The sequence below is a fragment of the Streptomyces sp. NPDC058295 genome, assembly GCF_042880655.1.
GTDB classification, from domain to species: domain Bacteria; phylum Actinomycetota; class Actinomycetes; order Streptomycetales; family Streptomycetaceae; genus Streptomyces; species Streptomyces coriariae.
The window spans coordinates 1-54,468 of record NZ_JBHVYO010000002.1; the positions used below are offsets into that span (position 1 = coordinate 1).

General features: G+C 72.2%; 57 protein-coding genes and 2 tRNA genes (1 of these 59 only partly in view). 21 read left to right on the top strand and 38 right to left on the bottom strand.

Annotated elements, in window-relative coordinates; all coding sequences use genetic code 11:
* Positions 1-52: 52 nt before the first annotated feature.
* The 7 genes from ACFVYS_RS02320 to ACFVYS_RS02350 form a co-directional block, all read right to left on the bottom strand.
* On the bottom strand, positions 53-1,378 hold the full coding sequence (locus ACFVYS_RS02320) for an MFS transporter (RefSeq protein ID WP_389498042.1): 1,326 nt from the start codon (positions 1,376-1,378) through the stop codon (positions 53-55).
* 193 nt (positions 1,379-1,571) lie between these two features.
* Complete coding sequence (locus ACFVYS_RS02325; RefSeq protein WP_389498044.1) at positions 1,572-2,522, bottom strand: catechol 2,3-dioxygenase; 951 nt, start codon at positions 2,520-2,522, stop codon at positions 1,572-1,574.
* Positions 2,519-3,631, bottom strand: coding sequence for a 4-oxalomesaconate tautomerase (locus ACFVYS_RS02330; RefSeq protein ID WP_389498046.1), 1,113 nt, complete (start codon positions 3,629-3,631; stop codon positions 2,519-2,521). Before ACFVYS_RS02330 ends, ACFVYS_RS02325 begins: the two co-directional genes overlap by 4 nt.
* Positions 3,628-4,332, bottom strand: a complete 705-nt coding sequence (locus tag ACFVYS_RS02335) for a 4-carboxy-4-hydroxy-2-oxoadipate aldolase/oxaloacetate decarboxylase (protein WP_389498048.1) — start codon at positions 4,330-4,332, stop codon at positions 3,628-3,630. Before ACFVYS_RS02335 ends, ACFVYS_RS02330 begins: the two co-directional genes overlap by 4 nt.
* On the bottom strand, positions 4,329-5,081 hold the full coding sequence (locus tag ACFVYS_RS02340) for a PIG-L deacetylase family protein (RefSeq protein ID WP_389498050.1): 753 nt from the start codon (positions 5,079-5,081) through the stop codon (positions 4,329-4,331). Before ACFVYS_RS02340 ends, ACFVYS_RS02335 begins: the two co-directional genes overlap by 4 nt.
* A gap of 49 nt (positions 5,082-5,130) precedes the next feature.
* Complete coding sequence (locus ACFVYS_RS02345; RefSeq protein WP_362266118.1) at positions 5,131-5,781, bottom strand: GntR family transcriptional regulator; 651 nt, start codon at positions 5,779-5,781, stop codon at positions 5,131-5,133.
* 147 nt (positions 5,782-5,928) lie between these two features.
* On the bottom strand, positions 5,929-6,441 hold the full coding sequence (locus ACFVYS_RS02350; protein ID WP_389498052.1) for a hypothetical protein: 513 nt from the start codon (positions 6,439-6,441) through the stop codon (positions 5,929-5,931).
* Between the two features lie 122 nt (positions 6,442-6,563).
* Between ACFVYS_RS02350 and ACFVYS_RS02355 the strand changes: the two genes are divergently transcribed.
* A complete protein-coding gene (locus tag ACFVYS_RS02355) occupies positions 6,564-6,938 on the top strand; it encodes a cupin domain-containing protein (protein ID WP_389498054.1) in 375 nt (124 codons plus the stop codon).
* Here ACFVYS_RS02355 and ACFVYS_RS02360 read toward each other — a convergent pair.
* Positions 6,928-7,974 (bottom strand): LacI family DNA-binding transcriptional regulator, encoded by a 1,047-nt coding sequence (locus tag ACFVYS_RS02360; RefSeq protein WP_389498056.1) that lies wholly within the window; start codon positions 7,972-7,974, stop codon positions 6,928-6,930. The two genes, ACFVYS_RS02355 and ACFVYS_RS02360, sit on opposite strands and share 11 nt — an antisense overlap.
* Before the next feature lie 129 nt (positions 7,975-8,103).
* Between ACFVYS_RS02360 and ACFVYS_RS02365 the strand changes: the two genes are divergently transcribed.
* Together ACFVYS_RS02365 and ACFVYS_RS02370 are read left to right on the top strand one after the other, a co-directional pair.
* Positions 8,104-9,261: a Gfo/Idh/MocA family protein gene (locus tag ACFVYS_RS02365; RefSeq protein ID WP_389498602.1), complete on the top strand. Its 1,158-nt coding sequence runs from the start codon at positions 8,104-8,106 to the stop codon at positions 9,259-9,261.
* Between the two features lie 148 nt (positions 9,262-9,409).
* The gene (locus ACFVYS_RS02370) at positions 9,410-10,078 is read left to right on the top strand and encodes a hypothetical protein (RefSeq protein WP_389498058.1); all 669 of its coding nucleotides are present in this window, start codon (positions 9,410-9,412) and stop codon (positions 10,076-10,078) included.
* 76 nt (positions 10,079-10,154) lie between these two features.
* Here ACFVYS_RS02370 and ACFVYS_RS02375 read toward each other — a convergent pair whose 3' ends face one another.
* Complete coding sequence (locus tag ACFVYS_RS02375) at positions 10,155-11,189, bottom strand: LacI family DNA-binding transcriptional regulator (protein ID WP_389498059.1); 1,035 nt, start codon at positions 11,187-11,189, stop codon at positions 10,155-10,157.
* Between the two features lie 118 nt (positions 11,190-11,307).
* On the opposite strand from ACFVYS_RS02375, the gene ACFVYS_RS02380 reads away from it, so the two are divergent.
* From ACFVYS_RS02380 to ACFVYS_RS02390, 3 genes are all read left to right on the top strand, one after another.
* Positions 11,308-12,474, top strand: coding sequence for a phytanoyl-CoA dioxygenase family protein (locus tag ACFVYS_RS02380; protein ID WP_389498061.1), 1,167 nt, complete (start codon positions 11,308-11,310; stop codon positions 12,472-12,474).
* 15 nt (positions 12,475-12,489) lie between these two features.
* The gene (locus ACFVYS_RS02385; protein ID WP_389498062.1) at positions 12,490-13,266 is read left to right on the top strand and encodes an SDR family oxidoreductase; all 777 of its coding nucleotides are present in this window, start codon (positions 12,490-12,492) and stop codon (positions 13,264-13,266) included.
* A gap of 272 nt (positions 13,267-13,538) precedes the next feature.
* Positions 13,539-14,543, top strand: a complete 1,005-nt coding sequence (locus tag ACFVYS_RS02390) for a Gfo/Idh/MocA family oxidoreductase (RefSeq protein ID WP_389498064.1) — start codon at positions 13,539-13,541, stop codon at positions 14,541-14,543.
* 62 nt (positions 14,544-14,605) lie between these two features.
* Here the strand turns inward: ACFVYS_RS02390 and ACFVYS_RS02395 are convergent, their stop codons facing one another.
* The 6 genes from ACFVYS_RS02395 to ACFVYS_RS02420 form a co-directional block, all read right to left on the bottom strand.
* Positions 14,606-14,779, bottom strand: coding sequence for a hypothetical protein (locus ACFVYS_RS02395; RefSeq protein ID WP_389498066.1), 174 nt, complete (start codon positions 14,777-14,779; stop codon positions 14,606-14,608).
* Positions 14,780-14,830: 51 nt separating this feature from the next.
* Positions 14,831-16,081 (bottom strand): serine hydrolase domain-containing protein, encoded by a 1,251-nt coding sequence (locus ACFVYS_RS02400; protein ID WP_389498068.1) that lies wholly within the window; start codon positions 16,079-16,081, stop codon positions 14,831-14,833.
* Between the two features lie 152 nt (positions 16,082-16,233).
* Positions 16,234-17,136, bottom strand: a complete 903-nt coding sequence (locus ACFVYS_RS02405; protein ID WP_389498070.1) for a sugar phosphate isomerase/epimerase family protein — start codon at positions 17,134-17,136, stop codon at positions 16,234-16,236.
* A 1-nt stretch (position 17,137) separates the two neighbouring features.
* A complete protein-coding gene (locus ACFVYS_RS02410) occupies positions 17,138-18,052 on the bottom strand; it encodes an ATP-binding cassette domain-containing protein (protein ID WP_389498072.1) in 915 nt (304 codons plus the stop codon).
* A 5-nt stretch (positions 18,053-18,057) separates the two neighbouring features.
* Positions 18,058-19,134, bottom strand: a complete 1,077-nt coding sequence (locus ACFVYS_RS02415) for an ABC transporter permease (protein WP_389498073.1) — start codon at positions 19,132-19,134, stop codon at positions 18,058-18,060.
* Positions 19,134-20,153, bottom strand: coding sequence for a sugar ABC transporter substrate-binding protein (locus tag ACFVYS_RS02420; RefSeq protein ID WP_389498075.1), 1,020 nt, complete (start codon positions 20,151-20,153; stop codon positions 19,134-19,136). Before ACFVYS_RS02420 ends, ACFVYS_RS02415 begins: the two co-directional genes overlap by 1 nt.
* A 618-nt stretch (positions 20,154-20,771) precedes the next feature.
* Between ACFVYS_RS02420 and ACFVYS_RS02425 the strand changes: the two genes are divergently transcribed.
* Positions 20,772-21,557, top strand: coding sequence for a GntR family transcriptional regulator (locus ACFVYS_RS02425; RefSeq protein ID WP_389498076.1), 786 nt, complete (start codon positions 20,772-20,774; stop codon positions 21,555-21,557).
* 24 nt (positions 21,558-21,581) lie between these two features.
* On the opposite strand, the gene ACFVYS_RS02430 is transcribed toward ACFVYS_RS02425, so the two are convergent.
* The 5 genes from ACFVYS_RS02430 to ACFVYS_RS02450 form a co-directional block, all read right to left on the bottom strand.
* A complete protein-coding gene (locus ACFVYS_RS02430; protein WP_389498604.1) occupies positions 21,582-22,340 on the bottom strand; it encodes an SDR family NAD(P)-dependent oxidoreductase in 759 nt (252 codons plus the stop codon).
* Positions 22,341-22,342: 2 nt separating this feature from the next.
* Positions 22,343-23,521, bottom strand: coding sequence for an acyl-CoA dehydrogenase family protein (locus tag ACFVYS_RS02435; protein ID WP_389498078.1), 1,179 nt, complete (start codon positions 23,519-23,521; stop codon positions 22,343-22,345).
* A gap of 192 nt (positions 23,522-23,713) precedes the next feature.
* Positions 23,714-24,286 (bottom strand): TetR/AcrR family transcriptional regulator, encoded by a 573-nt coding sequence (locus ACFVYS_RS02440; RefSeq protein WP_389498080.1) that lies wholly within the window; start codon positions 24,284-24,286, stop codon positions 23,714-23,716.
* Between the two features lie 71 nt (positions 24,287-24,357).
* Positions 24,358-24,996 (bottom strand): aldo/keto reductase, encoded by a 639-nt coding sequence (locus ACFVYS_RS02445; protein WP_389498082.1) that lies wholly within the window; start codon positions 24,994-24,996, stop codon positions 24,358-24,360.
* A gap of 143 nt (positions 24,997-25,139) precedes the next feature.
* Positions 25,140-25,216: transfer RNA gene (locus ACFVYS_RS02450), tRNA-Pro, on the bottom strand.
* 100 nt (positions 25,217-25,316) lie between these two features.
* On the opposite strand from ACFVYS_RS02450, the gene ACFVYS_RS02455 reads away from it, so the two are divergent.
* From ACFVYS_RS02455 to ACFVYS_RS02465, 3 genes are read left to right on the top strand one after another with little or no spacing between them, the layout of a single operon-like run.
* The gene (locus ACFVYS_RS02455) at positions 25,317-25,847 is read left to right on the top strand and encodes a DUF309 domain-containing protein (RefSeq protein ID WP_389498084.1); all 531 of its coding nucleotides are present in this window, start codon (positions 25,317-25,319) and stop codon (positions 25,845-25,847) included.
* A gap of 42 nt (positions 25,848-25,889) precedes the next feature.
* Entirely contained in the window at positions 25,890-26,663 is a 774-nt protein-coding gene (gene cobF / locus ACFVYS_RS02460; protein WP_389498086.1) for a precorrin-6A synthase (deacetylating), read from the top strand.
* A 60-nt stretch (positions 26,664-26,723) separates the two neighbouring features.
* On the top strand, positions 26,724-28,811 hold the full coding sequence (locus tag ACFVYS_RS02465) for an MDR family MFS transporter (protein ID WP_389498088.1): 2,088 nt from the start codon (positions 26,724-26,726) through the stop codon (positions 28,809-28,811).
* Positions 28,812-28,835: 24 nt separating this feature from the next.
* Here the strand turns inward: ACFVYS_RS02465 and ACFVYS_RS02470 are convergent, their stop codons facing one another.
* Both ACFVYS_RS02470 and ACFVYS_RS02475 read right to left on the bottom strand, forming a co-directional pair.
* The gene (locus ACFVYS_RS02470; RefSeq protein WP_389498090.1) at positions 28,836-29,609 is read right to left on the bottom strand and encodes a sulfite exporter TauE/SafE family protein; all 774 of its coding nucleotides are present in this window, start codon (positions 29,607-29,609) and stop codon (positions 28,836-28,838) included.
* Positions 29,610-29,823: 214 nt separating this feature from the next.
* Positions 29,824-31,011, bottom strand: a complete 1,188-nt coding sequence (locus ACFVYS_RS02475) for a thiolase family protein (RefSeq protein WP_389498091.1) — start codon at positions 31,009-31,011, stop codon at positions 29,824-29,826.
* Between the two features lie 103 nt (positions 31,012-31,114).
* On the opposite strand from ACFVYS_RS02475, the gene ACFVYS_RS02480 reads away from it, so the two are divergent.
* From ACFVYS_RS02480 to ACFVYS_RS02495, 4 genes are read left to right on the top strand one after another with little or no spacing between them, the layout of a single operon-like run.
* Positions 31,115-31,915: an alpha/beta hydrolase gene (locus tag ACFVYS_RS02480; RefSeq protein WP_389498093.1), complete on the top strand. Its 801-nt coding sequence runs from the start codon at positions 31,115-31,117 to the stop codon at positions 31,913-31,915.
* Positions 31,916-31,970: 55 nt separating this feature from the next.
* Positions 31,971-32,228, top strand: a complete 258-nt coding sequence (locus ACFVYS_RS02485) for a WhiB family transcriptional regulator (RefSeq protein WP_389498095.1) — start codon at positions 31,971-31,973, stop codon at positions 32,226-32,228.
* Positions 32,225-32,707, top strand: a complete 483-nt coding sequence (locus ACFVYS_RS02490) for a Dps family protein (RefSeq protein WP_062642819.1) — start codon at positions 32,225-32,227, stop codon at positions 32,705-32,707. The genes ACFVYS_RS02485 and ACFVYS_RS02490 overlap by 4 nt, the downstream gene beginning before the upstream one ends.
* A gap of 25 nt (positions 32,708-32,732) precedes the next feature.
* A complete protein-coding gene (locus ACFVYS_RS02495) occupies positions 32,733-33,065 on the top strand; it encodes a DUF3140 domain-containing protein (protein WP_389498097.1) in 333 nt (110 codons plus the stop codon).
* Between the two features lie 24 nt (positions 33,066-33,089).
* On the opposite strand, the gene ACFVYS_RS02500 is transcribed toward ACFVYS_RS02495, so the two are convergent.
* Both ACFVYS_RS02500 and ACFVYS_RS02505 read right to left on the bottom strand, forming a co-directional pair.
* The gene (locus ACFVYS_RS02500) at positions 33,090-34,334 is read right to left on the bottom strand and encodes an amidohydrolase (protein WP_389498099.1); all 1,245 of its coding nucleotides are present in this window, start codon (positions 34,332-34,334) and stop codon (positions 33,090-33,092) included.
* Positions 34,335-34,630: 296 nt separating this feature from the next.
* Positions 34,631-35,485 (bottom strand): Cof-type HAD-IIB family hydrolase, encoded by an 855-nt coding sequence (locus ACFVYS_RS02505; RefSeq protein WP_389498101.1) that lies wholly within the window; start codon positions 35,483-35,485, stop codon positions 34,631-34,633.
* 121 nt (positions 35,486-35,606) lie between these two features.
* Between ACFVYS_RS02505 and ACFVYS_RS02510 the strand changes: the two genes are divergently transcribed.
* The 6 genes from ACFVYS_RS02510 to murJ all read left to right on the top strand — a co-directional run bounded on the left by ACFVYS_RS02510 (position 35,607) and on the right by murJ (position 41,699).
* Positions 35,607-36,398: an SAM-dependent methyltransferase gene (locus ACFVYS_RS02510; RefSeq protein ID WP_389498103.1), complete on the top strand. Its 792-nt coding sequence runs from the start codon at positions 35,607-35,609 to the stop codon at positions 36,396-36,398.
* Positions 36,399-36,441: 43 nt separating this feature from the next.
* On the top strand, positions 36,442-37,845 hold the full coding sequence (locus ACFVYS_RS02515; RefSeq protein ID WP_389498105.1) for a glutamine synthetase: 1,404 nt from the start codon (positions 36,442-36,444) through the stop codon (positions 37,843-37,845).
* Between the two features lies 1 nt (position 37,846).
* Positions 37,847-38,992: an amidohydrolase family protein gene (locus tag ACFVYS_RS02520; RefSeq protein WP_389498107.1), complete on the top strand. Its 1,146-nt coding sequence runs from the start codon at positions 37,847-37,849 to the stop codon at positions 38,990-38,992.
* Between the two features lie 15 nt (positions 38,993-39,007).
* A complete protein-coding gene (locus ACFVYS_RS02525) occupies positions 39,008-39,547 on the top strand; it encodes an NUDIX hydrolase family protein (RefSeq protein WP_389498109.1) in 540 nt (179 codons plus the stop codon).
* Between the two features lie 2 nt (positions 39,548-39,549).
* Complete coding sequence (locus ACFVYS_RS02530; RefSeq protein ID WP_389498111.1) at positions 39,550-39,975, top strand: (2Fe-2S) ferredoxin domain-containing protein; 426 nt, start codon at positions 39,550-39,552, stop codon at positions 39,973-39,975.
* Between the two features lie 74 nt (positions 39,976-40,049).
* Entirely contained in the window at positions 40,050-41,699 is a 1,650-nt protein-coding gene (gene murJ, locus ACFVYS_RS02535; protein WP_389498113.1) for a murein biosynthesis integral membrane protein MurJ, read from the top strand.
* Here the strand turns inward: murJ and ACFVYS_RS02540 are convergent.
* The 8 genes from ACFVYS_RS02540 to tdh all read right to left on the bottom strand — a co-directional run bounded on the left by ACFVYS_RS02540 (position 41,614) and on the right by tdh (position 47,581).
* A complete protein-coding gene (locus ACFVYS_RS02540) occupies positions 41,614-42,360 on the bottom strand; it encodes a sigma-70 family RNA polymerase sigma factor (protein ID WP_389498115.1) in 747 nt (248 codons plus the stop codon). The two genes, murJ and ACFVYS_RS02540, sit on opposite strands and share 86 nt — an antisense overlap.
* A 175-nt stretch (positions 42,361-42,535) precedes the next feature.
* A tRNA-Pro gene (locus tag ACFVYS_RS02545) sits at positions 42,536-42,612 on the bottom strand.
* Positions 42,613-42,720: 108 nt separating this feature from the next.
* On the bottom strand, positions 42,721-43,080 hold the full coding sequence (locus tag ACFVYS_RS02550; protein WP_389498117.1) for an MmcQ/YjbR family DNA-binding protein: 360 nt from the start codon (positions 43,078-43,080) through the stop codon (positions 42,721-42,723).
* Positions 43,081-43,110: 30 nt separating this feature from the next.
* Positions 43,111-43,632, bottom strand: coding sequence for a GNAT family N-acetyltransferase (locus tag ACFVYS_RS02555; protein WP_389498119.1), 522 nt, complete (start codon positions 43,630-43,632; stop codon positions 43,111-43,113).
* Positions 43,629-44,225, bottom strand: coding sequence for a helix-turn-helix domain-containing protein (locus ACFVYS_RS02560; RefSeq protein ID WP_389498121.1), 597 nt, complete (start codon positions 44,223-44,225; stop codon positions 43,629-43,631). Before ACFVYS_RS02560 ends, ACFVYS_RS02555 begins: the two co-directional genes overlap by 4 nt.
* A gap of 46 nt (positions 44,226-44,271) precedes the next feature.
* Entirely contained in the window at positions 44,272-45,174 is a 903-nt protein-coding gene (locus tag ACFVYS_RS02565; protein ID WP_389498123.1) for a LysR family transcriptional regulator, read from the bottom strand.
* Positions 45,175-45,268: 94 nt separating this feature from the next.
* Positions 45,269-46,480: a glycine C-acetyltransferase gene (locus ACFVYS_RS02570; protein WP_389498124.1), complete on the bottom strand. Its 1,212-nt coding sequence runs from the start codon at positions 46,478-46,480 to the stop codon at positions 45,269-45,271.
* 72 nt (positions 46,481-46,552) lie between these two features.
* A complete protein-coding gene (gene tdh, locus ACFVYS_RS02575) occupies positions 46,553-47,581 on the bottom strand; it encodes an L-threonine 3-dehydrogenase (RefSeq protein ID WP_389498126.1) in 1,029 nt (342 codons plus the stop codon).
* Positions 47,582-47,833: 252 nt separating this feature from the next.
* Here tdh and ACFVYS_RS02580 point away from each other — a divergent pair, with 252 nt between their 5' ends.
* A complete protein-coding gene (locus tag ACFVYS_RS02580; RefSeq protein ID WP_389498128.1) occupies positions 47,834-48,439 on the top strand; it encodes a GPP34 family phosphoprotein in 606 nt (201 codons plus the stop codon).
* Positions 48,440-48,449: 10 nt separating this feature from the next.
* Here ACFVYS_RS02580 and ACFVYS_RS02585 read toward each other — a convergent pair whose 3' ends face one another.
* The 6 genes from ACFVYS_RS02585 to ACFVYS_RS02610 form a co-directional block, all read right to left on the bottom strand.
* Complete coding sequence (locus ACFVYS_RS02585) at positions 48,450-49,022, bottom strand: GAF domain-containing protein (protein ID WP_389498129.1); 573 nt, start codon at positions 49,020-49,022, stop codon at positions 48,450-48,452.
* A gap of 61 nt (positions 49,023-49,083) precedes the next feature.
* A complete protein-coding gene (locus ACFVYS_RS02590) occupies positions 49,084-49,743 on the bottom strand; it encodes an ATP/GTP-binding protein (RefSeq protein ID WP_389498131.1) in 660 nt (219 codons plus the stop codon).
* Positions 49,721-50,092: a DUF742 domain-containing protein gene (locus ACFVYS_RS02595; protein ID WP_020129490.1), complete on the bottom strand. Its 372-nt coding sequence runs from the start codon at positions 50,090-50,092 to the stop codon at positions 49,721-49,723. The genes ACFVYS_RS02590 and ACFVYS_RS02595 overlap by 23 nt, the downstream gene beginning before the upstream one ends.
* A 2-nt stretch (positions 50,093-50,094) precedes the next feature.
* Positions 50,095-50,529 (bottom strand): roadblock/LC7 domain-containing protein, encoded by a 435-nt coding sequence (locus ACFVYS_RS02600; RefSeq protein ID WP_020129489.1) that lies wholly within the window; start codon positions 50,527-50,529, stop codon positions 50,095-50,097.
* 68 nt (positions 50,530-50,597) lie between these two features.
* A complete protein-coding gene (locus tag ACFVYS_RS02605; RefSeq protein WP_389498133.1) occupies positions 50,598-53,036 on the bottom strand; it encodes an ATP-binding protein in 2,439 nt (812 codons plus the stop codon).
* Between the two features lie 310 nt (positions 53,037-53,346).
* A protein-coding gene (locus ACFVYS_RS02610; protein ID WP_389498135.1) for an MBL fold metallo-hydrolase crosses the window boundary here: on the bottom strand, positions 53,347-54,468 show its 3' portion. The gene runs 108 nt beyond the window's last position; the window shows 1,122 of its 1,230 coding nt (coding positions 109-1,230); its start codon lies beyond the right edge, outside the window; its stop codon occupies positions 53,347-53,349.

Here is a 54,468-nt window from a genome sequence, read left to right on the forward strand (position 1 = left end):
GTGGCCGGCGTCCGTCCTTGCCCCCGGTGTCAGCCGTGCGCCGAACGCTCGCTCAGTGCGCGCCCACCAGCTCCTGATCGGCGCCGCGCGGAGTCTGCTTCGAGCTGCGCAGCGCGGCGATACCGATGAAGACCATGGACGACAGGCCGGCGATCGCGAACGAGGTGAAGCCCCAGTCGCCGTTGTTCGAGGCGAGCAGCTGGCCGCCCAGCCACGGGCCGAAGACGGCGCCGAAGCGGCCCATGCCGGAGGTCCAGCCGACGGCGGTGGCCCGGTTGTCCGCGTGGGAGCGGATGGAGACCGTCGCGTAGATCATCGTCTGGGCGCTGTTGAGGAAGACGCCCGTGAAAAAGACGACGATCATCGTCACGCTCATCGGCATGTGGACGCTGAGCAGGAACACGCCGGCGGCGGTCAGCGCGAACCAGATCGCGGAGATGCGCGGGGCGCCGAACCGGTCGGCGGCGCGCCCGGCGACCAGCATGCCCACGATGCCGCCGAGGTTGAAGACGACCACGAAGGACAGGGCCGAGCCCAGCTCGTAGCCCTCGGCGCGCATCAGGGTGGGCAGCCAGGTGGCGACACCGTAGACGAGGAGGAGGCCGCCGAAGGAGGCCAGCCAGTACAGCAGGGTCTGGGTCCACTCGCCGCCGCGGAAGAGGTCCTTGAGCGCGTTCCAGCGGTCGGCCGCGCCCTGCTTGCCGGACTTGTCGGCGGGCAGTTCGACGTCGTAGCGGGTGGCCAGCTCGCGGGCCTCGTCGGCGCGGCCCTTGGCGACGAGGAAGCTCAGCGACTCGGGCAGCAGCTTGGCGAGCACGGGTGCGAAGAGCAGCGGGAGCACGCAGACCCAGAAGGCGGCGCGCCAGCCGACCGGGTCGATGAGCCACTTGGCGACGTAGGCGGAGAGGATGCCGCCGGCGTGGTGGGCGGTCATCAGCAGGCCGATGACGATGGCGCCGCGGCCGCGCGGGGCGTAGTCGGAGACCATGCTGATCGCGGTGGGCAGCAGGCCGCCGAGGCCGACGCCCGCCAGGGTCCGGCCGAGGCCGAAGACCTCGACGCTGCCCGCCATCGCGCACACGCCGGAGGCGAGCGAGAAGAGGATCACGCAGCCGACCATCAGCTTCTTGCGCCCGATCCGGTCGGCGACGGTGCCCGCCGTCAGGGCGCCGATCAGCATGCCGAAGGTGGCGTAGCTGCCGAGGTCGCCGGCCGTGTCCGGGGTGAGGCCGAAGGTCTTCGTCTCCAGCAGGTGCGGCAGCACCGAGCCGTAGATGAACATGTCGAGGCCGTCGAAGAGCACCGCCAGCCAGCACAGACCGACGACCAGGAGGGCCAGTCTGCTGCCGCGGGCGGACAGCGCGGGGGAGGAGGACATCGTTGTTTTCCTCTCGTCCAGGAGACGTTCCCTGGAGGGGACGAGTGAAGAGGGCCGGCGCGGCTCGTGCGGCTGACCCGGTGTGCGCAAGACGCTAAGGATCAGCCCGGAGAGAGTCAACACTTTTGTCAACAATCTCATCGACAATCAGTCGATCCGCTGGTCCGACGCCCTGCGCACCCGAAAAACAGACTCAGCTCACGGGCGGTGTGCCGTGCGTGTGGAACGACTCGATGGTCCGCAGACCCCAGGCCTGCCCCTTCTGGCGCTCCTCCTCGGTCCAGGTGATCAGCGGCCAGTCCGGGGCCAGCACGAGGCGCGTGAGCGGGTTGCACAGCTCGATGCGGTTGCCGCCGGGCTCGTAGACGTACAGGAAGAACGTCTGCTGGATGGCGTGCTTGTGCGGGCCCGTCTCGATGAACACGCCCGAGTCGATCGCGAGATCGGCGGCGCGCAGGATGTCCTCACGGGTGTCCGTCGCGAACGCGATGTGGTGCAACCGCCCGGAACTGCCGGTCCAGTCCGAGGTGTAGACGACGTCGTACGACTTGTTCGTGTAGGTCAGCCAGCGCGCCGCGATCCTCCCCGTGTCGAGCCTGATCTGCTCGGTGGGGCGGGCGCCCAGCAGGTTCTGCTGGAACTCGGAGTTGGCGAGCACGTCGGCGGCGAGGAAGTTGATGTGGTCCAGGCGCCTTACGCCCACACCCCGGTTGGGCTTGGCCTGCGGCTGGTTCTTCAGCGCCGGCTTCAGCTCGTCGGGCGCCCGGTAGTGCTCGCTCTCCCAGTACAGGGCGTGCTCGTGGCCGTCCGGGTCGGTGGTGACGTACAGCTTGCCCAGACCGGGCTCGTCCTCGGCCCACTGGCCGGTGCCACCCGCCGCCTCGACCGCCTCGACCCGGCGCCGCAGGGCCTCCTCGCTGGAGGTGCGCAGGGCCAGCCGGCCGAGACCGGGCTGCTCGCGGGCGGTGAGCACCAGGCTGTGGTGCTCGTAGTCGTCGAAGGTCCGCAGATAGACCGTGTCGCCGTCCTGTCCGTTGACGGTGAGCCCCAGGTAGTCCGTGAAGAAGCCGACGCTGGCGTCCAGGTCCGGGGTGAAGAGCTGGGCATGGCCGATGTGGGCGATGTCGCCGAGCGGCGGAGTCATCGTTGACCTCCAAGGGAGCGGGGGGAGAGGGGGGCCGTCTCGGCGGACCTGGGGAAGACGGTGCCGTCGAAGATCTTTCGGGCCGTGCGCACCACGGCGGTGCGGCGGGCGGCGGGCAGACCGTCGGGGGTTGCCCCGAGGCTACTTTCGATATCCAGGAATCCGGTGGGATGTTCTATGCGGATTCGGTCACTGCCGGCGTCGATCCTCGCCAGGTCCGCCCCCACACTGCCTTCGATCCGCAGGCCGGCCGCGACGCTGGCCGCGCCGAGCACCCCGATCGAGGGGTGACAGCGCACAGGAATGAAGGTGCGGGTGGTGACAGCGCCGTCGCCGCGGGGCGCGGCGAGCAGCGTGAGCTTGGGCACGGTGGTGTCCGAGACGTCGCCGAGGCCCATCAGCCGGCCCGCCGCCAGACGGATCTTCCGCAGGCGGTCGGCGAGCGCGACGTCCTCCTCCAGGTCCCGGGGCAGTTCGTAGCCGGTGACCTTGAGGGAGGTGGCCGCGATGAGCACCGTCGGCATCCCGTTGTCCACGCAGGTCACCGCGACGCCGTCGATCTCGTCACGGACGTTGCCGGTGGGCAGCAGCGTGCCGGTGCCCGGCGGGAACTCGATCACCACGGGCGCGGCCGTCCCCGGCACTCCGGAGATCTCGGCGGCGCCGGTGTAGTCCACGCGGCCGCCCGGCGTCGGGAAGGTCGCCGTCGCGTGGTCGCCGGAGTTCACCATGCGGATGCGGACGGCGGTCTCCTCCTCCCCCGCGGCGACGAGCCCGCGCTCCACGGCGAACGGGCCGACACCGGCGAGGATGTTGCCGCAGTTCTGACGGTCACTCACCTCCGGTCGGTCCACGCCGACCTGGAGGAAGAGGTAGTCGACGTCGGCGTGCGGGTCGGCCGACGGCGACACCACGGCCACCTTGCTGGTGAGCGGGTGCGCGCCACCCAGGCCGTCGATCTGGCGTGCGTCCGGACTGCCCATGACACGCAGCAACAGCTCGTCGCGCAAGGCCGGTTCGGCGGGGAGATCGTCGGCGAGAAAGTACGCGCCCCTGGAGGTGCCGCCCCGCATCAGCAGACAGGGCAGCTCCTCGGGCACGAAGGTCACGACGACTCCCCCGTGTACGCGTCGTACGTCTTGTACTCGACGCCGAGCCGCTTCAGGGTCTCCCTCAACCCGTAGCGGTCCAGGCCGAGTTCGCCGTCGAGGAAGGCGGCACGGGAGCGGGCCTCCTTGGCCTCGCGGGCCTCGGACGCCGCCACGGTGGCGCGGGCACGCTCGCGCGGGACGACCACCACGCCGTCGTCGTCGGCGAGGATCACGTCGCCCGGACGGATCACCTGGCCGTCGATCGCGATCGGTACGTTGACCGAGCCGCCGGTGGCCTTCACGGTGCCCTGCGAGGAGACGGCCCGCGACCAGGCCGCGAACCCCATGTCCCGCAGCTCCTGGGTGTCGCGGATGCCCGCGTTGGTGATCACGCCGCGCACCCCGCGCCGCTGGAGGGCGGTCGCGAAGAGCTCGCCGAACATGCCGTCGGTGGACGGGGAGGTGGTGGTGACGACCAGGATGTCGCCCTCGCCGCACTGCTCGACGGCCGCGTGGATCATGAGGTTGTCGCCGGGCCAGCTGAGCACGGTCACGGCGGTGCCGGCGACCCGTACGCCCTGCTGGATGGGGCGGATCTCCGGGCTCAGCAGGCCGGTCCGGCCCAGCGCCTCGCCGACCGTGGCCACGCCGAAGCCGGCCAGCGCGTCGACGTCCTTCAGCTCCGCCTTCGGCGGATCGGTGACGATCACGCCGCTCATGACAGCTCCTTGGCGATCTGCGGGTAGGGACGCATGTACGCCTCGGCCATGGTCTTGTGCGCCAGCCCCAGGTTCGGTCCCGCGTTGCGCTTGAGCTGGACGCCCCGGCGCACGGCGAGGTCGGTGTAGTAGTCCCACAGATGCTGCTGGGCGCCGAGGCACTCCATGGCCTCGCGCTTGGTGTCCCACACCTCGGTGATGTCGAGCAGCACCTCGGGCTTGAAGCCGCTCATCTCCGGCTGGTGCGGCTCGAAGTAGAAGACCGGCGGCGCGCCGATGATCTCGCCCTCGCCCGGGTAGCCGATGGCCTGGGCGAGGACCCTGGCCTCCAGCGCCATGCGGTTGGCGGCCGGGTGGTCGCCGTTGTACGGGTCCTCGGTGGGGTGGGTCAGCACCACGTCCGGCTGGGTTTCCCGGTAGACGGCGACGAGCCGGTCGGTCAGCTCGGCGGTGGCCACGAGCGGGTAGTCGCCGGCGTCGAAGAAGCGGACCTCGGCGCCCAGGGTGGCGGCGGCTCGCTCGGCCTCGTCCCGGCGTATCGCCTTGATCTCGTCGAGCTTCCTGCCCTCGCGCCACGCCTTGGCGGACTCACCGCGCTCGCCGAAGGTCAGGCACGCGATGGTGACCTTCTCCCCGCGGGAGGCGGCCAGGGCGATGGCACCGCCCGCCCGCCACACGAAGTCGCCGGCGTGCGCGGTGACGACGAGGGTCGATCGTGGTGGGCTGGCGGGCGCGTTGGCCTGGGTCATTCTCAGATCTCCTTGGTGACAGGTGGGCGCCCGCCCCGCGCAGCCGTGATCAGTCGCGCAGCGCCTCGATCACGCTGGTGAGGTGGGCGCGGACGGCCGTCTCGGCCGCCTGGGGGTCCCTGGCCCGGATCGCTTCGATCATGGTCAGGTGCTCGTTCAGGGATTGCTGCGGCCTCCCCGGCCTGAGCGCCAACTGGAAGCGGTGGCGCACCAGTTGGGCGTTCAGCCGCTCCAGCAGCTGCTGCGCGGTCTGCTGGCCGGAGAACTCCCGGATGCGGACGTGCAGTTCGTGGTTCAGGTCGGAGTAGGTGACCGGCTCGCCGTCGGCGACGGCCTTGGTCATGGCCGTGCCGAGGTCGGTCAGCTCGATCAGCTGGTCGTCGCTGGCCGCGACGGCCGCCTTCGAAGCGCAGAGCCCTTCGAGAACCATGCGACACTCGGTGATGGCGACCGCTTCGTCCACGGTCACCACCCGCACCCGCGAGCCGCGGTTGCGGATCCGTTCGACGAGCCCCTGGGACTCCAGATCGATGAGCGCCGCGCGGATGCTGGCCCGCGTCACACCGAACTGCTCGGCGAGCTCGTTCTCCACCAGCCGCTGGGCCGGTGCCATCTCGCCGTGCAGGATCGCCTGCCGCAGCTGCGCGAGCGCATGCTGTTTGGCCTGCTCCCCGGTGCTCGGACGGGCTTCTTTCGGCATGGTTGCCCTCCCTGAGTGAGTGCCTGTCGAACCTAAATCTAGCGAAACAAGATTGTCAACAATTTTGTCCGCCGTATTGCGCGCGTGCTTCCGCCGCGCCATGTTCCCACTGGACGGACACGGCGTGGGACTGCGCGGGCCACTGGGTTACTTGATCAACGCGTTCGCCACGACCACGATCACACCGAGCAGCGCGTCGACCGCCCCGATCAGCACCGCGACGGGCCAACGGCGGCGCGACCAGCGGGCGGTGACCAGGCCGAGGGCGAACAGCAGGGCGATGTTCAGGGTGAACGCGGCGTACTCCACCCCGCTCGCCGGCCACCAGCCCCAGCCGGCGCCCGCCAGGATCAGGACGGTGGGCACCACGGCCGCGACAAGGGGCCACTCCTCGACGAGGGTGCGCAGCGCGTCCCCTCGTCGGTGCGCACCCCGCTCGGCGATGTAGTGGGCGTAGCCGTGCGCGAGCGCCGAGGCGAAGGCGGTCACCAGCAACCAGATGGCGTCGTACCGGCGGCTGCCGCGCGAGGTGTGCCCGTACTGGCTGAGCGCGGCGACCATCGAACTCGCGAGCACCGCGCCGTAGACACCGCCGAAGAGGAGAGCCTCACGCGTGTCGTGCCGGTGCGGCTCGCGCGCCGGCACGGTGTCGTCCGCCATGGGCACCACGATCACCCCGCCCCGCACGGGCCGCCAGTCGTGACGAAGTGTCCTCCCACCTGGGCCGACAGCCCACACAGTGTCCACGCCCGGCGGACGTACGGCCTCGCTAGGGTCGCCTCATGAGCACCGACAGCGGTCCCGACAGCCCTCCGCGCCACAGCTTCGTCGTCCACATCCCCGACGCCGGCCTCGAACCCGAGCCGCTCGACCCGGGGCAGATCGTCGCCGGGACCCCCGAGGTGACCGGCAAGGTGGTGTGGGAGTCGGCGGACGGCCGGCAGATCAGGGGGATCTGGCAGATCACCCCGGGCGTCGTCACCGACACCGAGGCGGACGAGCTGTTCGTGGTGATCAGCGGGTCGGCGACCATCGAGGTCGAGGGCGGTCCCACCCTGACGGTCGGTCCGGGCGACATGGCGGTGCTGCGCGAGGGCGACCGGACGACCTGGACGGTCCACGAGACGCTGCGGAAGGCCTACGCGATCACGCTGTGACCTCGGGCGGGCGCGCCGTCGTCCCCCGGACCTCCAGGACCGGCGGGGTCAGCTGCAACCGTCCCTCCCCGCCCGGCCGTTCGAGGCGGTCGAGCAGACAGCGGGCGGCACGGCGGCCGACCTCGTGGCCGGCGCCGTCGACGGTCGTGAGCCACACATGGCGCAGCCGGGAGATGCCGGTGTTGTCGTAGCCGACCACGGACAGGTCGCGCGGCACGCGCAGCCCCAGTTCCTCGGCCGCCGACAGCACCCCCACCGCCGTCATGTCGTTGACGGCGAACACGGCCGTGGGCCGGTCGGCGCGGGCGAGCAGCCGCACCGTGGCCCGGTAGCCGCCCTCCTCGGTCATGTCCCCCGCCTCGACCAGCGCCGCACGGTCCGGCCCCGCCGCCCGCATGGTGGCCTCGAAGCCGCGCCGGCGCAGGTCGGCGACGGCACCGTAGCCCGCCAGGTGGGCGATGCGGCGGTGGCCGAGCCCTACGAGGTGCTCGGTGACCAGGCGGGCGCCGCGCTCGTCGTCGTTCGCCACCAGGTCCACCCCGGCCGGCACCGGCTCCCGGGCCGCCGCGACCACGACCGGCATCCGGGCGGCGACGGTCTCCAGGGCCGCCGGGTCGGGCAGCGTGCCGACCACGACGAGACCGTCCGCTCCCAGGTCCAGGAAGGGCCCGGCCGGGTCCTGGCCGACGCGCCGGTGCAGCCGCGCGTCGGCCAGCAGCATGTGCAGGCCGCTCGCGTGCAGCAGGGAGTTGAGGCCGTCCAGGAGGTCGACGTACCAGGGGTTGCGCAGATCGTGCAGCAGGACGCCGACCATGGGGTTCCCCCCGGCCGAGCGGGGGCGGGGGTCGGGCACGGTGCGCTGCTCACCGAGACTGCGGGCCGCCTCGTTGGGCCGGTAGCCCAGCTCTCGCACGGCCCGCAGGACGGCCTCCCGCTTCTCGGCACGCACCTGGTCGGAGCCGCGCAGCACCAGCGAGACCAGTGACTTGGACACCCCGGCCCGGTCGGCGACATCACGGATGGTCGGTGGCCTCATGATTGGACCGTTCCATGTGGCGCACCGGTTGTCAAAGGGCCTGGGAACCCTTGACACCCTGGGCAGAAGGCCCACAGGGTGGCCTGGTCAGTGGATGGAGCGGTCCAAGGAAGGGCTGTGGTGACTGCCATGGTGGATGCGCTGGGAGTGGCCGTCGTCGGGTTCGGCTGGATGGGCCGCGTGCACACCCAGGCGTACGCGCGCGTACGGCACCACTACCCGCGGCTGGCGCTGCGGCCGGAGCTGGTGAGCGTCGCCGAGGAGGTGCCCGGCCGGGCCGACCAGGCCGCGGAGCAGTTCGGCTTCGCCTCCGCCACCCGGGACTGGCGCGAGGTGGCGGCCGACCCACGGGTGCGGGCCGTCAGCATCACCGCGCCGAACTTCCTGCACCGCGAGATCGGGGTCGCGATGGCGGAGGCCGGCAAACACATCTGGATCGAGAAGCCGGTGGGCCTCGCTCCCCCGGACGCCCGGGCGGTGGCGGACGCGGTGGCCCAGGCGGGCGTACAGGGCGCGGTCGGCTTCAACTACCGCAACGCGCCCGCCGTGGAAGCCGCCCGCGACCTGATCGCCTCCGGTGAGCTCGGCACGGTCACCCACGTCCGCGTCCGCCTCTTCAGCGACTACGCGGCCCACCCCGACGGCGCCCTGACCTGGCGGTACGAGCGGGAGCGGGGCGGCAGCGGAGTGCTGGGCGACCTGGCCTCGCACGGCGTGGACCTGGCCCGATTCCTGCTCGGCGACATCACGTCCCTGACGGCCGACACGGCGGTCTTCGTCCCCGAGCGGGCCCGCCCGACGGGAGCGACGGCGGGCCACAGTCTCGCCGTCGGCGGCGAACTCGGCCCGGTCGAGAACGAGGACTACGTCAACTGCCTGCTGCGCTTCGCCTCGGGCGCCCGGGGCGTGCTGGAGGCCTGCCGGGTCTCGGTCGGCGAGCAGAACAACTACGGCTTCGAGGTGCATGGCACCAGGGGCGGCGTGTTCTGGGACTTCCGGCGGATGAACGAGCTCGGCGTCAGCCGCGGCACCACGTACCAGGACCAGCCCGTCAGCACGGTGTACGTAGGCCCGGGCGACGGCGAGTTCGGCGCCTTCCAGCCGGGCGCGGCGAACGCCATGGGGTACGACGACCTCAAGGTGGTGGAGGCCTACCGCTTCCTGCGCTCGGTCGCCGAAGGCACCCCCTACGGGGCGACGCTCGCGGACGCGGTGCACAGCGCGACCGTGCTGGAGGCGATGACACGCTCCGCGGAGAGCGGTTCCTGGGTGGACGTGCACCCGTAGGGGTGGCGACAGGACCACCCCCGATCCGGTTCTCAAGGCCAGGGACGGCGCGCCCCGGGAACGGCAGGCTTCAGGGGTCGGCGCACACGTGCACGAGCACATGGCCGCCGGCACCGAACCCGCCACACGGAGCACCCGGGGGATCCCCATGTCCGAAGCCGTCGCCCGTCGTCTGACCGGCCTCGCCGCCGTCGTCGCCGCGCTCGCCCTCATCGTCCAAGTGCCGCTGTACTTCCTCTACTCGGGCCCGCCGCCGGACGCCAACGTGCTGTCCCGGCTGCTCGTCGGGATCGTCGCGCTGGCCTCCCTGGTGGTGTTCGTGACGGCGTTCCGGGAGCTGGTCGCCCGGGTGGCCCCGGACCGTGCGTGGGCCGGCTCGCTCGCCTTCGCCGCAGGCCTCGTCTACACCACGGTCACCCTGGTCTCGATGGGGCTCGAGGCCGGCGCGGTCATCGCCGTCGACCACCCCATCGACCCGACCATCGACGTCAGTGGCACCTACATCCTCTACGGGTCGATCTCCCGGCTCATGCTGGCGCTCTTCCTGACCGCGCTCGGCCTCGCCGTCGGCCGCACCCGTCTGCTGCCGCGCTGGACCGGCCGTTCGGCGTACGTCCTGGCCGGGATCAACCTGGCCTTCGTGCCGTCGCTGTTCTTCGGCAACGATCCCGCGTTCTTCTACGCGGCGAACGGCTGGGGCACCACCGCCCTGATGGGTGCCGTCCTCAGCTACTGGCTGCTGGCCCTGGGCGTGTGCATGTACCGCGGCGCGGCGCGCCTCGCCCCGGCGGCCGGGACGCCGGCACCGCGGCACTGAGCAAGCACCGGGCGTGCCCCGAGAGGCCCGTGGAGCCCGCGTCCCGTCCCACCCCCGCCCGCGCCCGCGCCCGGTGTCAGCCGGCCGCGGGCGGGGGCGGCATGTTGTACGGGGTGACCACCTGGATCGCCGACGGCAGCGGGGGCCCGGCCGGCGGCAGCGCGCCGTGCGCCCGCATCACGGTGTGGCAGGCCTCGCGCACGTCTCGGCGCAGGTCGTGGTGGAGGACGGCGGACAGCCGGTGGCCGCGCAGCAGCCGGGTGTTGTCGTGGTCGAGGTCGTGCGCGACGAACACGTCGCACTCACGGCCGAGGTCGGCGAAGGCGCGCAGGGTGGCGTCATTGCCCCCGCCGATGGAGTAGACGGCACGGATGTCCGGATCGCGTTCCAGCGCGGCCCGGACGAGCTCGTACTGCGTGGCGTCCAGCCCCTGCCCCTCGGCGATCTCGACCAGCGTGCGCTCGGGATCGCGGGCCCGCATCACACTGCGGAAACCCATCTCGCGCTCCTCCTCGTTGCGGAAGAAGCCGCTGCTCAGGCTGGTGAGCACATTGCCGGGGCGGTCACCGAGCCACTGGCCCATGAGGTAGGCGGCGGTGGCGCCGGCGGCCCGGTCGTCGATGCCGACGTAGGCGAGACGGGCGCTGGCCGGCAGATCCGTGACCAGGGTGACGACCGGGATCCCGGCGGCGACCAGCCGGCCCACGGCGGCATTGGTCTCGGGTACGTCCGGCGCCTTGAGGATGACCCCCTGCGAGCCGCGCCGGGCTATCCGGTCGAGGGTGGCGACCTGCTCCTGGACCGGTCCGGTCTCCCGGAAGTGGAAGCGGGAGCGCAGCACGGCCGGGTGCAGGGACGGCAGCTCGGCCTCCAGGGCGGCCCGGACGGCGGTGCTGAACCGTTCCGGCGCCTGCATGACGATGTCGACCATGAAGGTGCGCCCGACGAGCCTGACCTGGGTGCGCTGCCGGTCCAGGTCGGCGATGGCGCGCTGGACCTCCTGCACGGTGGAGTCCCGCACCCCTCCCCTGCCGTTCAGCACCCGGTCGACGGTCGCCTCGCTCAGACCCGCCTGACGTGCGATCTCCCGGATGGGGAAGGGGTGGCCCACGGAAAGCTCCTCCGGGATCTGCTTGAGGGGTTTTTGATGGCCGCCTGCTGGTTGTTCGACGGGTTTGTCATGACAAGAATGGCAGCACTGAGCCGCCATTGCCATCGAAGGGACGACGATGTCCTTCACCTCCGTGCGAGGTCACGCCTGGCTGACCGAGCAGGACTGCGACCTCGACACCTTCCGCCCGCTCGTCGAGCGCACCACCGACCTCGCCGACTTCCCGCACGCCTCGGCGGTGCAGGGGAACGTCCTCGTCTACGACAGTGAACGGCTGCGCGCCCCCGGAACGGACCGCGCGGTCCGCGCCGAGCTGGTGCGGGCCCTGAGCGACGGCCCCGGAGTCGTCGTCTTCCGCGACGCCTTCCCCGATCCGGCGGTCGTCGACCGGGCCACCGCCGTCTTCGACGCGCTCATCGCCGAGCAGCGTGCCTCGGGCGCGACCGCCGGCGACCACTTCGCGAGGCCCGGCGCCAACGACCGCGTCTGGAACGCCCTGGAGAAGGCCGCCCTGCGTGACCCGCAGGCGTTCGCCGACTACTACGCCAACGACATCCTGGCGCTGGTCTCGCGGGCCTGGCTCGGCCCGGGCTACCAGATGACGTCCCAGGTCAACGTGGTCAACCCGGGCGGCCAGGCGCAGAGCGTGCACCGCGACTACCACCTCGGCTTCCTCTCCGACGCGAGGGCCGCCGCCTACCCGGCGCACGTCCACCGGCTCTCCCCCGTGCTCACCCTCCAGGGCGCGGTCGCGCACGGCGACATGCCCGTGGAGTCCGGGCCCACGCTGTACCTGCCGTACTCACAGACGTACGAGCCCGGCTACCTGGCGTGGCGACGGCCCGAGTTCCAGGAGTACTTCGAGAAGAACCGGGTCCAACTGCCGCTGGCGAAGGGCGACGCCGCCTTCTTCAACCCGGCCGTCTTCCACGCCGCCGGCACCAACCGCACCACCGACGTACGCCGGATGGCCAACCTGCTCCAGGTGTCCTCGGCCTTCGGACGCGCGATGGAGACGGTGGACCGGGAGGCGGTGGCGAACGCGGTCTACCCCGTGCTGCTGGAGCGCCGGGCGCAGGGCGTGGGCGAGGAGTGGCTGGAGCATGTCGTCGCCGCGAGCGCCGAGGGCTATCCCTTCCCCACCAACCTCGACGGCGACCCGCCGGTCGACGGCCTCGCCCCGCCCGCGCAGGCGGACCTCGTACGGCGGGCGCTGCACGAGGAGTGGACCCCGCAGGCACTCCGGAACGAGCTGCGGGCCTACGCCCTGCGGCGCGCGAGCTGAAAGGACCTCCCCTCCATGGGACTTCTCGACGACAAGGTCGTCCTCGTCAACGGCGGCAGCCAGGGCGTCGGCGCGGCCATCGCCCGGGCCGCCGTCCGCGAGGGCGCCCTGGTCGCCGTCACCGGACGGCGGCCGGAGCCGGGCGAGGCGCTGGTGGCGGAGCTGACCGCCGCCGGCGGCAAGGCGCTCTTCGTCCGGGCCGACCTCTCCGACGCCGGGCAGGCGAAGGGGGCGGTGGCCGACACGGTGGCCTCCTACGGCCGCGTCGACTGCCTGGTGAACTCGGCGGGGCTGACCTCCCGGGGCACGCTGCTCGACACCACGCCCGAGCTGTTCGACCAGCACATCGCGATCAACCTGAAGGCGCCGTTCTTCGCCATGCAGGCGGCCGTCGCGGACATGCTGGCCCGCGAGGCGTCCGGCACGGTCGTCAACATCATCACCTCTTCGGCCCACGGCGGTCAGCCGTTTCTCGCGCCGTACGTCGCCGCGAAGGCCGGCCTGATCGGCCTGACCCGCAACGCGGCGCACGCGCACCGCTTCGACCGGGTCCGGATCAACGGCCTCAACATCGGCTGGACGGCCACCGAGGGCGAGGACGCGACACAGAAGGCCTTCCACGGCGCCGGGGACGACTGGCGCGAGCAGGCCGCCGCACGACTGCCGATGGGCAAGCTGGGCCAGCCGGACGAGATCGCCGACTTCGTGGTGTTCCTGCTGTCCGAGCGGTCGGGCGTGGTCACCGGATCAGTGATCGACTGGGACCAGAACGTCCTGGGCGGCCTGGACTGAACCCCCCGAGCCCGCCTGATCCCTCCGACCCCGCCCAGCCACTCTGAGCCAGACAAATGGAATCCCGCCCAGCCACTCTGAGCCAGCCGGACAAATTGAATCCCGTCCAGGCGCTCAGAGCCAGCCAGGCACTGAGCCCACCCGGGCATTTGGGCCCGGCCCAGGCATTCTGAGCCCGTCCGGCGATTGAGGACGAGCCCGAAGGGCGACGGGGCCTGGGGCAGAGCCCCAGCAACCGACAGCAACCAAAATCACGGAAAGCAGCGGAGCGCATGCGCATCGGAATCCTCGGCCTCGGCCGCATCGGCGCCTTCCACGCCGAGACCCTCTCCGGACTCGACGCCGTCGGGTCGCTCGTCGTGGCCGACCCCTTCGCGGAAGCCGCCAAGAAGGCCGCCGAGCGGTTCGGCGCCGAGGTCGCGGACTCCCCCGAGGCCGTGCTGGCCGCCGGGGTGGACGGCGTCGTGGTCGCGGCGGCGACGGACGCCCACCCGGGCCTGATCCTGGCCGCCGTCGAGGCGGGCATCCCGGTCTTCTGCGAGAAGCCCGTCGCGAAGACCATGAGCGAGGGCGTGGAGGTGCTCAAGGCCGTCCGGGGCAGTGCCGTCCCCATCCAGATCGGCTACAACCGCCGCTTCGACGCGGGCTTCGTCGCCGCGCGGGCGGCGGTGACGGCCGGCGAGCTGGGCAAACTGCACACGGTCCGCTCGACCACGCTCGACCCGGCCCCGCCGCCGGCCGCGTACGTCGCCGCCTCCGGGGGCATCTTCCGGGACTGCTCCGTGCACGACTTCGACATCATCCGCTGGGTCACCGGCCGTGAGGTGACGGAGGTGTACGCGGTCGGCGGCAACCGGGGCGCCGACTACATCAAGGCGGCGGGTGACGCCGACACCACCGGAGCGATCCTCACCCTCGACGACGGCACGATCGCGGTGGTCTCCAACTCCCGTCACAACGCCCGGGGTTACGACGTCCGCATGGAGATCCACGGCTTCACGGACTCGATCGCCGTCGGCCTGGAGGACAAGCTGCCGCTGCGTTCGGTGGAGCCCGGCGTGACCTTCCCGGCCGGTACCCCGCACGACTTCTTCATGGACCGCTTCACCGCCGCCTACCGCGCCGAACTCACCGCGTTCACCGAGGTCGTGGCCGGCACCCGGACCTCGCCCTGCACGATCGAGGACGCCCTGGAGGCGGGCTGGATCGCGGAGGCGTGCACGCTGTCCCTGCACGAGCACCGGCCGGTGACGATCGCGGAGGTCCGCGCCTCCTGAGCCCGGCACATCCGCGCGCGAGGGCGACCGGGGAGAGGTGTTCCCCGGTCGCCCTCAGCGGCTCACAGGCCGTAGCGGACCGCGAACTCGTCCGGGTCGTAGGCGTCCCGGGCCGGGTCACGCGGGGTGGCCGGCCGCTCCTCGACCATGTCCTGCGGGCGTACTCGCTCGGGCAGCGCGCCGAACCGGGCCCGGCGCCGGCCCTCCGCGGTGCCGGCCTGCTCTTCCTCCTGCATCTCACCCTCCCCGTCCCCGACCGCACATACCTGGTACCTGTCTGAACGTCCTCACCTCGCCGCTGGTTCCGCGGGCAGGTTGAAGATGTGGTCCGGGGAGATGATCGTGGTGATCGCGTCGCCGAACAGGGTGCTGGGTTCCTCGTTCTTGTAGTTGATATCGGTGTTGAGCACGACGACGAGGGTCGCCCGTGCCGACGGCAGGTAGATGGTCAGGGACTCGTAGCCGGGCAGCGAGCCGTTGTGGCCGATCCAGCCCTGCACGTTGAAGATGCCGAGACCGTAGCCGGCGCCCGGAATGGGCGTCGGCGGGGTGATCAGGCGCTGCTTCTGGGTGGCCGGGCTGACCATCCGCTCGCCGTCGGGCAGCACACCCGTGGCCACGGTACGCGCCCAGATCCGCAGGTCGTCCAGCCGGGAGATCATCGCGCCGGCCGCCCAGCCCCAGGACGGGTCCCAGTCGGCGCTGTCCTCGACCTTCCCGGTCGCGGTCTGGTTCGTGTAGCCCTGGGAGTGCGGGGCCGGGAACTCGTTGCCGGTCGGGAACAGCGTGTGGTCGAGGCCCGCCGGGTCCAGGATGTGGTCCTGGATGTAGTCGTTGAGATGCTGACCGCTCATCTGCTCGACGACCAGGCCGAGCAGGATCAGGTTGGTGTTGCAGTAGTAGAACTTCTCGCCCGGCGGGAACAGCACGGGGTGCTTGAACGAGTAGTCGAGCAGCTGCTGCGGGGTGAACGGCCGCTGCGGGTCGGAGGTCAGCGCCTTGAAGAAGTCCTCGTCCGCCGAGTAGTTGAACAGTCCGCTGCGCATGCCGGCCAGCTGACGCAGGGTGATCTTGTCGCCGTTCGGTACGCCGTCGATGTACTCGCCGATGGTGTCGTCGAGGCCGATCTTCCCCTCGTCGACCAGCTGGAGGATCGAGGTGACGGTGAACGTCTTGGTCTCGCTGCCGATGCGCATGTAGAGACCGGGGTCCATCTCCCGCCCGGTGCTCTTGTCGGCGACACCGAAGGACTTCACGTACTCGCCCTTGCCGGGCGTCCAGATGCCGACGGACACGCCGGGGATGCTCGCCTGCTTCATCACCCGTTGCACTGCGTCGTCGACCTGCTTCTGCACGGCCGGGGTGAGTTCGACGACGCCGTCCCCGGACGAGGACGGCGAGGGCGGCTCGGTGCCGGTGACCGCCGTGGCGGCCGAGGCGGGCACGGCCATCACCCCGCCCGCGGCCGGCACCACCAGCGCCCCCACGGCGGCGGCGACGACGATCCCCCTGCGCAGTCGGATACACGAGTGTGTCATGGGCTCGCTCCCGTATGAGGAGGTTCCGCCGCAGGCCACAGCCGCACCAGGGGGCACGGGCCGCATGCGGCCCATCACCACCACGATACGAGCGCGGGCGCGCCGCCGCCTGTCGGCGACGGCGCGACGCGCCTGGTGATCCGGTCCCCCGGTCAGGCTCCGCAGGAGCGCAGGAACTTCCGGGTGCGCACCGCGACGGGCAGCGGCCGGTCCGGCTCGCACGGGTACATGTCCTGTTCCACGATCGCGAACAGCTCGACGCCGAGGCGCTGCGCCGCGATCAGGATCGGCTCCAACTCCGGTACACCGGAGGGCGGTTCGCACATCACTCCGCGCTGCACGGCCGGACCGAACGGCACCCCGTCCCGGACCACGTCGGCGAGGACCGCCGGGTCGACCTGCTTGAGGTGGAGGTAGCCGATGCGTTCGCCGTAGTTCTCGATCAGCTCGAGGCTGTCCCCGCCGCAGTAGGCGTAGTGACCGGTGTCCAGGCAGAGGTTGACCAGTTCGCCGTCGGTGGAGTCCAGGAAGCGCTCGACGTGGTCCTCGGTGTCGATGTGTGTGTCGGCGTGCGGATGGACGACGAGGTCCAGCCCGTACGTCTCCTTCACCTCGTGGCCCAGCCGCTCCATGCCCTTGGTGAGGTGGGCCCACTGTTCGCCCGTCAGCTCCGGCGGTTCCAGGATCTCGGCCGTCTTGTCGTCCCGCCAGAAGGACGGGATGACGACGAGGTGCCGCGCGCCCATCGCCCGGGTGAGCGCGGCCACTTGACTCACATGCGCCCAGGTGGACTCCCAGACGGACGGGCCGCGGTGCATGCCGGTGAAGACCGTCCCGGCCGAGACGCGCAGTCCCCGCCGGGCCACCTCGTCGGTGAGACGGGCCGGGTCGGTCGGCAGATAGCCGTAGGGGCCGAGTTCGATCCAGGAGTAGCCGGCCTCGGCGACCTCGTCCAGGAACCGTTCCCAGGGCACCTGCCGGGGGTCGTCCGGGAACCACACGCCCCAGGAGTCGGGGGCCGAGCCGACCCGGATGCGGTCGAGAACGTTCGCCATGTCAGGGCATCCTCTCCCCAGGACTCGCCACGGGCGCGGTGAGGTCCTTCTCCTCCGGGAGCTCCTCGACGTCGACTCCCCGCACCTGGGCCAACTCGTGCTTGAGGGCGGCGAGTTCGGTACCGCCGGCCATGTGGTTGGTGAGTTCCTCGAGGCTGACCTGGTCGCGGGAGGCGGAGAGTTCCATGGTGCCCAGGCGCAGGACGCTGAAGTGGTCGCCGACCATGTAGGCGTGGTGGGGGTTGTGGGTGATGAAGATGACGCCGAGGCCGCGGTCGCGGGCGGCGGCGATGTACTTGAGCACGACCCCGGACTGCTTGACGCCGAGGGCGGCGGTGGGCTCGTCCAGGATGAGGACGCGGGCGCCGAAGTGGACGGCGCGGGCGATGGCCACGCACTGGCGCTGGCCGCCCGACAGCGTGCCGATGGGCTGTTCGAGGTCGTCGAGGACGATGCCCATGTTGCGCAGTTCCTCGTCGGCGGTCTGCTTCATCCTCTCGATGTCGAGACGGCGCACCGGCCAGGGGCCCTTGGTGAGTTCGGAGCCGAGGAAGAAGTTGCGCCAGACCGGCATCAGCGGGACCGTCGCCAGGTCCTGATAGACGGTGGCGATGCCCTTGTCGAGGGCCTCGCGCGGGGTCGAGAAGCGCACGGGGTGGCCGTCGACGAGGAACTCGCCCTCGGTGTGCTGGTGCAGCCCCGAGACGATCTTGATGAGGGTGGACTTGCCGGCGCCGTTGTCGCCGAGGACACAGGTCACCTGGCCCGGGCGGACGGCGAGGTCGACGCCGTGCAGGGCACGGATGTTGCCGTAGGACTTGCCCGCGTTACGCAGTTCGACGAGCGGACTGTCACCGCCCTCGGGGGCCGTGTCCGCGAGGATGGCGCCGTGCGTGCCGGTTCCGTCGGTGGTCATTCGGGTCACCTCCGGGTGGCCGTGCGCTGGACCCACAGATTGATCAGGACGGCGCCCAGGAGCATGACGCCGAGGAAGGCCTTGAACCAGTCGGGGTTCCAGCCCGCGTAGACGATGCCCTGCTGCACCATCCCGAACATGAACGCCCCGAAGACCGGGCCGATCGCCGAGCCGGCACCGCCGGTCAGCAGACAGCCGCCGATGACGGCCGCGGAGATGTAGATCAGCTCCTGGCCGACGCCCTCGCCGGACTGCACGGTGTTGAACGTGAACAGCTGGTGCATCCCGACGAACCAGGCACCGAAACCGACCAGCATGAACAGCGAGATCTTGGTGAACGTCACGGGCACACCGACCGCCCGCGCCGACTCCTTGTTGCCGCCGACCGCGAAGATCCAGTTGCCGTACTTGGTGCGCAGCAGGACCCAGGTGGCAATGGCCGCGAAGACCAGCCAGTACACGATGGTGATCTTGACCTGTACGCCGCCGACGTCGAAGGACGAGGCGAAGACCTTCTTGGCCTGGCCGAAGCCGTCCATGTCACTGATGTCGTCGGTGGCCACGTTGGTGGTGACCAGCTTGGTCACCGCGAGGTTCACGCCCTGCAGGATCAGGAACGTGCCCAGCGTGATCAGAAAGCTCGGCAGCCCGGTCTTGACGACCATCCAGCCGTTGAGGAAGCCGATCCCGAGGGACACCAGCAGGGCGACCACCACACCGACCCACACGTTCATGGTGAGTTGGTAGCTGAGCATGGACGCGGTGAGCGCCGAGGTGATGACGGCGACACCGGCCGACAGGTCGAACTCGCCGCCGATCATCAGCAGCGCCACGGGCAGCGCCATGATCCCGATCGTCGACGACTGGTACAGGATGTTGGCCATCGAACTGCCGTCACGCACCGGCGGAGCCGAGATCAGGAAGAACACGTACACCGCGACCGCGCCCAGGAACACCCCCACCTCGGGGCGGGCCAACAGCCGCAGGGCCAGCGGGCGTTGCTTGGTCCGGCCGTCGCTCTCCTTGCGGCCGGGGGCCGGCGGTGTGGTCACCGCCGGCTCGGCATGGTGGGTCATGCTCATCACCGGGTGCCCTTCGCGGCGAACGAGGCGACCGCGTCGACGTTGGTCTTGTCCACGAAGGCCGGACCGGTCAGCACCGGCTGCTCGCCGCCGCCCATGTAGTTGCCGTTGTTCTTGTAGAGCCACAGCGAGTCGACCGCCAGGTAGCCCTGGAGGTAGGGCTGCTGGTCGACGGCGAACTCGATCGTGCCCTTGTCGATGGCGCTCGTGAGGTCCTTGTTGAGGTCGAAGGTGGCGATCTTGGCCTTGCTGCCCGCGTCGGCCTTCGACTGCACCGCCGTCAGCGCGAACGGGGCGCCGAGGGTGACGACGTAGTCGATGGCCTTGTCCTGGCTCAGCTTGGCGGTGATCGTCGACTTCACGGACGGCATGTCGGTGCCGTTGACGTACAGGGTCTCCGTCGTGCCCGAGAACGTCTTCTTCACACCGGCACAGCGCTGGGTGAGGCCGATGTTGCCCTGTTCCTGGATGACACAGACGGCCTTCTTCGCGCCCTCGGAGTTGAGCCTGTTGCCGAGCGCCTCGCCGGCCACGGTCTCGTCCTGGCCGAAGAACTCCATCAGGCCGAGGTTCTTCCACTCGCTGACACCGGAGTTGAGGCCGACCACGGGTATCTTCGCGGCCTTCGCCTTGGCTATGACGTCCTTCAGCGCGTCCGGCTTGGCGAGGGTGACCGCGATGCCGTCGACCTTCTGGTCGATCGCGTTCTGGATCAGGTTGGCCTGGTTCCCGGCGTTCGGGTCGGCGGAGTAGACCAGCTTGACGTTGTCCTTGGCGGCGGCCGCCTCGGCGCCCTTGCGGACGATGTCCCAGAAGGTGTCGCCGGGCGACTGGTGGGTCACCAGGGCGACCGTCATCTGCGGAGTGCTCGCCTTGCCCGCGGAAGCGCCGTCCGCGCTCTCATCGGACTTCTTGCCGCCGGAACTGCTGGAGCAGCCTGCGAGGGTCAGGGCCACCGCCGCGGCCATGGCCACGACCGGGGCGATTCTGCTCGAACGGGAGGAAGAAGAGCTGTCCATCTTTCCTGCACCTCACTGTGCGACGGAGAAAACGACGGGAAAAGGGGAGACGATCGCGAAGATCCGGGGCCCGTTTCTACTCAGATTGGGGCCATGGGGCCGGGTCCGCGACTGTTCAGGTGTCTCGGACCCGGCGTGCGCTGCTGATGCCGGATCCAATCCCTTGCCGAGCTCACTGTCAATACTTTGTTAAGACATCATTTCACAAGCAGGTCCGAATGTAAGTACAAAGTCTTGACAGTGCGGGTCCCCTGGACCTACACCTGGGAGACGCAGGCCCACGATCACCGTGAGGAGCGTCGCACATGGCCGAGCCGGCTCCGCCACGGGACGTGATCACGATGGGTCGTACCGGGATCGATCTCTACCCCTTGCGACCGGACGTACCCCTCGCCCGCACGGAGACGTTCACTAAGGACCGTGTCGCCCTCGCCCGGCGGGAGTTGACCCTGAGGGCCGGGACCGGGACCGGGGCCGGAACGGGGCCCGGGACCGGCAGACGAACCGGGGGACTCCCCGTCACCGGCAGACCCGGCCCACCCGGCTGATCCGGTCCACCCGCCCGTCCGCCCCCAACCGTTCTCCCACCCGACCCCACCGACCCGAGGAGGTGCCCCGATGGCGAAGACCGGCGACCGATCACGTGCCGTGCCCGGCTCCGCGCTCGACCTGCTGCACTTCGCCCTGGACCGCACCAGCCCCGTGCCGCTCTACTACCAGCTCGCCCAGCAGCTGGAGGCGGCGATCGAACAGGGAGCGCTCGCCCCGGGCAACCTCCTCGGCAACGAGATCGACCTGTCGACCCGCCTCGGCCTGTCCCGCCCGACGGTCCGCCAGGCCATCCAGTCCCTGGTCGACAAGGGACTCCTGGTGCGCCGGCGGGGAGTCGGCACCCAGGTCGTGCACAGCCAGGTGAAACGGCCGCTGGAACTGAGCAGCCTCTACGACGACCTGGAGGCCGCCGGACAAGGACCCACCACCCATGTCGTCCGCAACGAGCACGTGCCGGCGACCGCCGCCGTGGCCGCCGCGCTCGGCGTCCCGGAGGGCAGTGAGGTCACCCTTCTGGAGCGGCTGCGCGCCACGCACGGACAGCCGGTGGCCTTCCTGTGCAACTACCTGCCCCCGGCGCTCCTGGACCTCGCCACGGAACGCCTGGAGTCGACCGGCCTGTACCGGCTGCTGCGTTCGGCCGGCATCACCCTGCACAGCGCCCGCCAGACCATCGGCGCCCGCTCCGCCACCGCCGAGGAGGCCGAGCTGCTGGCCGAGAAGAAGGGGGCGGCCCTGCTGACCATGCAGCGCACGGCGTACGACGACACCGGCCGGCCGGTCGAGTACGGGACGCACATCTACCGTGCGTCCCGGTACGCGTTCGACTTCCAGTTGCTGGTCAGACCCTGAGGACCGCCGGGAACGGCCCGGGAGCTACCTCGGGGCCATCCGCAGCGCGCCGTCCATGCGGATGGTCTCGCCGTTGAGGTAGTCGTGGTCGACGATCGCCAGGGCCAGCCGGGCGTACTCCTCGGGCCGGGCCAGGCGGCGCGGGAAGGGCACCCCCTCGGCGAGCGAGGCGCGGAACTCCTCCGACACCGTCGCCAGCATCGGCGTCTCCACGATGCCCGGGGCGATGGTGCACACCCGGATCCCGTACTGGGCGAGGTCGCGGGCGGCGGGCAGGGTCAGGCCGACGACTCCGCCCTTGGAGGAGGCGTAGGCGGCCTGGCCGATCTGTCCGTCGTACGCGGCGATGGAGGCGGTGTTGACGATGACACCCCGCTGCCCGTTCTCGTCGGCCTCGGTCGCGGCGATGGCCTCCGAGGCGAGCGCGAGCACGTTGAAGGTGCCGACCAGGTTGATCTGGATCACCTTGGCGTACAGGCCCAGGTCGTGGACGCCCTTCTTGCCGAGGATCCGCGCGGACGGGCCGATACCGGCACAGTTGACGACCGTGCGCAGCGGGACACCGGAGCCCGCCGCGGTGGCGACGGCGGCGCCGACCTGCTCGGGGTCGGTGACGTCGGCGGGCACATAGGTCACGCCGGGCACCTCGGGTGCCTTGTCGATGCCGTCCTTGAGGTCGAGGGCGAAGACCCGGGCGCCGCCCTCGGCGAGGGCCTTCGCGGTGGCCGCGCCGAGGCCGGACGCACCGCCGGTGACAAGGGCGGCGGTGTTCTCGAGCTGCATCATCACTCCTTGCCGAGGACGGTGAGCACACCGCCCTCGTCACGGTCCAGCGCACGGGAGATGATCATGCGCTGGATCTGGTTGGTTCCTTCGAAGATCTGCATGACCTTGGCTTCGCGCATATAGCGCTCCACCGGGAAGTCGCGGGTGTATCCGTACCCCCCGAGGACCTGCACGGCGTCCGTGGTCACCTTCATGGCGTTGTCCGTGGCCACGAGTTTGGCGATCGACGCCTCCCGTGTGAAGGGCAGGCCGAGATCCTTCAACCGGGCGGCGGACAGCGCGGTGGCCCGCGCCGACTCGATCGCGGCGCCCATGTCGGCGAGCACGAACGCCAGTCCCTGGTGCTCGATGATCGGCTTGCCGAAGGTCTCCCGGTCCCGCGCGTAACGCACCGCGTGGTCGAGGGCCCCCTGGGCGAGGCCGGTGGCGACGGCCGAGATACCCAGCCGGCCGCAGTCGAGGGAGGCGAGCGCGATCTTCAGCCCCTGCCCCTCCTGCCCGATCCGGCGCTCGACGGGCACCCGGACGTCTTCCAGCCGCATGGTCGCGGTCGCCGAGCCCGTCAGGCCCATCTTCCGCTCCGGCGGGTCGGCGCTGAGTCCCGGGGTGCCGGCCGGGATCAGGAAGCAGGAGATGCCGTGCGCCCGGTCGTCGGAGGTGCGGGCCATGACCGTGTAGAAGTCGGCGTAACCGCCGTGCGTGGTCCAGGCCTTGGTGCCGTTGAGCACGTACTCGTCGCCCTCGCGCACCGCGCGGGTGAGCATGGCCGCCGGGTCGGATCCGGCGTGCGGCTCGGACAGGCAGTACGCGCCGAGCAGCTCACCGCCCAGCATGTCCGGCAGCCACCTGCGCCGCTGCTCCTCGGTGCCGAAACGGGCCAGCGGGAAGCAGGACAGAGCGTGCACGGAGATGCCCACGGCGACGCTCGACCAGACCGCGGCGACCTCCTCCAGCACCTGGAGGTAGACCTCGTACGGCTGGTCCGCCCCGCCGTCCTCCTCGGCGAAGGGCAGCCCGAGCAGGCCGCTGCGCCCGAGGGTGCGGAAGACGTCCCGGGGGAACGCCCCGTCCGCCTCCGCGTCGGCGACCCGGGGTGCGAGTTCCTTGGCGGCGAGGGTGCGCGTGAGCTGGATGAGCTCGACGGCTTCCTCGGTCGGCAGGGCACGAGTGGCAGGCATGGTGACCTCCACGTAGGAGTACCGGTGAGTACTGGAAGTGATACTGGAGTGCGTACGAACGTATCATTCACAGTACGGCAATGGCGCGGTGACCGGCACCCGACCGCGGCCGGAACGCGTCCGCTCCGGCCCGCTTCGGTCCGCTCCGGTCCCCTACGGTCCGCTTCGGCCCGCGTCAGGAGGAGATCCGCTTCAGGAGGAGACGGCGTGCACGATGAGCGACGCGAGCTGTTCGTAGGCCTCCGCGTCGGTCAGCCCGGTGCGGCTCTTGAGCTCGCCCTGCTGGATCTGGCGCATGGTCGCGGCGGCGACCTCGCCGACGAACGCCGTGTGCACCTCGCGGAAGGCGCCGTCCGAGACGCCTTCCGCGATCAGCCGGCGCACCCGCTCCGCGGCCATCCGCGTGTTGGCCTCGTACACCTCGCGGGCCGGCGGGAAGTCCGCCACGTCGTCGAGGAACCGGCGTGAGAGCGGGCGCAGCTGTTCGGCCACGGCGGTCAGGTAGACGCGGACACGGTCCGAGGGGTCGACGGTCTGCGCCACCCGCTTCTCGACCGCCTCGGTGGCCCCGCGGAAGTAGTGCTTGACGGCCTCCACGACCAGCCCCTGCTTGCTGCGGGCGAGCTGGTACAGGGTCGTCTTGGAGCAGCGCAGCCGTTCGGCGAGGTCGTCCAGGGTGAGGTCCGAGAACCCCTCCGCCGTCAGTAGCGCGACGAGGCGTTCCAGCAGGTCGGCCTGTCTGGCGGTGCGGCGGTTGGGCGGCATGATCTCAGCGTAGCCTCCCCCCTTGCCCCCGGGGTGACCGCCGCGGGGCGCCCCGGCCGGCGCCCGCCTCGTCAGTGCGCGGCCCCCAGCCGGGAGCGCTGGTCCACGGTCAGCTCCAGGTCGACGGCGGCCAGGTTCTCCTCCCACTGCGCCACCGACGACGCCCCGGCCAGCGGGACGGTCGGCAGCTCCCCGCCCAACTGCCAGGCCAGCACTACCTGGTTGACGCTCGCGCCGGTCTGGCGGGCGACCTCGCGCAGCACGGTGAGCCGGGCCGGGGTGCCCGGGTGGTCGTAGTCCGGCGGCAGGGGCTTGTCCTGCCGTACGTAGGCGCCGGTGAGCAGCGGCGAGTAGGCGACCAGGGTGAGATCGGGCTCGGCCCGCAGACAGCCGAGGAGTTCGGCGCCGGCGTGACCGAGGCCGCCGTCCGGGAAGGGCTCGCTGGGGACGTCGGACCGTGGGCGCAGATGACTGTGCCGGTACTGGAGCACCTCGTAGCCGGGCAGTCCCGCCGCGGCGGCGAGGGCGCGGGCCCGCTCCACCCGCCACACGGCCTGGTTGCTCACCCCGAGCATGCCCGCCGTGCCCTCGGTCACGAGTTCCGCGAACCCCTCGACGGACTGACCTCGCGCCGGGTGGCCGGGTCGGTGCCTATGGTGCGGTACTTCATGCGGGATCCTCCCGTTCGGCCGGTGTCCTCCGGCTCGCACGGGAGTCCTGCGCTTGAAGTGCGCTTCAGGGCAAGGGCGTTTTCCGGACGGCGAAGGCGGCCGACGGGACCGGCGACGGTCCCCGAACGCACCGAAGCCGCCTTCTCGATGACGAGAAAGCGGCTTCCGACCTGCCGTGAAGCTGGTCGGGACGACAGGATTTGAACCTGCGACCCCTTGACCCCCAGTCAAGTGCGCTACCAAGCTGCGCCACGTCCCGGTGCGCCGCGCACGGTGTTCGCCGTGCGATCGCGCGAACAGCACTTTACCCCACACCGGGCGGTGCGCCGTAAAGGGTCCGGGCGCGGGACAATCGCCGTATGGACGGTGTGGACAGCGCAGGAGGCACGAGCGGCGGCCGGTCCGCCGGTCCCCGGGACCGGGACGGCGAGGGGCGGGCGCGCAACGCCCGGCCGCGGGACGGGCTCGGCCGGCCCCTGCCGTACGGCACGCCCGGTGTGGAGCGGCAGCCCGAGGGCGTCGTCCGCACCCCGGAGGCGACCGTCGCCGAGGCGCAGGCCCTGCTGGACGCCGGGAAGCCGTTCCACGCGCACGAGGTGTTCGAGGACGCCTGGAAGGCGGGTCCCGAGTCGGAGCGTGCCCTGTGGCGCGGGCTCGCGCAGCTCGCGGTGGGTCTGACGCACGCCGCCCGGGGAAACCTCACGGGCGGGGCCCGGCTGCTGCGGCGCGGGGCCGGGGCGGTGCGGGAGTGGGCGGCCGGCGCGGGGCAGGACCGGCCGTACGGGATGGATCTCGCCGGCCTGGCCCGCTGGGCGCGGGAGCTGGCGGACGCCGTGGAGCGGACCGGCGCCGCCGTGGACGCGAGGACCCGGGCGCCCCGGCTGCGCTGACCCGGCCCGGTCACTGTCAGTGGCGTACGGCAGACTCGTGGCGTGCGAAAGATTCATGTCATCGGTATCGGCGCGGGCGACCCCGACCAGCTGACCCTGCAGGCGGTCCGGGCGCTGCGGAGCACGGACGTGTTCTTCGTCCTGGACAAGGGCGAGGTGAAGAGCGACCTGACGCGGTTGCGCCACGACATGCTCGACACGCACCTGCCGGACGGTGCGTACCGGGTGGTCGAGGCCCAGGACCCGGAGCGGGACCGCCGGGCCGGCGGCGCGGCCTACTCCCCCGCCGTCGGCGACTGGCGCAGCGCCCGCGCCGGGATCTACGAGCGGCTGATCACCGAGGAACTCGGCGAGGACCAGAGCGGCGCGTTCCTGGTCTGGGGCGACCCGGCGCTCTACGACAGCACGCTGGCCATCCTCCAGGAGGTACTGGCCCGCGGCGCGGTGGCCTTCGAGTACGACGTCGTGCCCGGCATCAGCAGCGTCTCGGCGCTCGTCGCCCGGCACCGCACGGGCCTGAACCGGGTGGCGCGTCCGGTGCAGATCACGACGGGCCGGCGGCTCGCCGAGGGCTTTCCGGAGGGGGTGGACGACGTGGTGGTGATGCTGGACGCCCACCAGACCTTCCGGCAGTACGCCGATCAGGACGTCGACATCTACTGGGGCGCCTACATCGGCACCCCGGACGAGATCCTCGTCTCCGGTCCGATCGCCGAGGCAGGACCCCGCATCGAGCGGCTGCGCGCCGAGGCACGCGCACGCAAGGGCTGGATCATGGACACCTATCTGCTGCGCCGCGACCCGGGGCAGGAGTAACCTCCCCCGGGCGGCCTTTCCCCGCGTGCGCGGCGGGGGTGCCGGTGTGATCGTGACCTCGTGACCGTCTCCGAGGAAGTCGCTCCGGCCGCCGCCCAGCCGCCCGTCCTGGACCCGCGCCGACGGAACATCGTCTTCGGGACGATCGTGCTGGGGATGCTCCTCGCGGCGCTGGACCAGACGATCGTGGGCACGGCGCTGCCGACGATCGTGTCGGACCTCGGCGGGGCCGCGCACATGTCCTGGGTGGTCACCTCGTACCTTCTCGCCGAGACCGTCGCGACCGTGCTGGTCGGCAAGTTCGGTGACCTGTTCGGCCGCAAGGTCGTCTTCCAGGTCTCGGCGATCGTGTTCATCACGGGCTCGTTCCTGTGCGGCCTGGCGACCGACATGACGCTGCTGATCGCCTGGCGGGCCATGCAGGGGGTCGGCGCGGGCGGCCTGATGGTGACGGCGATGGCGCTGATCGCCGACGTCATCCCGCTGCGGGAGCGGGGCAAGTACCAGGGCGCGATCGGGGCCGTGTTCGGCGTGGCCACCGTCATCGGACCGCTGCTGGGCGGGCTGTTCACCGACCATCTGTCCTGGCGGTGGGCGTTCTACGTCAACGTGCCCCTCGCGATCCTCGTCGTCTTCGCGGCCGCCCGCACCATCCCGGTGGTGAAGTCGGCGGTCCGGCCGGTCATCGACTACCTGGGCATCGCGCTGGTCGCGGTCGGCGCGAGCGCGCTGATCCTGGCGACGAGCTGGGGCGGCAACGAGTACGCGTGGGGTTCGGGCGTCATCATCGGCCTGTTCGCGGGCGGTGCCGTCGCCCTCGCCCTCTTCTGCCTGGTCGAGACGCGGGCGCAGCAACCCATGCTTCCCATGCGGCTGTTCGCCAACCCGGTCTTCTCCGTGTGCTCGATCCTCAGCTTCATCGTCGGCTTCGCGATGCTCGGCGCGCTGACCTATCTGCCGACCTACCTCCAGTACGTCGACGGCGACTCGGCCACCGTCTCCGGTGTGCGCACGCTGCCCATGGTGCTCGGTCTGCTCATCGCGTCGGTCTTCAGCGGCAACGTGGTCAGCAAGACCGGGCAGTACCGCCTCTTCCCGATCGTCGGATCCCTGGTGATGGGCGTCGGGCTGTATCTGATGTCCGGCATGGGTCCCGGCACGGGCGCGTGGCTGGAGTCGCTGTACATGTTCGTGCTCGGCACCGGCATCGGCCTGTCCATGCAGGTGCTCACGATCGCCGTGCAGAACACCGTCGAGTACGCCGACCTGGGCACCGCCACCTCCGGTGTCACCTTCTTCCGCACGCTCGGCAGCTCCTTCGGCACGGCCGTCTTCGGCACCCTCTACACCAACTCCCTCACCCCGAACCTGAAGGAGGGCATCGGGGCCGCCACGTCGGCGGCGGCCGGCAGCGTCGACACGGCGACCATCGCCGAGGCGGCGACCAGCCCGGAGGGCCTGCACCGACTGCCTTCCGACATCGCCGACCCGATCGTGCACGCCTACGCCGACACCATCCAGACGGTGTTCCTGTGGACGGTGCCGGTCGCGGCCGTCGGTTTCGTCGTCGCCCTGTTCCTGAAGCAGGTCGAGCTGCGCGACAGCGCGCGGATGAGCTCCACCGACATGGGAGAGGGGTTCGGCCAGCCGTCCGGCGCGGACTCCCGGCGGGTGCTGGAGGCCTCCGTCGCGAAGATCATCGGCGGTACGGACGCGGACACCGCGCGCCGGATCGTCGAGAGCTCCGACACCCGCCTCGACATGGCCGGGGCCTGGGCGGTGATGCAGGTCGAGCTGTTCACCCGGATGGTCGGGCACACGAGCCTCGGGCTCGTCGCCGCCCGTCGGCAGCTGCCGCCCGAGGTGCTGCTGCCGGTGTTCGACCGCATGGTCGACGAGGGCTATCTGACCCGCCACGGTTCCCTGCTGTCCCACACGGAGGCGGGCACGCGCGAGGCCGGGGTGATCACCCACGCGTGGGGCGAGTGGCTGGAGGAGCGGGTGGCGCAGGACATCGGCCGTCCGGCGGGCGGCGACCTGCGGGCGGCGGTCGACACCATCGCCAAGCGGCTCCTGGTCGAGGATCTCAACGAGGGCCTGCCCAGGCGCCGTCCGGAGCCGGAGCCGGCGGCCGTCGCGGCGCCCTGAGGACCGGCGGTCCGGGCCGTACGGCTAGCGCAGCAGGAGTTGGAGGCCGCCCACCACGGTCGCCGCGATCACCAGCCGCTCGAAGAGCCGCTGGTCGATGCGGGGGACGGCCCACTTGCCGAGCAGGGCGCCGGGGACGACGAACGCGACGAGTGCCGCGTCCAGGAGGAGGGAGTCCCCGTCGATGAGTCCGAGGCTCGCGCTGAACGGCACCTTCGAGACGTTGACGATCAGGAAGAAGAAGGCGGAGGTGCCGAGGAAGCCGAGTTTGCGGAAGCCGGCCGAGAGCAGGTACATCGACATCACCGGCCCGCCGGCGTTGGCGACCATGGTGGTGAAGCCGCCGAGGACGCCGTAGGAGCGGGCCTTGACGCGGCTGGACCGGGTGGCCACGGCGTCGGGTTCGCCGTCCGCTTCGGCCGTGCGGCGGCGCCACACCGTGACACCCGCCATCAGCAGCAGGATCGCGCCGATCGAGGTGCGCACCATGCCGTCGTCGGCCCACACCAGGAACACCGTCCCGAAGACCACGCCGGCCGCGACCGCCGGGAACAGCCGCCACAGGGTGGGCCAGTGGGCGTGCCGCCGGTAGGTGAGCACGGCGAGGACGTCGCCGGCGATCAGGATCGGCAGCAGGACGCCCGTGGAGGCGCGGGCGGGCAGGATCGCCGCGAAGATCGCGAGGCTGACCGTGTTGGCCCCGCTGACGGCGGTCTTGGAGAAGCCGACGAGCAGGGCCGCGAGGGCCAGCGCCGCGAACTCCCAGCCGGTGATGTGCCACAAGTTCATCGTGTTCATGCGGAGACCGATGCTACGCACACCTACCGGGCGGTCCGAAGCCGTCTCGCCTGGTGGCTGTTCCCGCCCCACCGGCCTCTCACCCGGCGGTCCCGGCCGACGGCGTCAGCGCCGTTCGGTGCCTCCCGGTGCCGCTCAGCGCCGTTCGGTGCCTCCCGGTGCCGCTCAGCGCCGTTCGGTGCCTCCCGGTGCCGCTCAGTGCCGCCCGGTGCCCTCAGTGCCGTTCCACCAGCACCGCGCTGCCCTGTCCGACGCCCACGCACATGGTGGCCAGCCCGCGCTCCGCTCCCGTGCGGCGCATGCGGTGCAGGAGGGTGGTGAGGATGCGGGCGCCCGAGCAGCCGAGCGGGTGGCCGAGGGCGATCGCGCCGCCACTGGGGTTGACCCGGCCGGGGTCGATGCCGAGCTGGTCGACGCAGGCGAGCACCTGGGCGGCGAACGCCTCGTTGAACTCGGCCTCCTGGACGTCGTCGACGCTCCAGCCGGCCCGGGCGAGCACCTTGCGGGTGGCGGGGACCGGGCCGATGCCCATCACGTCGGGGTGGACGCCGGCGGAGGCGCCGGCGACATACCGGCCCAGGGACTCCAGCCCCAGTTCGTCGAGTGCCTCCTCGCTGACGAGGAGGAGCCCGGCCGCGCCGTCGTTCATGGGTGAGGCATTGCCCGCGGTGACCGTGCCGCCCTCCCGGAACACGGGCTTCAGCCGCGCGAGCTTCTCCGGCGAGGTGTCCTCGCGGATGCCCTCGTCGGCGTCGACGACCACGCCGTCCGGGCGCCGTACGGGCAGGAGTTCGTCGTCGAAGTGGCCGTCCCCCCGGGCCAGCGCCGCCAGTCGGTGGCTGCGCAGGGCGAAGGCGTCCTGGCGCTCGCGCGTGATGCCGTACCGGGTGGCGACCTCCTCGGCGGTCTCTCCCATGGCGAGCAGGCCGTGCAGCTCCTTCATGGCGGGGTTGACCAGGCGCCAGCCGAGCCGGGTGTCGACGGTCTCGACGCGGTGCGGGAGGGCCTCGTCGGGGCGGGCCAGGACGAAGGGGGCGCGGCTCATCGACTCGGAGCCGCCGGCCAGCACGATGTCGGCCTCGCCCGCGGCGATCGTGCGGGCCGCGGTCGTGACGGCCTCGAGACCGGAGGCGCACAGCCGGTTCACCGTGGCGCCGGGCACGGTCTCGGGGAGGCCGGCGAGCAGGGCGGCCATCCGGGCGACGTTGCGGTTGTCCTCGCCCGCCTGGTTGGCGGCGCCCCAGTAGACGTCGTCGATCCGGGCCGGGTCGAGCGCGGGCACCTCGGCGACCAGGCCGCGGATGACGGTCGCGGCGAGGTCGTCGGGCCGTACGCCGGACAGGGCTCCGCGCAGTCTGCCGACGGGGGTGCGGCGGGCGGCCGCGAAGTGGACGGGACGCACGTCAGGACTCCTTGATTAGCACTGCTAGTTTTCTGACTGTAGACCCCGGTCCGACCCCCTGGGAAGATCCCCGGAAGCCTTCGCCGACGCAGCTGGAGGAGCGATGACCGAACACGTCCTCACCGGGACCCGCGGCACGATCGTCGTGCACGAGTGGTCCCCCGCGCGGCCCCGCCGGCTCGTCCTCGTGGTGCACGGCTACGGCGAGCACGCCGGCCGCTACGGGGAACTCGCCGACGTCCTGACCGGCCACGGCGCGGCCGTCTTCGCCCCCGACCACATGGGACACGGAAGGTCGGCGGGCGAGCGCGTGGTGATCGAGGACTTCGAGGACGTCGTCACCGATGTGCACACCGTGGCGCGGCTCGCCCGGGCCGCGCACCCGGACCTGCCCCTGATCGTGGTCGGGCACTCCATGGGCGGCCTCATCGCGGCCCGGTACGCGCAGCGGTACGGCGGCACACTCGCCGCCCTCGTGCTGTCCGGCCCGGTGATCGGCGGCTGGGAGCTGCCCGGCCGGCTGCTGGCGCACGAGCGGATCCCCGACCTCCCCGTCTCGCCCGCCGCCCTGTCCCGCGACCCCGCGGTGGGCGCGGCCTACGCGGCGGACGAGCTGGTCTGGCACGGGCCGATGAAGCGGCCGACGCTGGAGGCGTTCGTACGGACCCTGGAGACCGTGGCCGAGGGCGGCGACATCGGCCCGCTGCCCCTGCTGTGGCTGCACGGGGACGACGACCGGCTGGTCCCGCTGCCCGGCAGCCGGGCCGGCGTCGAGCGGCTGAGCGGCGGCGCGCCGACCGAGCGGATCTACCCGGGGGCCCGGCACGAGGTCTTCAACGAGACGAACCGCGCCGAGGTGTTCGCGGACGTGACGCGCTTCCTCGACAGTGTGCCCGCGTCCTGAGACGGAACGGAGATGCGCCTGTTTGCGGTGGTGTGACCGGGGCACCCGCGCCAGCATGGAGTGGTTGCGCAGTGCCGCCTGTGTGGGCGAGGACCCCGAGCTGTTCTTCCCCGTGGGCACGAGCGGACCCGCCCTGCGCGACACCGCGGCGGCCAAACGCGTCTGCGCCCGCTGCACGGTGCGTGCCGAGTGCCTGTCGTACGCGTTCACGATCGGACGGACGTCGGGTGTGTGGGGCGGGACCGGCGAGGAGGAACGCGCGGAACTGCTCCGTACCGCCAGACACGACGCGACGACGAGGAGTACCGCATGACTGTCGTGAAGAGCCCCCTGCCCGAACCGGCCCGCCAGGTCACCTTCGACGCGTTGCAGACCACCCTCGTGGATCTTCTGGGCCTCTCCCTGATCGGGAAGCAGGCGCACTGGAACATCGTGGGGCCCCGGTTCCGCTCGATCCACCTCCAGCTCGACGAGGTGGTCTCGACGGCCCGTACGTTCTCCGACACGGTCGCGGAGCGCGCGGCGGCGCTGGGCCTGCCGCCCGACGGCCGCCCGGAGACGATCGCCTCGGCGTTCACCCTGCCGTCGCCGAAGGACGGCTGGCTGCGCGACGAAGACGTCGTCCAGCTGATCGCGGAGACGCTGGGCGCGGCCATCGCACGGCTGCGGGAGCGGATCACGGCGACCGAGGAAGCCGATCCGGTCACCCAGGACCTGCTCATCGGCATCACCGCCGAGCTGGAGAAGCAGCGGTGGATGTTCGAGGCGGAGAACTGGCCGCGCGAGAGCTGATCCGGGAAAGGAGCGAGAGACCGTCATGACCGACGCGCTCGAACTCGACGCGCTGTGGGAGGACTTCCACCGCGTGGTGAACATGACCTCGCAGGAACTGGCCGCCTGGCTGCGGGTGCGGGACGCCGACGAGAACGCCGAGCCCCTGCCCGAGGAGGCGGGAAGCCCCACCGGGCGGCATGTGCTGGCGATCCTCCAGAAGCGGCGCATCGACCTGACCGACGACGACGTCCGGGTGATGTACCGGGTCGTGGACACGGTCACCGCACAGACGGACCTGGAGAACGAGCCCAGGGCCGAGGACACCCGCGGACGCCACCGTCTGATGACGATCGGCCACGATCCGCTCAAGCCCTGAGACCCCACGCGGGCCGCCCGCGCCTCAGCCGGTGAGCCGGGAGAGCGCCGCCGACACCAGCGTGCGCACTCCCGGCACCAGCACGGACGGGTCCGGCGCGAACAACGGGCTGTGGTTGCCCGGCACGCCCGCGAACTTCTCCCGCAGCTCCTCCCCCGGCGCCGCCTCCCACACGGGCGCCGGGGTCGAGGTCACGTACCAGAAGTCGTACGGCACGCCCGCCGGGGCGAGCAGGGAGAAATCCTCACTGCCCAGCGCCTGGCCGAAGTCGAACACCGTGTGCCCGCCGAAGAGTTCACGGTGCACGGCGGCGATCTCCCCGTCCAGGGCGGCGTCGTTGACGGTGGTCGGGCAGCCGGCGTGGACCGTGACCTCGGGCGGGACCGGGCACCCCGCGGCGGCGCACTCCCCCTCGACGACCCGCCGGATCGCCGCGAGGACCCGCTCGCGCGCCCGGGTGTCCTGGGTGCGCACGTTCAGCGCGAGCCGGGCCTCGGCGGGGATGATGTTGGCGTTCGTACCGGCGTGGAAACTCCCCACCGTCAGCACCACCGACTCGCTCGCCGCCACCTCGCGCGCGACCACGGTCTGGAGCCTGGTGACGATGTACGCGGCCGTGACGACCGGGTCGACCGTCGACTCCGGCCGCGAACCGTGCCCGCCCACACCGTGCACGACGACGTCGACGTCGTCCGAGGCCGACAGCGTCAGGCCGGGGGTGTGCGGGTAGAACCCGGCGAGCCCCGGCGCCACGTGCTGGCCGAACAGCACGTCCGGGCGCGGGAAGCGGGCGTGGATCCCGTCGGCGACCATCGCCCGAGCGCCGCCCCCGGCCTCCTCCGCGGGCTGCCCGACCACGACGAGCGTCCCGGACCAGGCCTCGCGGGCGGCGGCGAGCGCCTCGGCGGCGGCCGCAAGCCAGGTGACGTGCAGGTCGTGGCCGCAGGCGTGCATCACCCCGTCGACGGTCGAGGCGTACGGCAGCCCGGTCGCCTCCCGCACGGGCAGCGCGTCCATGTCGCCGCGCAGCCACACCACCGGCCCGTCGCCGTTCGCGAGCACCCCGACGACACCGGTGCGGGCCACCCCCTCCGTCACCTCGTACCCGGCCTCGCGCAGCCGCAGGGCCAGCTTCCCGGCGGTGCGGTGTTCCTGGAAGGACAGTTCGGGGTGCCGGTGCAGATCCTGGTAGAAGCCCGCCAGCCGGCCGGGTTCGAGTCCCGAGGTGATCTCGCGGGTCAGGCGGGCGACAACGGCCGGTTCGGTCATACCGCGCAGCCTAGGAGAGTGGTCCCGCCGGCCGCAGCCGACGGGCGTGATCGGCCGAACGGTCGAGGAACCGGCGTGTGAAGCCCGGCCGTTCGGCCGAGGCCGGCCTCGGCGGCTTCCCCCGGCCGGGTGAGGTCCACGTGCCGGCCGGACCGGATGTCCGGAACCCGCTGCGGGTGGTCGTGGTCACCACCTTCGAAGCCGAAGCCGGGTGCGCGCAACCGCGTCGAGATCGCTGCCTGGGCCTGGCAGCACGGGCACGCGCGGCCGTGACCGGGACCGGGACCGCCGGAGCGTCAGAGGTCCAGCAGGCGGGTGACCGTGCGCAGCACCCCGTTGTCGTTGTTGGAGGGCGCGAGGTGGCGGGCCCGGCGGACGACCTCCGGGTGGGCGTTGGCCATGGCGAACGACCAGTCGGCGGCGTCCAGCATCTCCAGGTCGTTGAGATAGTCGCCGAACACCATGGTCTGCGCGGGTGTGATGCCGAGCTCGCGCTGGAGGGCGCGCAGCGCGGCGCCCTTGTTGGCGGTGCGGTTCATGACGTCGACCCAGTGCTCGCCGGAGACGACGACCTGGTGGGTGGCCGCGAAGGGGGCGAGGGCCGGCGCGGTGGTCCGCTCGGCGGACCCGAAGTCGAAGAGGGCGACCTTGATGATGTCGTCGTCGACGGCGGTGACGTCCTCGACGACCCGGTGCCGCAGGTAGTACCGGCCCACCTCGGCCAGGAACGCCTCGTCGGCCCGCTCGACGTAGGCGGACCGCTTCCCGCAGACGACGGCGCCCAGGTCGACGCCGTCGGACGTGAGCCCGCGCACGGTCTCCATCACCCGCGCGACCACTCCCGGGGCGAGCGGGTCGGAGCTCAGCTCCTCCCCGTCGCGCACCACGTAGGTGCCGTTCTCCGCTATGAACACCATGCCGTCGGCGACCTCGGCGAACTCCGCGGCCAGGGTGGCGTACTGGCGCCCGCTCGCCGGGGTGAACAGCACCCCGCGCTCCCGCAGCCGCGCCAGTGTCTCCCACAGGCCCTCGGGCACCTTCTTGTCGTCGTCGAGCAGCGTGCCGTCCATGTCGGTGACGACCAGCCGGATGTCGACGGGACCCGCCGGGGAGGCGGACGCGGTCGGGCGGGGGGCGTGCGAGTAGGGCATGGCCTGCTTCCTGTACGGGATCACCGGATTTTCACCCTACCGGGGACAACGGTGATCATCCGGCGGCACAATGGCGGACGGAGGCCCGTGACACGGGCAGGACCTGAGAAGGAGCGGTCGGGTGAGCGGGTCGGCACGGCTGGACACCAGCGTCGCGCACAACGCGCGGGTGTGGAACTACTGGATCGGCGGCAAGGACAACTACGAGGTCGACCAGCGGGTCGGCGAGCATGTCGCCGGGATGTTCCCGCTCATCCGGGAGATCGCGCGCGCCGACCGCTGGTTCCTGGGACAGGCGGTGCGGTTCCTCGCCGACGAGCGCGGGGTGCGGCAGTTCCTCGACGTCGGCACCGGGCTGCCGACGGCCGACAACACCCACGAGATCGCGCAGCGCGTCGCGCCCGAGTCGCGGATCGTGTACGTCGACAACGACCCCATCGTGCTGGCGCACGCCCGTACGCTGCTGACCGGGACCGCCGAGGGCGTCACCGACTACATCGACGCCGATGTGCACGACCCGGCCCAGATCCTCGAACGCGCGGCGGGCACCCTGGACTTCACCCGCCCGGTCGCGGTGATGATGCTGGGCATCCTGAACTTCGTCCTGGACTTCGAGGCGGCCCGGGACATCGTCCGCAAGATGATGGCCGACGTCCCCTCCGGCAGCTTCCTGGTGCTGACGCACCCCACCCACGACAGCGAGGTGGGCGGTGAGGGCCAGATCCCGGCGATGAAGTTCTGGAACGAGAACGCCACCCCGCCGATCACCGCACGCGGCGGCGAGGAGATCGCCGCGTTCTTCGAGGGCCTGGAGCTGCTGGAGCCGGGCCTGGTGTCCTGCTCGCGCTGGCGCGGCGAGGCCGACTCCCTCGCGGTGGTGCCGCAGTACGGCGCGGTGGCCGTGAAACCCTGACGGACGTACGGCACGCACCGGACGTACCGACCGTGGAGGACGTATGACCACCCTTGCCGATCCCGTCCCCGGCGGGCGTCCCGGAGAGGTCGATCGGGCCGGCGCGCTCGCGGGCGAGCTGTCGGCGAGAGGCGTGCACGGGATCGTCCTGGCCTATGTCGACACGGCGGGCATCGGCCGGGTGAAGACGATCCCCACGGCCGGGCTGGCCTCGGCGGCAGCCTGGGGCGTCGGGATGTCGCCGGTGTTCGACACGTTCCTGGCGAACGACCACATCGTCGCGACCGATGTGCTGGGCTCCCCGGACGGCGACCTGCGTCTGTACCCGGACCTCGACCGGCTCGTGGCCCTGGCCGGGCAGCCCGGCTGGGCCTGGGCGCCGGTCGACCGGATCACCCAGGACGGGGAGCGGCACCCCGGCTGCTCCCGCACCTTTCTGCGCCGCGTCGTCGCGGAGGCGGCCCGCGAGCACGGGCTCGCCTTCAGGGCGGGCATCGAGATCGAGTGGGCGGTCGGCCTGGACTCGGCGCCCGCGGGGGAGTTCGTCCCGGCGGCCACGGGACCGGCGTACGGCGCGACCCGGCAGATCGAGCTGAGTGAGTACACCGTCGAGCTGCTGGCCGCGTGCGCGGCGCAGGGCGTGGACGTCGACCAGATCCATCCGGAGTACGCGCCCGGCCAGTTCGAGATCTCGGTGGGCGCGCTCGACCCGGTGGCGGCGGCCGACCGCAGCGTCCTCGTCCGTCAGACGATCCGCGCGCTGGCCCGGCGCCACGGCCTGCGGGTGTCCTTCTCCCCCGCCGTCGTGGCGGAAGGCGTCGGCAACGGCGGGCACGTTCATCTCTCCGCCTGGCGGGACGGCAGGAACCTGCACGCGGGCGGAGCGCGGCGGCACGGCATGACGGCCGACGCGGAGGCGTTCGCGGCCGGGGTGCTGGCCCGGCTCCCGGCCCTCACGGCGGTGACCGCGCCCAGCCCGGCGAGCCATCTGCGCCTCAAACCGTCCCAGTGGGCCGGGGTGTTCACCGCCTGGGGCCTGGAGACCCGCGAGTGCGCGCTGCGTCTGGTGCGCGGTACGGCGGGCCGCCGCGCGGAGCAGGCGAATCTGGAGGTGAAGCCGGTCGACCTGGCCGCCAACCCGTACCTCGCCCTCGGCTGTCTGATCGCCGCCGGGCTGGCCGGGCTCGCGTCGGGCGCCGTCCTGCCCGAGGAGAGCGACGGGGACCCGGCCCTGCTCGACGCCGGGGAGGCCGCGGCCCGGGGCGTGCGCCGGCTGCCGACCTCGCTCGCCGGGGCGCTCGCCGAGTTCCGGGGGGACGAGGTGCTGCGGACCGCGCTCGGCCCGGTCCTCGCCGACGCGGTGAGCGCCGTACGGCAGGGCGAGATCGACGCCGTCGAAGGGCTCGACGACGAGCGGGTGGCCGCGGCCTACCGCTGGAAGTACTGACATGACCGGCGGACCGGTCCACGAGGCCCTCGCCGAGCTGGAGCTGGTGGACCACCACTGCCACGGTGTCGTCATCGACCCCCTGGACCGGCCCGGCTTCGAGGCGTTGCTCACCGAGGGCGACCGGTGGCCCGGCGTCTCGGCCTTCGACACCCCCGCCGGGGTGGCCGTACGCCGTCACTGCGCGCCGCTGCTCGACCTGGAGCGGCACGCCCCGGCCGACGTCTACCTGGCCCGGCGCGCCGAACTGGGTCCGCGGGAGGTGAACCGGCGGTTCCTCGCCGCCGCCCGGACCGGCGTGTTCTGCGTCGACACGGGGTTCGCCCCGGACCGCATCACCACGCCCGCCGAGCTGGCCGCGGCGGCCGCGGCCGGCGCTCCGGCGGTCGCCCACGAGGTCGTCCGGCTGGAGTCCGTCGCGGAGGCCGTGGCCGCCCGGGGTGTCGAGGCCGACGGGTACGCCGACGCGTTCCGGGCGGCCGCCCTGGACGCGGTGCGGCGGCCGGGGGTGGTGGCGGTCAAGTCGGTGGCCGCCTACCGGACCGGCTTCGACCTCGACCCGGCCCGGCCCCCGGACGCCGAGGTCACCCGGGCCGCCCGGCGCTGGCTGGCGGGCGGCGGACGGCTGGCGGACCCGGTGCTGGTCCGGCACCTGCTGTGGACGGCCGTCGACCTGGGACTCCCCCTCCAGTTGCACACCGGCTTCGGCGACAACGACATCCGGCTGCACCGGGTGGACCCGAGCCTTCTCACGGACTGGCTGCACCTGACGGCGGGCACCATCCCGGTACTGCTGCTGCACTGCTGGCCCTACCAGCGGCAGGCCGCCTATCTGGCCGCGGTGTTCGAGCAGGTCTACCTGGATGTGGGGCTCACCCTGCATCATGTGGGTCCCCCACGAGCGCGGGCGGTCCTGGAGGAGGCGTTGGAGATCACACCGTTCCGCAAACTGCTGTACAGCTCCGACGCCTATGGTGTTTCGGAGTTCTACCGGCTCGGCGCGCTCGCGTTCCGCCGGGGCCTCGGGGATCTGCTCCAGGACCGGGTGGACGCCGACGAACTGAGCCTTCCCGACGCGCTGCGCCTGGCACGCTGGGCCGGAGCGGACAACGCCCGCCGGGTCTACCGGCTTCCCGACGGACACTGAAAGTATGATCAAACAATGTCTGACTTGACCGATACCACGCCGGGTTGGCTGACCTCCGACGAACTGGAGATGGCACGCGCCCGTATGCCGATCCTGTACGTCGAGGCCGTGCCCGTGCGCGTCGACGACAGCGGCGAAGTCACCAGCGTCGGCCTGCTGCTGCGGATGGGACCGGACGGCAACGTCAGCCGGAACCTGGTCTCCGGGCGGGTCCTGCACCACGAGCGCGTCCGGGACGCCCTGTTGCGCCACCTGGAGAAGGACCTCGGTCCGGTGGCGCTGCCCCGGGTGCCGACCTCGCTCCAGCCGTTCACGGTGGCCGAGTACTTCCCCACGCAGGGCGTCACGCCGTACCACGACCCCCGTCAGCACGCGGTGTCGCTGGCCTACATCGTGCCGGTGACCGGCGACTGCCGTCCCCGACAGGACGCGCTGGACCTGGTGTGGTTCAGCCCGCAGGAGGCCGCCTCGCTCGCGGTGCAGAGCGAGATGTCGGGCGGGCACGGGTTCCTGCTGCGGCAGGCCCTGGCCCACGTCGGCCTCTCGGCCTCCTGAGCGTGATCCCCGCGCCGGCCGGCCGTCGCGCCCTGGTGGGCGCCGCCCGCAGTCGCCCCTGCACCCTCGTGGTGTGCAGGGGCTGCTGCTGCGGCGACGCCCGCAAACACCCCGGCTACGACCACGCCTGGCAGCTGGAGCGGCTGCGGGCGGCCGCCGCCGACTCCGCAGGCGCCTTCGAGGTCCGGACGACCGACTGCCTGGGCCCCTGCGACCAGGCCAACGTGATCGTCGTCCAGCCCTCGGCCGGCGGACGCCGGGCCGGCGGCCGGGCCACCTGGGTCGGCTTCGCCATGGACGACGACTGCACGGACGAGATCCTGACCTGGGCGGCGGCGGGCGGCCCGGGGATCGCGGCGCCGCCCCTCACGCTGGAACTCCAGTTCATCAGCCCGCCGCGTGCCGAGCGGGTGCGCAGCCGCAGGTGACTCCCGCGCGCGCCAACCTCCCTTGCGCGCAAAGCGGTTGGGGCTCTCGGAGCCTTCTGGCGTAGGTTGGCCCGATGGGGGCGACAGCACAGCGGCAGTCCGCGGAACACGAGGTCCGCAAGGGCGGGGCGGCGCGCTCGTCGGTGCTGATGGCCCTGGGCACGATCGTGTCCCGGGCGACCGGGCTGATCCGCCAGGTCCTGCAGGCCGCCGCCCTGGGCACCGGCCTGCTGGCCAGTACGTACAACACCGCGAACACCGTGCCGACCAGCCTCTACACCCTGCTGATCGGCGGCGCGCTGAACGCCGTGCTGGTGCCGCAGCTGGTGCGGGCGCGGGCGACCCATCCGGACGGCGGGCGGGGCTACGAGCAGCGGCTCGTCACCCTGGTCATATCCGTCCTCGCCGTGGGGACGGCGCTGGCGGTGTGGGCGGCCCCGCAGATCGTCTCGCTGTACATGCGCGACACCCCGGACAACCACGAGGCGTACCGGCTCACCGTGGTCTTCGCCCGGTTCCTGCTCCCGCAGATCTTCTTCTACGGCCTGTTCAACATCTACGGACAGGTCCTCAACGCCCGCGAGCGGTTCGGCGCGATGATGTGGACGCCGGTCCTCAACAACGTCGTGCTGCTGGGCATGTTCGGCGCCTACCTCGGCCTGATGACCGTGCCGAAGGAGGTCGCGGACATCACCGACGCCCAGGTCCGGCTGCTGGGCGTCGGGACGACCGTCGGCATCGCGATGCAGGCCCTCGCGCTGGTCCCGTTCGCGCGGGCCGCCGGGTTCCGGTTCCGCCCGCGGTTCGACTGGCGCGGCTCCGGCCTGGGTTCCGGTGTGCACGCCGCCAAGTGGACCCTGCTGCTCGTCCTGACGAACCTCGTCTCACTGACCGTGGTGACCAACTACGCCACCACGGTCGACCAGAGGCTGCCGGCCGCCGGCGCGGGCTACACGGCCTACACGTACGCGCAGACCATCTGGATGCTGCCGCAGTCGGTGGTCACCGTCTCCCTGGTGACCGCGCTGCTGCCGCGCATGAGCCGCGCCGTGGCCCAGGGGCGGATCGCGGACGTCCGCGCCGATCTGTCGCGCGGGCTGCGGGTGAGCGGGGTCGTCATCGTCCCGGCCGCCTTCCTGTTCCTGGCCCTCGGCCCGCGGATCGCCACCCTGCTGTTCGCGCACGGCGCCGCCGACGCGGCCTCCGCGCAGCCGCTCGGCCACATGCTCCAGGCGTTCGGACTCGGCCTGATCCCGTTCTCCGCGCAGTACCTCCTGCTGCGCGGCTTCTACGCCTTCGAGGACACCCGCACGCCGTTCTTCCTGGCGCTCTGGATCGCGGCGGTGAACATCGCCCTGGCCACCGCCTGCCATCTGCTGCTGCCCGACCGCTGGGCGGTGACCGGTATGGCCGGGGCGTACGGTGTGTCCTGTCTGGCGGGGCTGGCCCTCACCGCGCGCCGGCTGCGCGGCCGGACGGGCGGCCGTCTGGACGACGGCGCGCTGCGGCGCACGTACACCAGGCTGCTGGTGGCGGCGGGCCTGGCCGCCGTCGCGGGCCGGGCGGCCGACGCCGCGTGCGCGGGCGCGCTGGGCGGCGGCACCGTGTCGACCGCGGCCGCCCTCGCGGCCGGCTCCCTCACCCTCGTCCTGGTCTATCTCGGGGTGGCCCGGCTGACGAAGGTCGACGAGCTGCGGGGGCTACGGGGGCTGCGGCGGCCGTAGGATCGCCCGCCTCGGTGAGCAGGCCGGCCAGCGTGGCGCGGGCGCGGGCCACCCGCGAGCGGACGGTGCCGACCGGGCAGCCGCTCGCCTCGGCCGCCTCCGCGTAGGGCAGCCCCAGCAGCTGGGTCAGCACGAACGCCTCCCGCCGGTCCTCCGGCAGCGCGGCCAGCAGATCCAGCAGGACGACACCGTCGTCGAAGCCGGGCAGTCCGCGCGGCTGGGCCAGTTCGACGGCCGCCTGCCAGTCGGCCCGGTCCGACAGGCGCGGCCGGGCGGCGGCCGACCGGAAGCTGTCCATCACCGCCCGGCGCGCGATGGACAGCAGCCACGCCCGCGCCGAGGAACGTCCCTCGAACCGGTGCAGGCCGCTCAGCGCCCGCAGGAACGTGTCCTGCACCAGATCGTCCGCCACCTGCGGGTCGGCGCTCAGATGGGCCACGTACCGCAGGACGTCGTGGTGCAGGGCGCGCACGAACCCCTCGACGGCCGCCACGTCCCCGCCCCGCGCGGCCAGCGCCAGCGCGGTCGTCGACTCGTCGGCCGGTGCCGCCTTGCCGGCCCGCTTCGCGCGTTCCGCGCCGTGCGGTGTGCGGTGCTTCCCGGCCTTGACGGTGTCGTGGAGCCTGCGGTGCTTGTCGGCCTTGCCGTGCCCTGCGGTCATGGCGCCTCATCCTGGCAGCGGGGCCGCGGGGCGTCACCCGGGGTCGGGCGAATTCACAGCCGGCCCGGCAGACTCACAGCAGGGGACGGCGCGGACACATCATCGCGGCCCGGGAAAAACAACGAAGGCCGCTTCCACACTTTCGTGGAAACGACCTTCCGACCTGCGATGAAGCTGGTCGGGACGACAGGATTTGAACCTGCGACCCCTTGACCCCCAGTCAAGTGCGCTACCAAGCTGCGCCACGTCCCGTTGCCCGCCTGACCTGGGGTTTCCCCTGGCCGAACACGCATGGAAACCATACCGCACTCGGGTCGATGGTCGCGCACCCGTTTCCCGCGCCCCGGCCGTCGGGCACCGTCATTCCCCCGTGGTCGCCCCCAGTTCCGGGTACGCGTCGAGCAGTCGCGTCGGGGCCGCCTGGCGCCAGGAGTCGGCGAGGATGTCCCGCAGCTCGTCCTCGTCCTCCAGGGCGGCGAGGCGGGCCCGCACCCAGGCGAACTGGGCCTCGTGGTCGGCGATCCAGAACTTCCCGGGCTCGGCCAGCACCAGTTCGTCGCGCTCCTCCTTGGGGCAGCGCACGGCGAGGGAGGTCTCCTCCTCGGGCAGCGTGGCGAACATCTTCCCCGCGACCCGGAAGGTGGGCATGTTCCAGGAGATCTTCTCCGTGGTGTCCGGCAGGGACAGGGCGATACGGCGTACGTCTTCGGCGTCCGGCATGCTCCGCACCGTAGCCGCTGCCACTGACAGTCACCCGACGCCGACGTGCTTGTAGTACAGGGTGGTGGGGCGCAGGACCCCGGCCGGGCTCGCCGCGTAGTCCGGGATCATCCCGGCCCTGGTCCACCCGGCGGTGCGGTACAGGTGCTCGGCGGGGCTGTCGGTCTCGGTGTCCAGGTGCAGCAGGGTGACACCGACCGCGACGGCGCTCCGCTCGGCGGCGGTCAGGAGGGTGCGGCCGAGGCCCTTCCCGCGGGCGTCCCGGTGGACCACCAGCTTGACGAGCTCGGCGCGGTGGCGGCTGTTGGGCTTGTCGGGGAAGGCCAGGCCGACGGTACCGACTACCCGGTCCCCGTCCTGGGCCGCCCAGACCGCGAGCTGCCCGGCGGCGACGCCCTCCGCGCGGCCCTTCCACCAGTCCTCGGCCGCCGCCCGGTCCAGCGGGGCCAGGAAGCCGAGCGAGGCGCCGTCGTCCACCGCGTCGATCAGCAGGTCGGCCAACTCCGCCACGCGGGCGCGCAGTCGGGGGGCGTCGAGCCGGGTCACGGTCATGGCAGCACCACCGCGAGCACGTACCGCACGTCCTCGTCGCCCGCGCACCGGAACCGGGTCGGGCCCCACACCCGCAGGCGCAGGCAGTCCCCGGCGCCGAGGTGATGCCCGGTGTGCTCGGCCGTCACCTCCAGGGCGCCCTCCAGCACCCAGATGTGCTGTTCCAGGCCCGCCACGGGCGGCCGGTCGTAGGCGATGTCGGCGCCCGCGGCGAGCCGGCCCTCGACCAGTTCGCCGCGCAGCGCGGGGTGCGGCGGCGACACGGAGCGCCGGACAAAACCGGAGGCCCGGTCCTCCCAGACGGACTGCTCGTCGGCGCGTACCAGCGGCGCGGGCTCCGCCTCCACCTCGCTGAGCAGCCGGGACATGGTCCGCCCGTAGACATGGCACAGCCGGTTGAGCAGCGCGGCGGTCGGACTGGTCTCCGCCCGCTCGGCCCGCGAGAGGGTGGACCGGCTGACCCCGCTGCGTTCCGCCAACTCCCCCAGCGACCAACCGCGTTCGGCCCGCAACTCGGCCAGCCGCCCGGCGATCCGCACATCGACGGGGTCCGGCCCCCCGGCCGTCTCCGCTCCGCCTGCCTCGTGTCTCATATCCGGGACGCTATCCCTGATATGAGACGCCCCTGTTACGGAAGGCTCACACCCGGGCGGCCTCGGTCAGCGCCTCCAGCACCGGCCGGATCAGCGGATGCCCCTCCGCTCCCCGGCGGACGGCCGCGAAGACCCTCCGGGTCGGCGCCACCCCGTCGACCGGCCGTACGACCACCCCTGTGAGGTCCATGCCGCGCAGCGCCGAACGCGGCACGAGCGCCACGCCCGCGTCGGCCGAGGCCAGTGCGACGACCGCGCGGAAGTCGTCCGAGGAGTGCTCCAGACGAGGCTGGAAGCCGGCGTTCTCGCAGGCCAGGACGACCACGTCATGGCACGGGTTGCCCGGGTAGGGGCCGATCCACGGGTCCTTGGCCAGTTCGGCGAGCGGAACCTCGGGGGCGTCGGCGAGACGGTGACTGACCGGGACGACCGCGTCGAAGGGCTCGGCGTAGAGCGGGACGTGCGCGAGCCTCGGATCGTCGGCGGCCGGGGCCCCGCGGTACTCGACGGCGACCGCGACATCGACCTGCCGGTCGAGCACCATCGGCAGACTGGCGTCGCCCTCGGCGTCCTGGACGCGGATCCGGATCCCCGGGGCGGTACCGGCCAGCCGGGCCACCGCGGGCGCCACGACCAGGGCGATCCCCGTCGCGAAGGCGGCGACCGTGACCGTGCCGGCGGCGCCGGAGCTGTAGGCGGCCAGTTCCGCCTCGGCCCGCTCCAGCTGGGCCAGTACGGCGTTGGTGTGGGTCAGCAGGATCTCGCCGGCCGGGGTGAGCCGTACGCCCTTGGCGCTCCGCTCGACCAGCCGGTGGCCGGTCTCCTGCTCCAGGGCCGTCAGCTGCTGGGAGACGGCGGACGGGGTGAGATACAACGCGGCGGCAGCCGCGGTCACCGTGCGGTGGTCGGCCACCGCACGGAGGATGTGGAGCCGCCGCGCTTCGATCATGGCTCGATTATCGCAATATGTCCGAGCCCCTCAGACCCTCTCCGTCCCGGACGGCCACCGGCCGGGACCGCCTCCGGCCCCAGCCCCGCCGCGTTCAGACCGTCTGCGGCTCGGACGCTTCCAGTTCCGACCGCGCCGCGACGAAGGCGTCGACGGCACGGTCGACGTCGTCCGTGGAATGCGCGGCGGACAGCTGGACCCGGATGCGGGCCCGGTCCTGCGGCACCACCGGGTAGGAGAAGCCGATCACGTACACCCCGCGCTCCAGCAGCAGTTCGGCCATCCGGCCCGCCTTCGCCGCGTCGCCGATCATCACCGGCGCGATGGCGTGGTCGCCGGGCAGGATGTCGAAACCCTCGTCCGTCATCCGGCGTCGGAACAGCGCGGTGTTCTCGGCGAGCCGCACCCGCAGGTCGTCGGCCGACTCCAGCAGGTCGAGGACCTTCAACGAGGCGGCGGCGATGACCGGGGCAAGGGTGTTGGAGAAGAGGTACGGACGGGAGCGCTGGCGCAGCAGCGCGACGATCTCCGCCCGGGCGGCCACATAGCCGCCGGACGCGCCGCCCAGCGCCTTGCCCAGGGTGCCGGTGATGATGTCGACACGGTCCATCACACCGTGCAGCTCGGGGGTGCCACGGCCGCCGGGACCGACGAAGCCCACCGCGTGCGAGTCGTCGACCATGACCATGGCGTCGTAGCTCTCGGCGAGGTCGCAGATCTCGGCGAGGGGCGCCACATAGCCGTCCATGGAGAAGACGCCGTCGGTGACGACCAGCCGGCGCCGCGCGTCGCAGGCGTCCTTCAACTGCCGCTCCAGGTCGGCCATGTCACGGTTGGCGTAGCGGAACCGGCGGGCCTTGGACAGCCGGATGCCGTCGATGATCGAGGCGTGGTTGAGGGCGTCGGAGATCACCGCGTCCTCGGGGCCGAGAAGCGTCTCGAAGACTCCTCCGTTGGCGTCGAAGCAGGAGGAGTACAGGATGGTGTCCTCCTGGCCGAGGAAGGCCGACAGCCGGGCCTCCAGCTCCTTGTGCACCTCCTGCGTTCCGCAGATGAAGCGCACCGACGCCATGCCGTAGCCCCAGCGGTCGAGGGCCTCGTGGGCGGCGGCGACGACCTCGGGGTGGTCGGCGAGGCCGAGGTAGTTGTTGGCGCAGAAGTTGAGGACCTCGCCGGGCCGGCCGCCCGAGGTCACCGCGACCGTCGCCGACTGCGGGCTGCCGATGACCCGCTCGGGCTTGTGCAGACCGGCGGCGCGGATCTCGTCGAGTGTGGCGCGCACGTCGTCACGCACGGAGTCGAACATCAGGAAGCTCCTAAGAAACGCAGGAAACGCAGGAACGTGAGAATCGCAAGTGCCGCAGGAAACGCAGGGGGCCTACGCGGTCCAGTCGAGGATGACCTTGCCGCCACGGCCGCTCGCCGCGTCGGCGAAGGCCGCCTCGAAGTCGCGGTAGCCGTACCGGCCGGTGATCACGGGGGCGAGGTCGAGGCCGCCCTCCAGCAGCACCGACATCGCGTACCAGGTCTCGAACATCTCGCGGCCGTAGATGCCCTTGATCGTGATCATCGAGGTGACGATCCGGGCCCAGTCGACGGGGAACTCCTCGGCGGGCAGCCCCAGCATGGCGATCCGGCCGCCGTGCGTCATGTTGGCGATCATGTCGCGCAGCGCCGCGGGCCGGCCGGACATCTCCAGACCGATGTCGAAGCCCTCGCGCAGCCCCAGCTCACGCTGCCCGTCGGCGATGGTCTCCTGCGACACGTTCAGCGCGAGGCTCGCACCGATCTTGCGGGCCAGCTCCAGCCGCTCCTCGCTGACGTCGGTGACGACGACGTTGCGGGCACCCGCGTGCCGGGCGACCGCGGCGGCCATCAGGCCGATCGGTCCGGCGCCGGTGATCAGGACGTCCTCGCCGACGAGCGGGAAGGACAGCGCGGTGTGCACGGCGTTGCCGAACGGGTCGAAGATCGCCGCGATGTCGAGGTCCACCGGCACCCGGTGCACCCACACGTTGGCCGCGGGCAGCGCGACGTACTCCGCGAAGGCGCCGTCACGGCCGACGCCGAGCCCGACGGTGGCCCGGCACAGATGACGGCGCCCGGCGAGACAGTTGCGGCACTTGCCGCAGACGAGGTGTCCCTCGCCGCTGACCCGGTCCCCCACCTGGATGTCGGCGACATCGCGGCCGGTGCCGACCACCTCGCCGACGAACTCGTGCCCGAGCACGAGCGGGGTGCTGATCGTCTGCTGCGCCCAGCCGTCCCAGGACCGGATGTGCAGGTCCGTGCCGCAGATACCGGTGCGCAGCACCCTGATCAGCACGTCGCCGGGCCCGACGACCGGCTCGGGAACGTCCGCGAGCCACAGTCCGGGCTCCGCCTTCTCCTTGACCAGCGCCTTCACGCTACGGCTCCTGTGGTGAGGGCCCGGCATGAGCAGCCCGAAGGGCCCCGCATCCGGGAAGACATGTGGATTCGCCCAGCAATCTGCCGCACTTCACCGGCCCGGTCCATCGAGCTTTTCTTAAGCGCCGCCACAGCTCCGCTTCACACGGGTGGCCCCGCTCGCCCGGACCGGCTTCCCGCACACCACGGTGGGGCGTGCCACCCTGGACCGCAACCCTCGCAAGGCCGGCCGACTGACCTGGAGCCCTCGATGACCACAGCACGGGACCTGTTGCTCGTCGCGATGGACGTGACGCCCGCGCGCCCCGCCGGGCAGGGCGAACTGTCCCTGGCCCTCGCGGGCGCCGAGGTGATCGATCTCGTCGGGACCGGGGCGGTGGCCCTCGACGGCGACCTTCTCGTGCCCGCACCGGCGCCCGCACCGGACGACCGCCTCCTGGCCGAGGCCGCGGCGTCACTCGTACGGACGACGCCGTACGAGTCGGTCGAGGACTGGCTGTGGCGGCGCGGCAGCGGCCTGGCCGCGGCCTATTCCGCCCGGTTCGAGGCGGACGGGCTGGTCGGCCGGGCGCGCCACGGCCGGCTCCCGTTCCGGTCCGCGGTGACGGAGCCGCTCGACTCACCGGCCCGTCGCCACGCCACCGGGCGCTGGGCGGCGGACGAGCCGGTCCTCGCCGCGCTGGGCGCCGCCGTGGGTCTGCGCGAGGAGCCCGACGACGGCTTCCCGGACCTTCCCGGCGACACGGTCGTGACGGTGCTGGCGGCGGTCGGCGACGCGGTGGCGGAACTCGAGGCCGTACGACAGCGTCGCTCCATCGAGGACGCGGCCTTCGACAACATCTGGCGGGCCCCCTGACCGGCGCGCATCACGGCTCCGGGAACCCGCCGCTCTCCCGCCGCTGAAGGTGTCCGGCGAGTTCGGCGGCCGTCGACTTGATGGTCTCCAGGCCGGCCTTCCCCCAGGGCCGGGGCGTGAGATCGGCGACGCACACCGTGCCCAGCACCATGCCGCTCGTGTCGATGAGCGGGGCGCCCAGGTAGGAGCGGATGCCGTACTCGTCGACGACCGGGTTGCCCGCGAAGCGCGGGTAGTCGCCCACGTCCTCGAGCACCAGCGCCTTGCGCCGCGCGACGACATGCGGGCAGTAGCCGTAGTCGCGGGGCAGTCGGCGGCCCACCTCGGGTTTGCCGCCGCGCGCGGCCCGGCCGCCTGCCGGGGTGTGCAGCCCGGCGAAGAACTGCCGTTGCTCGTCGAGGAAGTTGACCATGGCGTACGGCGCTCCGGCCACCTCGGCCAGGCGGTCCGCGAAGGCGTCCAGGGCGGGCTCCGGCTGTGCCCCGAGGCCGAGTCTGCGCAGCCTGCGGGCACGGGCGGGAGCTTCCCTGTCCTCCGGCGTGAGCAGCAGACGACCGGCCGGGCGCGGCGGGTCGTAGCTCATGTCCGGGTTCCGTCGCTGTGGACGTACGTCATATGCGGCTCCGGGGCGTTGGGTGCGGGGATCACATGTGGGCGCCGCGGCTCGGCTGGGGTGCGGCCGGTGCGTGGGCAATGAGGTGTTTGACGAGGGTGAGCAGGGTCTGGACACCGGACGCGGAGATCCGGGCGTCGCAGCGCACGACGGGGACGTCCGGGGCGAGGTCGATGGCGGCGCGCACCTCGTCGGGGTTGTAGCGGTGGGAGCCGTCGAACTCGTTGACGGCGATGATGAAGGCGAGGCCGCGTTCCTCGAAGAAGTCGACGGCCGCGAAGCACTCCTCGAGGCGGCGGGTGTCGGCGAGGATGACCGCGCCGAGGGCGCCCTCGGACAGTTCGTCCCACATGAACCAGAACCTCTGCTGGCCGGGTGTGCCGAACAGGTAGAGGACGTGGCTCGGGTCGAGGGTGATGCGGCCGAAGTCCATGGCGACGGTCGTCTCGACCTTGTTCTCGATGCCGTCGAGGTTGTCGGTGGCGGCACTGACCGTGGTGAGCAGTTCCTCGGTGCTGAGCGGCGCGATCTCGCTCACGGCGCCGACGAAGGTCGTCTTGCCGACCCCGAAACCGCCCGCGACCAGGATCTTCAGCGCCGTGGGAAAGGGGTCGGAGCCGCCGCCGTCACGGGCGCCGTACTCGCGGTGCTCGTCGTACTCGTCGTACTCAGAGCTGTCGTCGTAGTCCATCGAGCACTGCCTCCAGAAGGGCCCGGTCGGTGGGGATGTGGTGGTACTCGGGGGGCTTGGTGGTCAGCGCCCCGCAGTCGAGGAGGTCGGAGAGCAGCACCTTGGTGACCGCTGCCGGCAGCTTCAGATGGGCCGCGATCTCGGCCACCGACACGGGCGCGCGGGTCAGGTGGAGCGCGGTCGCGTGTTCGGGACCGAGGTAGCCGAGGGGGGTCGCCCCGGTGGCCATCACCTGCGACATGAGGTCGAGGGCGACGCTGGGCTTGGTCCGGCCCCCGCTGACCGTGAACGGGCGCACCAGCCGCCCGGCCGCGTCGTCGAGCCAGGGCCCGTCGCCGGCCGCCGCCACGCTCAAGGCCCCATCACCGACGGTTCGACGGCGTGCTGCCGGGGCGCGGTCATGAGATACGGCCGGACGCTCTTGACGAGCATCGACATCTCGTAACCGAGCACCGCCGCGTCGGCCTCCCGGCCGGCGAGCACCGCGAGACACGCGCCGGAACCCGCGGTGGTGACGAACAGCAGCGTCGAGTCGAGTTCGACGACGACCTGCCGCACGTCCCCGCCGTCGCCGAACCGGACGCCGGCGCTACGGCCGAGGGAGTACAGGCCGGAGGCCAGGGCGGCCATGTGGTCGGCGCTGTCCGGGTCGAGGCCGTGGACCGACTTCACCAGTCCGTCGCAGGAGAGCAGCACCGCGCTCGTGGTGTGCGGTACGCGCTGCACGAGGCCGCTCATCAGCCAGTCGAGATCGGATACCTGGCCGGTCGGCGCATCGCTCGCCATGGTGGATCGACTCCTTGGGGTACGAAGGTCTGCGGGAGCGCTGGGGGTGGGGGTGGGGGTGACAGTGCTCATCCGGCTGGTGCGCTCCCGTCGTGCCGGGCGGTGGATCGGTCGGGACCGGGCAGGTCCGGCCCGTCACCCGCGCCGTACGCCTCGGGCGGCGCGGCGGCGGGCGTGGGGGGCGCCTGCGGTATGCGGGACGGGTGCGGCGGTCGTACGTCGGCGTCGGCGTCGGCGGGGAGGGTCACCGGCCGGCCCTGTGCCGCGCTCCCGCCCGGGGCGTCCCCGACCGGGGCGCCGTCGCCCACGGCACCGTGGCTTCCGGCCCCGTGGCTTCCGGGCCGCCGGCCGTGGTCCGACGCCGGGTGGGCGGCCGGGTCGGGCAGGACTTCGAGGGGGGCCGGCGGGCGGAACGGCGCCGGGTCCGGGACGTCCGCCTCCAGGCTCTGCTGGGCCTCGGCCAGGCCGATGCCGCGCTGGAAGGCCGCCATCAGGCCGGGGTCGTGGCCGGCGGGCTGCTCGGAGTCCTGGCGCGGGGCCGGGCCGCCGCGCAGCTGGGGCACGATGTGCTCCTGGGCACGGCGGCGGGGCAGTTGGGGCTTGCCCATGGTGCCGCGCACCGCGCCGACGCGCGGGGTGGGCGCGATGCCCGCGTGTTCCTCGACGACGGGCCGGTCGCCGCGCCGGATGCCGGGCACGGCCTCGGCCGGGTTGGGCCGTGCCGTGCGGGCGCCCCGGACGGGCAGCGGCGCGGGTGCGCCCGGCCGCTGCGGCATCGGCTCGGCGGGCGCGGCACCGAGACGCGGGGGCGGCGCGGCGGCTCGGACCGGGCCGGAGCCGCTCGGGTGACCCTGCGGGGGCGGGGCAACCACGGGCACCCCGGACCCGGGCGTGTCCCGCGTCGGGGACGGCGCCGGCGCCTGGCTCTGCACCGCGCCCGGGGCGTTCCACGCCTCCGGCGCGCCGGCCGACGGGCCGGGGCGCGGTGCGCCGCCCTGCGCCCGCGCCGGGTCGAACGACCGCCCGGCGCCGTCGGTGTCCCGTCCCGGGGACGGCACCGAGGACCCACGCGTGCCCGGCGCGTCCTGCGGATGCGCGAAGCCCGTGGGACGGCCCCCGTCCGCGGTGCGCCGCGGGCCGTGCGGCTGTCCGGGATCGGGGGTCCGGGCGGCGCGGGACTGCGGGGCGGGCGGCAGGGGCGGCCGTGCCGGATCGGCCGCCGCGGGGGGTGCGGCGGGCACGAGGGGCAGGCCGGCGCCGTCGGTGTCCGGTCCGCTCTGTCCCGCCCCGAGCACGCCCGGCGCGGAGCCCAGCAGCGCCTGCGGCACGACGAGGACGGCCTGGACGCCGCCGTAGATGTTGCTCTGCAGACGGACCCGGATGCCGTGCCGCCGGGCGAGCTGGGAGACGACGAACAGGCCGATGCGGCCGTCGGCGAGCAGACGGCCGACGTTGACCTGGTCGGGGTCGGCGAGCAGGGCGTTCATCCTGCTCTGCTCCTCGACGGGCATACCGAGCCCGCGGTCCTCGACCTCGACGGCGAGTCCGGAGGTGACGAGGTTCGCGCGCAGCAGCACCTGGGTGTGCGGGGCGGAGAACACCGTGGCGTTCTCGACGAGTTCGGCGAGCAGGTGGATGACGTCGGCGACGGCGTGGCCGCGCAGTTCGCCGTCGATGGGCGGGACGAGTTTGACCCGTGCGTACTGCTCGACCTCGGCGATGGCGGAGCGCAGCACCTCGGTCATGGAGACCGGGTTGCTCCACTGCCGCCGGGAGACGGCCCCGCCGAGGACGGCGAGGTTCTCGGCGTGCCGGCGGATACGGGTGGCGAGGTGGTCGACGTGGAAGAGGCCCTTGAGGAGATCGGGGTCCTCGATCGCGTTCTCCAGCTCGTCGAGGATCGAGATCTCGCGGTGCACCAGGGACTGAAGGCGCCGCGCGAGATTGACGAAGACCTCCAGCTTCTGTTCGCTGCCGGCCTGGCTGGACAGCTGCGCGGCCTGGACGACGGCGGTGACGGCCCCTTCGTGGGCCCGGGCCAGGTCGGCGGCGAGCAGCTCGAAGTCGTCGGCGTCGCCGGGCGGTCCGCCGCGCGAGGTGCGCCGGGGCGGCACCTCGCCGCGGCGCAGCGCCTCGATGACGGCACGCAGCTCGGCCTCGCCGCGCGCGCTGCCGCGGCGCAGGGCCGCGACACGGTCGCTGACCGAGCGGGCGGCGCGGTCCGCGGCCACGGCGGCGATCACGATGCCGAGGCCGGTCACCGCGACGGCACCGGCGAGGACCGCCCACAGGGTCACGCCGGGGCGGACGTCGGTGGAGCGCACGGTGAACAGGACGACCGCGCAGGCGCTGAGGGCGACCGCGGTCGGCGGGAGCACGGCGAGCCGCAGCAACTGGGGCCGTATATGTGTCTCGGCCGACGCCGGTGCGGGGCGGGCGACCGGCCGCCCGTGCCGTCCGCCCTCACGGCGGTCGGCGCGTGTGGCGGGTGCGCGGAGGTGAGACATCGGTGTCCTCGTACTGGTCCGTCGAGCCTGGCTGTCGGTCGGGAGGGCCGAAGAATTCGGCCCGGTGTCGCCCGACGGCCACTCACAGTAGTCGGCAACGTGTCAGGTGCGGTGGGCAGTTGACAAAGTCACCCGGCGAGCGTCCCGCTCTGGTATGAGGCTTCGCACGACAGACCGATAAGGCCGCACCACCCGGAGGACAACACGGAAAGAGTGCGATCAGACCTGGTCAGAGATGGTCCGGAAACGACCGTGCGGGCCGGGGAGTTTTTCACTCCCCGGCCCGCACGGTCGAACGCCTCCGGCCCGGTCAGCCCGCCGGGACCACCTCCGGCGTATCGCCGCCCTCGACGACACCCCGGCTTTCGTCACTCTCGGTATCGGCTTTGGCCTTGGTTACCGTCGCGGTCAGGGGCTGCCATCCGGCGGCCGGCGCGAGTGCCGCATCCCGCCACCACGGCTCGCCCGGGACGGTCTCGGCGGCGGGCTCGAAGGGCTCGCCGGGCCGGGGCAGGGCGGCCCGCGCCCCGGCGGCCCGTGCGGCGGCCAGGGTGCCCTCCCCCGGGTCGGTCCACGCGTGGGTGGCGAGGTTGAACGTGCCCCAGTGGATCGGCAGCATCACTCCGCCGGGACCGCCCTGGAGGTCCAGGTGGGCACGCATGCCCTCCTCGGGGGTCATGTGGATGTCGGGCCAGAAGTCCGAGTAGGCCCCGATCTGGATCATGGTCGCGTCGAACGGGCCGTGATCGGCGCCGATCTCCTTGAAACCGTCGAAGTAACCGGTGTCACCGCTGTGGTAGATCCGGTGCTCCTCGCCCGCGACCACCCAGGAGGCCCACAGGCTGTGCTGGGTGTTGCGCAGCCCGCGGCCGCAGAAGTGCCGGGCCGGGGTGGCGGTCAGGGTGAGCCCGCCGACCTTCGTCGCCTCGTGCCAGTCCAGCTCGCGCAGCCGGTCGGCGGAGACGCCCCAGTGCTCGAGGTGGGCACCGACACCGAGCGGCACGGCGAACAGGGTGTCCGTGTCCGCGAGTGCCTTGATCGTGGGCAGGTCCAGATGGTCGTAGTGGTCGTGGGAGATGACGACGACGTCGACCGGACCCAGCGCGGCCAGCGACAGCGGGACCGGGTGCAGCCGCTTGGGCCCCGCGAAGGGGAAGGGGGAGCAGCGCTCGCCCCAGACGGGGTCGAACAGGACACGCTGCCCGTCGATCTCCGCGAGCACGCTGGAGTGCCCCATCCAGGTCAGCCGCAGACCCGTGGCCGGCGGCTTGGCGAGGTCGGCGAGCGTGGTGGGGTGCACCGGTACGGTGCCCGCGGGGGCGCGGCGGGGGCGCTGTTCCTTGTCGAAGAAGATCTTGGCGAAGTCGAGCGTGGAGCCCGAGGGACGGGTCCGCGCCGGGCCGCCCGGGTTCTGGAAGACCCCGTCCTTGAA

Bases quoted from the DNA above. Each gene is read 5' to 3' on its own strand.
- ACFVYS_RS02320 (WP_389498042.1), bottom strand. From the start codon at position 1,378: ATGTCCTCCTCCCCCGCGCTGTCCGCCCGCGGCAGCAGACTGGCCCTC.
- ACFVYS_RS02325 (WP_389498044.1), bottom strand. From the start codon at position 2,522: ATGACTCCGCCGCTCGGCGACATCGCCCACATCGGCCATGCCCAGCTC.
- ACFVYS_RS02335 (WP_389498048.1), bottom strand. From the start codon at position 4,332: ATGAGCGGCGTGATCGTCACCGATCCGCCGAAGGCGGAGCTGAAGGAC.
- ACFVYS_RS02340 (WP_389498050.1), bottom strand. From the start codon at position 5,081: ATGACCCAGGCCAACGCGCCCGCCAGCCCACCACGATCGACCCTCGTC.
- ACFVYS_RS02345 (WP_362266118.1), bottom strand. From the start codon at position 5,781: ATGCCGAAAGAAGCCCGTCCGAGCACCGGGGAGCAGGCCAAACAGCAT.
- ACFVYS_RS02350 (WP_389498052.1), bottom strand. From the start codon at position 6,441: ATGGCGGACGACACCGTGCCGGCGCGCGAGCCGCACCGGCACGACACG.
- ACFVYS_RS02355 (WP_389498054.1), top strand. From the start codon at position 6,564: ATGAGCACCGACAGCGGTCCCGACAGCCCTCCGCGCCACAGCTTCGTC.
- ACFVYS_RS02360 (WP_389498056.1), bottom strand. From the start codon at position 7,974: ATGAGGCCACCGACCATCCGTGATGTCGCCGACCGGGCCGGGGTGTCC.
- ACFVYS_RS02365 (WP_389498602.1), top strand. From the start codon at position 8,104: ATGGTGGATGCGCTGGGAGTGGCCGTCGTCGGGTTCGGCTGGATGGGC.
- ACFVYS_RS02370 (WP_389498058.1), top strand. From the start codon at position 9,410: ATGTCCGAAGCCGTCGCCCGTCGTCTGACCGGCCTCGCCGCCGTCGTC.
- ACFVYS_RS02380 (WP_389498061.1), top strand. From the start codon at position 11,308: ATGTCCTTCACCTCCGTGCGAGGTCACGCCTGGCTGACCGAGCAGGAC.
- ACFVYS_RS02385 (WP_389498062.1), top strand. From the start codon at position 12,490: ATGGGACTTCTCGACGACAAGGTCGTCCTCGTCAACGGCGGCAGCCAG.
- ACFVYS_RS02390 (WP_389498064.1), top strand. From the start codon at position 13,539: ATGCGCATCGGAATCCTCGGCCTCGGCCGCATCGGCGCCTTCCACGCC.
- ACFVYS_RS02395 (WP_389498066.1), bottom strand. From the start codon at position 14,779: ATGCAGGAGGAAGAGCAGGCCGGCACCGCGGAGGGCCGGCGCCGGGCC.
- ACFVYS_RS02400 (WP_389498068.1), bottom strand. From the start codon at position 16,081: ATGACACACTCGTGTATCCGACTGCGCAGGGGGATCGTCGTCGCCGCC.
- ACFVYS_RS02405 (WP_389498070.1), bottom strand. From the start codon at position 17,136: ATGGCGAACGTTCTCGACCGCATCCGGGTCGGCTCGGCCCCCGACTCC.
- ACFVYS_RS02410 (WP_389498072.1), bottom strand. From the start codon at position 18,052: ATGACCACCGACGGAACCGGCACGCACGGCGCCATCCTCGCGGACACG.
- ACFVYS_RS02415 (WP_389498073.1), bottom strand. From the start codon at position 19,134: ATGAGCATGACCCACCATGCCGAGCCGGCGGTGACCACACCGCCGGCC.
- ACFVYS_RS02420 (WP_389498075.1), bottom strand. From the start codon at position 20,153: ATGGACAGCTCTTCTTCCTCCCGTTCGAGCAGAATCGCCCCGGTCGTG.
- ACFVYS_RS02425 (WP_389498076.1), top strand. From the start codon at position 20,772: ATGGCGAAGACCGGCGACCGATCACGTGCCGTGCCCGGCTCCGCGCTC.
- ACFVYS_RS02430 (WP_389498604.1), bottom strand. From the start codon at position 22,340: ATGCAGCTCGAGAACACCGCCGCCCTTGTCACCGGCGGTGCGTCCGGC.
- ACFVYS_RS02435 (WP_389498078.1), bottom strand. From the start codon at position 23,521: ATGCCTGCCACTCGTGCCCTGCCGACCGAGGAAGCCGTCGAGCTCATC.
- ACFVYS_RS02440 (WP_389498080.1), bottom strand. From the start codon at position 24,286: ATGCCGCCCAACCGCCGCACCGCCAGACAGGCCGACCTGCTGGAACGC.
- ACFVYS_RS02455 (WP_389498084.1), top strand. From the start codon at position 25,317: ATGGACGGTGTGGACAGCGCAGGAGGCACGAGCGGCGGCCGGTCCGCC.
- ACFVYS_RS02470 (WP_389498090.1), bottom strand. From the start codon at position 29,609: ATGAACACGATGAACTTGTGGCACATCACCGGCTGGGAGTTCGCGGCG.
- ACFVYS_RS02480 (WP_389498093.1), top strand. From the start codon at position 31,115: ATGACCGAACACGTCCTCACCGGGACCCGCGGCACGATCGTCGTGCAC.
- ACFVYS_RS02485 (WP_389498095.1), top strand. From the start codon at position 31,971: ATGGAGTGGTTGCGCAGTGCCGCCTGTGTGGGCGAGGACCCCGAGCTG.
- ACFVYS_RS02490 (WP_062642819.1), top strand. From the start codon at position 32,225: ATGACTGTCGTGAAGAGCCCCCTGCCCGAACCGGCCCGCCAGGTCACC.
- ACFVYS_RS02495 (WP_389498097.1), top strand. From the start codon at position 32,733: ATGACCGACGCGCTCGAACTCGACGCGCTGTGGGAGGACTTCCACCGC.
- ACFVYS_RS02500 (WP_389498099.1), bottom strand. From the start codon at position 34,334: ATGACCGAACCGGCCGTTGTCGCCCGCCTGACCCGCGAGATCACCTCG.
- ACFVYS_RS02505 (WP_389498101.1), bottom strand. From the start codon at position 35,485: ATGCCCTACTCGCACGCCCCCCGCCCGACCGCGTCCGCCTCCCCGGCG.
- ACFVYS_RS02515 (WP_389498105.1), top strand. From the start codon at position 36,442: ATGACCACCCTTGCCGATCCCGTCCCCGGCGGGCGTCCCGGAGAGGTC.
- ACFVYS_RS02520 (WP_389498107.1), top strand. From the start codon at position 37,847: ATGACCGGCGGACCGGTCCACGAGGCCCTCGCCGAGCTGGAGCTGGTG.
- ACFVYS_RS02525 (WP_389498109.1), top strand. From the start codon at position 39,008: ATGTCTGACTTGACCGATACCACGCCGGGTTGGCTGACCTCCGACGAA.
- murJ (WP_389498113.1), top strand. From the start codon at position 40,050: ATGGGGGCGACAGCACAGCGGCAGTCCGCGGAACACGAGGTCCGCAAG.
- ACFVYS_RS02540 (WP_389498115.1), bottom strand. From the start codon at position 42,360: ATGACCGCAGGGCACGGCAAGGCCGACAAGCACCGCAGGCTCCACGAC.
- ACFVYS_RS02550 (WP_389498117.1), bottom strand. From the start codon at position 43,080: ATGCCGGACGCCGAAGACGTACGCCGTATCGCCCTGTCCCTGCCGGAC.
- ACFVYS_RS02555 (WP_389498119.1), bottom strand. From the start codon at position 43,632: ATGACCGTGACCCGGCTCGACGCCCCCCGACTGCGCGCCCGCGTGGCG.
- ACFVYS_RS02560 (WP_389498121.1), bottom strand. From the start codon at position 44,225: ATGAGACACGAGGCAGGCGGAGCGGAGACGGCCGGGGGGCCGGACCCC.
- ACFVYS_RS02565 (WP_389498123.1), bottom strand. From the start codon at position 45,174: ATGATCGAAGCGCGGCGGCTCCACATCCTCCGTGCGGTGGCCGACCAC.
- ACFVYS_RS02570 (WP_389498124.1), bottom strand. From the start codon at position 46,480: ATGTTCGACTCCGTGCGTGACGACGTGCGCGCCACACTCGACGAGATC.
- ACFVYS_RS02580 (WP_389498128.1), top strand. From the start codon at position 47,834: ATGACCACAGCACGGGACCTGTTGCTCGTCGCGATGGACGTGACGCCC.
- ACFVYS_RS02585 (WP_389498129.1), bottom strand. From the start codon at position 49,022: ATGAGCTACGACCCGCCGCGCCCGGCCGGTCGTCTGCTGCTCACGCCG.
- ACFVYS_RS02590 (WP_389498131.1), bottom strand. From the start codon at position 49,743: ATGGACTACGACGACAGCTCTGAGTACGACGAGTACGACGAGCACCGC.
- ACFVYS_RS02600 (WP_020129489.1), bottom strand. From the start codon at position 50,529: ATGGCGAGCGATGCGCCGACCGGCCAGGTATCCGATCTCGACTGGCTG.
- ACFVYS_RS02605 (WP_389498133.1), bottom strand. From the start codon at position 53,036: ATGTCTCACCTCCGCGCACCCGCCACACGCGCCGACCGCCGTGAGGGC.